Source organism: Streptomyces sp. NPDC048560 (assembly GCF_040650955.1).
Lineage (GTDB): Bacteria > Actinomycetota > Actinomycetes > Streptomycetales > Streptomycetaceae > Streptomyces.
The window spans coordinates 111,824-168,372 of record NZ_JBEZIJ010000009.1; the positions used below are offsets into that span (position 1 = coordinate 111,824).

At 69.4% G+C, this 56,549-nt stretch carries 50 protein-coding genes and 2 pseudogenes (2 of these 52 running past the window's edge); 25 read left to right on the plus strand and 27 right to left on the minus strand.

The annotated features are described in order from the left end of the window. Window positions 1-379 carry the 5' portion of a roadblock/LC7 domain-containing protein gene (locus tag AB0C82_RS23815; RefSeq protein WP_362845434.1) on the minus strand. 35 nt of this gene lie to the left of the window's left edge, so the window shows 379 of its 414 coding nt (coding positions 1-379); it begins with the start codon at window positions 377-379; its stop codon lies off the left edge, out of view. 133 nt (window positions 380-512) lie between these two features. Between AB0C82_RS23815 and AB0C82_RS23820 the strand changes: the two genes are divergently transcribed. Then, entirely contained in the window at window positions 513-941 is a 429-nt protein-coding gene (locus tag AB0C82_RS23820) for a PPOX class F420-dependent oxidoreductase (protein WP_362845436.1), read from the plus strand. 69 nt (window positions 942-1,010) lie between these two features. Here AB0C82_RS23820 and AB0C82_RS23825 read toward each other — a convergent pair whose 3' ends face one another. From AB0C82_RS23825 to AB0C82_RS23845, 5 genes are all read right to left on the minus strand, one after another. Beyond that, a complete protein-coding gene (locus AB0C82_RS23825; protein WP_362845438.1) occupies window positions 1,011-1,637 on the minus strand; it encodes an ATP/GTP-binding protein in 627 nt (208 codons plus the stop codon). Window positions 1,638-1,911: 274 nt separating this feature from the next. Continuing rightward, complete coding sequence (locus tag AB0C82_RS23830) at window positions 1,912-2,352, minus strand: DUF742 domain-containing protein (protein WP_362845947.1); 441 nt, start codon at window positions 2,350-2,352, stop codon at window positions 1,912-1,914. Between the two features lie 54 nt (window positions 2,353-2,406). Beyond that, complete coding sequence (locus AB0C82_RS23835; protein ID WP_362845440.1) at window positions 2,407-2,841, minus strand: roadblock/LC7 domain-containing protein; 435 nt, start codon at window positions 2,839-2,841, stop codon at window positions 2,407-2,409. Next, window positions 2,838-5,498, minus strand: coding sequence for a nitrate- and nitrite sensing domain-containing protein (locus AB0C82_RS23840; RefSeq protein ID WP_362845442.1), 2,661 nt, complete (start codon window positions 5,496-5,498; stop codon window positions 2,838-2,840). Before AB0C82_RS23840 ends, AB0C82_RS23835 begins: the two co-directional genes overlap by 4 nt. Window positions 5,499-5,599: 101 nt before the next feature. Next, window positions 5,600-6,415: an MHYT domain-containing protein gene (locus AB0C82_RS23845; protein ID WP_362845444.1), complete on the minus strand. Its 816-nt coding sequence runs from the start codon at window positions 6,413-6,415 to the stop codon at window positions 5,600-5,602. A gap of 161 nt (window positions 6,416-6,576) precedes the next feature. Between AB0C82_RS23845 and AB0C82_RS23850 the strand changes: the two genes are divergently transcribed. Continuing rightward, entirely contained in the window at window positions 6,577-7,176 is a 600-nt protein-coding gene (locus AB0C82_RS23850) for a class I SAM-dependent methyltransferase (protein WP_362845446.1), read from the plus strand. Between the two features lie 12 nt (window positions 7,177-7,188). Here the strand turns inward: AB0C82_RS23850 and AB0C82_RS23855 are convergent, their stop codons facing one another. Next, window positions 7,189-7,962, minus strand: a complete 774-nt coding sequence (locus AB0C82_RS23855; protein WP_362845448.1) for an alpha/beta fold hydrolase — start codon at window positions 7,960-7,962, stop codon at window positions 7,189-7,191. A gap of 142 nt (window positions 7,963-8,104) precedes the next feature. Here AB0C82_RS23855 and AB0C82_RS23860 point away from each other — a divergent pair, with 142 nt between their 5' ends. Continuing rightward, window positions 8,105-8,635, plus strand: a complete 531-nt coding sequence (locus AB0C82_RS23860; RefSeq protein WP_362845450.1) for a PadR family transcriptional regulator — start codon at window positions 8,105-8,107, stop codon at window positions 8,633-8,635. On the opposite strand, the gene AB0C82_RS23865 is transcribed toward AB0C82_RS23860, so the two are convergent. After that, on the minus strand, window positions 8,615-9,520 hold the full coding sequence (locus AB0C82_RS23865) for an oxygenase MpaB family protein (protein WP_362845452.1): 906 nt from the start codon (window positions 9,518-9,520) through the stop codon (window positions 8,615-8,617). The two genes, AB0C82_RS23860 and AB0C82_RS23865, sit on opposite strands and share 21 nt — an antisense overlap. 233 nt (window positions 9,521-9,753) lie before the next feature. Between AB0C82_RS23865 and AB0C82_RS23870 the strand changes: the two genes are divergently transcribed. Beyond that, window positions 9,754-10,707 (plus strand): hypothetical protein, encoded by a 954-nt coding sequence (locus AB0C82_RS23870; RefSeq protein WP_362845454.1) that lies wholly within the window; start codon window positions 9,754-9,756, stop codon window positions 10,705-10,707. Between the two features lie 172 nt (window positions 10,708-10,879). On the opposite strand, the gene AB0C82_RS23875 is transcribed toward AB0C82_RS23870, so the two are convergent. Then, complete coding sequence (locus AB0C82_RS23875) at window positions 10,880-11,062, minus strand: hypothetical protein (protein WP_362845456.1); 183 nt, start codon at window positions 11,060-11,062, stop codon at window positions 10,880-10,882. A 92-nt stretch (window positions 11,063-11,154) separates the two neighbouring features. Continuing rightward, on the minus strand, window positions 11,155-12,243 hold the full coding sequence (locus AB0C82_RS23880; RefSeq protein WP_362845458.1) for an acyl-CoA desaturase: 1,089 nt from the start codon (window positions 12,241-12,243) through the stop codon (window positions 11,155-11,157). 258 nt (window positions 12,244-12,501) lie between these two features. Here AB0C82_RS23880 and AB0C82_RS23885 point away from each other — a divergent pair, with 258 nt between their 5' ends. Then, window positions 12,502-15,414 (plus strand): DEAD/DEAH box helicase, encoded by a 2,913-nt coding sequence (locus AB0C82_RS23885; protein WP_362845460.1) that lies wholly within the window; start codon window positions 12,502-12,504, stop codon window positions 15,412-15,414. Next, entirely contained in the window at window positions 15,411-16,766 is a 1,356-nt protein-coding gene (locus AB0C82_RS23890; RefSeq protein WP_362845462.1) for an SWF or SNF family helicase, read from the plus strand. Before AB0C82_RS23885 ends, AB0C82_RS23890 begins: the two co-directional genes overlap by 4 nt. 306 nt (window positions 16,767-17,072) lie before the next feature. On the opposite strand, the gene nadE is transcribed toward AB0C82_RS23890, so the two are convergent. Then, window positions 17,073-17,903 carry an ammonia-dependent NAD(+) synthetase gene (gene nadE, locus AB0C82_RS23895; RefSeq protein ID WP_362845464.1) on the minus strand — a complete coding sequence of 277 codons (831 nt, stop codon included), beginning with the start codon at window positions 17,901-17,903 and terminating at the stop codon, window positions 17,073-17,075. Between the two features lie 349 nt (window positions 17,904-18,252). On the opposite strand from nadE, the gene AB0C82_RS23900 reads away from it, so the two are divergent. The 6 genes from AB0C82_RS23900 to AB0C82_RS23925 all read left to right on the plus strand — a co-directional run bounded on the left by AB0C82_RS23900 (window position 18,253) and on the right by AB0C82_RS23925 (window position 26,521). Beyond that, a complete protein-coding gene (locus AB0C82_RS23900) occupies window positions 18,253-19,608 on the plus strand; it encodes an esterase-like activity of phytase family protein (protein WP_362845466.1) in 1,356 nt (451 codons plus the stop codon). Window positions 19,609-20,113: 505 nt separating this feature from the next. Then, the gene (locus AB0C82_RS23905) at window positions 20,114-20,695 is read left to right on the plus strand and encodes an N-acetylmuramoyl-L-alanine amidase (protein WP_362845468.1); all 582 of its coding nucleotides are present in this window, start codon (window positions 20,114-20,116) and stop codon (window positions 20,693-20,695) included. Window positions 20,696-20,815: 120 nt separating this feature from the next. Beyond that, a complete protein-coding gene (locus tag AB0C82_RS23910) occupies window positions 20,816-22,069 on the plus strand; it encodes a GAF domain-containing protein (RefSeq protein ID WP_362845470.1) in 1,254 nt (417 codons plus the stop codon). Window positions 22,070-22,186: 117 nt separating this feature from the next. Continuing rightward, on the plus strand, window positions 22,187-23,710 hold the full coding sequence (locus AB0C82_RS23915; RefSeq protein ID WP_362845472.1) for an aldehyde dehydrogenase family protein: 1,524 nt from the start codon (window positions 22,187-22,189) through the stop codon (window positions 23,708-23,710). Window positions 23,711-23,854: 144 nt separating this feature from the next. After that, on the plus strand, window positions 23,855-24,061 hold the full coding sequence (locus AB0C82_RS23920; protein ID WP_362845474.1) for a hypothetical protein: 207 nt from the start codon (window positions 23,855-23,857) through the stop codon (window positions 24,059-24,061). A gap of 213 nt (window positions 24,062-24,274) precedes the next feature. Next, window positions 24,275-26,521 carry a serine/threonine-protein kinase gene (locus AB0C82_RS23925; RefSeq protein WP_362845476.1) on the plus strand — a complete coding sequence of 749 codons (2,247 nt, stop codon included), beginning with the start codon at window positions 24,275-24,277 and terminating at the stop codon, window positions 26,519-26,521. 81 nt (window positions 26,522-26,602) lie between these two features. Here the strand turns inward: AB0C82_RS23925 and AB0C82_RS23930 are convergent, their stop codons facing one another. After that, window positions 26,603-26,728, minus strand: coding sequence for a hypothetical protein (locus AB0C82_RS23930; RefSeq protein WP_362845478.1), 126 nt, complete (start codon window positions 26,726-26,728; stop codon window positions 26,603-26,605). Window positions 26,729-26,785: 57 nt separating this feature from the next. Further along, window positions 26,786-26,986, minus strand: coding sequence for a hypothetical protein (locus AB0C82_RS23935; protein ID WP_362845480.1), 201 nt, complete (start codon window positions 26,984-26,986; stop codon window positions 26,786-26,788). A gap of 189 nt (window positions 26,987-27,175) precedes the next feature. Here AB0C82_RS23935 and AB0C82_RS23940 point away from each other — a divergent pair, with 189 nt between their 5' ends. Next, window positions 27,176-27,529 carry a hypothetical protein gene (locus tag AB0C82_RS23940; RefSeq protein ID WP_362845973.1) on the plus strand — a complete coding sequence of 118 codons (354 nt, stop codon included), beginning with the start codon at window positions 27,176-27,178 and terminating at the stop codon, window positions 27,527-27,529. A 68-nt stretch (window positions 27,530-27,597) separates the two neighbouring features. Here AB0C82_RS23940 and AB0C82_RS23945 read toward each other — a convergent pair whose 3' ends face one another. Continuing rightward, window positions 27,598-31,794 carry a glycosyl hydrolase family 18 protein gene (locus AB0C82_RS23945; protein WP_362845482.1) on the minus strand — a complete coding sequence of 1,399 codons (4,197 nt, stop codon included), beginning with the start codon at window positions 31,792-31,794 and terminating at the stop codon, window positions 27,598-27,600. Between the two features lie 458 nt (window positions 31,795-32,252). Continuing rightward, window positions 32,253-33,092, minus strand: a complete 840-nt coding sequence (locus tag AB0C82_RS23950) for an NAD(P)H-binding protein (RefSeq protein WP_362845484.1) — start codon at window positions 33,090-33,092, stop codon at window positions 32,253-32,255. A gap of 92 nt (window positions 33,093-33,184) precedes the next feature. On the opposite strand from AB0C82_RS23950, the gene AB0C82_RS23955 reads away from it, so the two are divergent. After that, window positions 33,185-33,643: a helix-turn-helix domain-containing protein gene (locus tag AB0C82_RS23955; protein WP_362845486.1), complete on the plus strand. Its 459-nt coding sequence runs from the start codon at window positions 33,185-33,187 to the stop codon at window positions 33,641-33,643. 757 nt (window positions 33,644-34,400) lie between these two features. After that, window positions 34,401-34,787, plus strand: coding sequence for an ASCH domain-containing protein (locus AB0C82_RS23960; protein WP_362845488.1), 387 nt, complete (start codon window positions 34,401-34,403; stop codon window positions 34,785-34,787). A gap of 283 nt (window positions 34,788-35,070) precedes the next feature. On the opposite strand, the gene AB0C82_RS23965 is transcribed toward AB0C82_RS23960, so the two are convergent. The 3 genes from AB0C82_RS23965 to AB0C82_RS23975 all read right to left on the minus strand — a co-directional run bounded on the left by AB0C82_RS23965 (window position 35,071) and on the right by AB0C82_RS23975 (window position 37,111). Next, window positions 35,071-35,502 carry an RNHCP domain-containing protein gene (locus AB0C82_RS23965; RefSeq protein ID WP_362845490.1) on the minus strand — a complete coding sequence of 144 codons (432 nt, stop codon included), beginning with the start codon at window positions 35,500-35,502 and terminating at the stop codon, window positions 35,071-35,073. A gap of 19 nt (window positions 35,503-35,521) precedes the next feature. Beyond that, window positions 35,522-35,902: an RNHCP domain-containing protein gene (locus tag AB0C82_RS23970; protein WP_362845492.1), complete on the minus strand. Its 381-nt coding sequence runs from the start codon at window positions 35,900-35,902 to the stop codon at window positions 35,522-35,524. 894 nt (window positions 35,903-36,796) lie between these two features. Continuing rightward, complete coding sequence (locus AB0C82_RS23975; protein ID WP_362845494.1) at window positions 36,797-37,111, minus strand: hypothetical protein; 315 nt, start codon at window positions 37,109-37,111, stop codon at window positions 36,797-36,799. Window positions 37,112-37,144: 33 nt separating this feature from the next. On the opposite strand from AB0C82_RS23975, the gene rsgA reads away from it, so the two are divergent. Together rsgA and AB0C82_RS23985 are read left to right on the plus strand one after the other, a co-directional pair. Continuing rightward, window positions 37,145-37,801, plus strand: a complete 657-nt coding sequence (rsgA, locus tag AB0C82_RS23980; protein WP_362845496.1) for a GTPase RsgA — start codon at window positions 37,145-37,147, stop codon at window positions 37,799-37,801. Between the two features lie 17 nt (window positions 37,802-37,818). Further along, window positions 37,819-38,561, plus strand: a pseudogene (locus tag AB0C82_RS23985) (class I SAM-dependent methyltransferase). Between the two features lie 311 nt (window positions 38,562-38,872). Here AB0C82_RS23985 and AB0C82_RS23990 read toward each other — a convergent pair. Next, window positions 38,873-39,466: a TIGR04222 domain-containing membrane protein gene (locus tag AB0C82_RS23990; RefSeq protein WP_362845498.1), complete on the minus strand. Its 594-nt coding sequence runs from the start codon at window positions 39,464-39,466 to the stop codon at window positions 38,873-38,875. Window positions 39,467-39,899: 433 nt separating this feature from the next. Here AB0C82_RS23990 and AB0C82_RS23995 point away from each other — a divergent pair, with 433 nt between their 5' ends. Both AB0C82_RS23995 and AB0C82_RS24000 read left to right on the plus strand, forming a co-directional pair. Further along, complete coding sequence (locus AB0C82_RS23995; protein WP_362845500.1) at window positions 39,900-40,481, plus strand: AAA family ATPase; 582 nt, start codon at window positions 39,900-39,902, stop codon at window positions 40,479-40,481. Window positions 40,482-40,488: 7 nt separating this feature from the next. Then, window positions 40,489-41,366 (plus strand): IS5 family transposase gene (locus AB0C82_RS24000; RefSeq protein WP_362845502.1). Its coding sequence is split into 2 segments (ribosomal slippage): window positions 40,489-40,881 and window positions 40,884-41,366, totalling 876 coding nucleotides; the frame shifts between segments, so codons are not numbered across the junction. A 213-nt stretch (window positions 41,367-41,579) separates the two neighbouring features. Here the strand turns inward: AB0C82_RS24000 and AB0C82_RS24005 are convergent. The 3 genes and pseudogenes from AB0C82_RS24005 to AB0C82_RS24015 all read right to left on the minus strand — a co-directional run bounded on the left by AB0C82_RS24005 (window position 41,580) and on the right by AB0C82_RS24015 (window position 45,663). Beyond that, window positions 41,580-41,780 carry a DUF2191 domain-containing protein gene (locus AB0C82_RS24005; RefSeq protein ID WP_362845504.1) on the minus strand — a complete coding sequence of 67 codons (201 nt, stop codon included), beginning with the start codon at window positions 41,778-41,780 and terminating at the stop codon, window positions 41,580-41,582. Between the two features lie 739 nt (window positions 41,781-42,519). Further along, window positions 42,520-43,074, minus strand: a pseudogene (locus AB0C82_RS24010) (transposase); the annotation flags it as partial. Between the two features lie 1,284 nt (window positions 43,075-44,358). Next, window positions 44,359-45,663 carry a YncE family protein gene (locus AB0C82_RS24015; RefSeq protein ID WP_362845506.1) on the minus strand — a complete coding sequence of 435 codons (1,305 nt, stop codon included), beginning with the start codon at window positions 45,661-45,663 and terminating at the stop codon, window positions 44,359-44,361. A 407-nt stretch (window positions 45,664-46,070) separates the two neighbouring features. On the opposite strand from AB0C82_RS24015, the gene AB0C82_RS24020 reads away from it, so the two are divergent. Next, window positions 46,071-46,523, plus strand: a complete 453-nt coding sequence (locus AB0C82_RS24020; protein ID WP_362845508.1) for an ASCH domain-containing protein — start codon at window positions 46,071-46,073, stop codon at window positions 46,521-46,523. Window positions 46,524-47,001: 478 nt separating this feature from the next. Here the strand turns inward: AB0C82_RS24020 and AB0C82_RS24025 are convergent, their stop codons facing one another. From AB0C82_RS24025 to AB0C82_RS24035, 3 genes are read right to left on the minus strand one after another with little or no spacing between them, the layout of a single operon-like run. After that, window positions 47,002-47,736, minus strand: coding sequence for an HAD-IC family P-type ATPase (locus AB0C82_RS24025; protein ID WP_362845949.1), 735 nt, complete (start codon window positions 47,734-47,736; stop codon window positions 47,002-47,004). A gap of 5 nt (window positions 47,737-47,741) precedes the next feature. Then, a complete protein-coding gene (locus AB0C82_RS24030; protein WP_362845510.1) occupies window positions 47,742-48,149 on the minus strand; it encodes a hypothetical protein in 408 nt (135 codons plus the stop codon). 4 nt (window positions 48,150-48,153) lie between these two features. Continuing rightward, window positions 48,154-48,978, minus strand: a complete 825-nt coding sequence (locus AB0C82_RS24035) for a hypothetical protein (protein ID WP_362845512.1) — start codon at window positions 48,976-48,978, stop codon at window positions 48,154-48,156. 156 nt (window positions 48,979-49,134) lie between these two features. Here AB0C82_RS24035 and AB0C82_RS24040 point away from each other — a divergent pair, with 156 nt between their 5' ends. The 4 genes from AB0C82_RS24040 to AB0C82_RS24055 are packed head-to-tail and all read left to right on the plus strand — an operon-like array spanning window position 49,135 to window position 53,917. Next, window positions 49,135-49,638 (plus strand): hypothetical protein, encoded by a 504-nt coding sequence (locus AB0C82_RS24040; protein WP_362845514.1) that lies wholly within the window; start codon window positions 49,135-49,137, stop codon window positions 49,636-49,638. Beyond that, a complete protein-coding gene (locus AB0C82_RS24045; protein WP_362845516.1) occupies window positions 49,638-50,207 on the plus strand; it encodes a nucleotide disphospho-sugar-binding domain-containing protein in 570 nt (189 codons plus the stop codon). The genes AB0C82_RS24040 and AB0C82_RS24045 overlap by 1 nt, the downstream gene beginning before the upstream one ends. 33 nt (window positions 50,208-50,240) lie before the next feature. After that, window positions 50,241-50,978 (plus strand): ABC transporter ATP-binding protein, encoded by a 738-nt coding sequence (locus AB0C82_RS24050; protein ID WP_362845518.1) that lies wholly within the window; start codon window positions 50,241-50,243, stop codon window positions 50,976-50,978. A gap of 2 nt (window positions 50,979-50,980) precedes the next feature. Continuing rightward, a complete protein-coding gene (locus tag AB0C82_RS24055; protein ID WP_362845520.1) occupies window positions 50,981-53,917 on the plus strand; it encodes an FtsX-like permease family protein in 2,937 nt (978 codons plus the stop codon). A 102-nt stretch (window positions 53,918-54,019) separates the two neighbouring features. Here AB0C82_RS24055 and AB0C82_RS24060 read toward each other — a convergent pair whose 3' ends face one another. Then, window positions 54,020-54,754 carry a response regulator transcription factor gene (locus AB0C82_RS24060; RefSeq protein ID WP_362845522.1) on the minus strand — a complete coding sequence of 245 codons (735 nt, stop codon included), beginning with the start codon at window positions 54,752-54,754 and terminating at the stop codon, window positions 54,020-54,022. Between the two features lie 130 nt (window positions 54,755-54,884). Next, window positions 54,885-55,727 carry a universal stress protein gene (locus AB0C82_RS24065; protein ID WP_362845524.1) on the minus strand — a complete coding sequence of 281 codons (843 nt, stop codon included), beginning with the start codon at window positions 55,725-55,727 and terminating at the stop codon, window positions 54,885-54,887. Window positions 55,728-56,055: 328 nt separating this feature from the next. Between AB0C82_RS24065 and AB0C82_RS24070 the strand changes: the two genes are divergently transcribed. Next, window positions 56,056-56,549: the 5' portion of a flavodoxin domain-containing protein gene (locus AB0C82_RS24070; protein WP_362845526.1), read on the plus strand. It continues 19 nt past the right edge of the window; 494 of the gene's 513 nt are visible here — the first part of the coding sequence; its start codon is at window positions 56,056-56,058; its stop codon lies beyond the right edge, outside the window.

The following is a 56,549-nucleotide window of genomic DNA, read 5'->3' on the forward strand; positions in this document are numbered from 1 at the left end:
GGGTCGCCACCCCGAGATGCTCGCCCACCCGGTTCACGAGCAGAGTCATCTCGTAGGCGACCTGGCCGACATCCGCCTCCGCGGCGCTCAGTACGCACAGGCAGCTTCCTTCGCCCGCGGCCGTCACGAACAGCAACGCCTCGTCGAACTCCACCATGGTCTGCCGCGCGCGTCCGGCCCTGAAGTGCCGTCCCGATCCACGGGCCAGGCTGTGCAGACCCGACGACACCGCTGCGAGGTGTTCCGCGTCCTCGCGTGCCAGTCCCGTGCTCGCTCCGGTCACGAGCCCGTCGTTGGACAGCACCAGTGCGTGCCGTACGTGCTCCACCCGGCCGGTCAGGTCGTCAAGGAGCCAGTCAAGTCCCCGGTCCAACGCCATGCGTTCGTCCTCCCCGCTCATACGTTCCCCACATCGCGCGTAAGCCTTGCCTACCGCTCCCCTACGGGCAAGCGTCTCCCGTTCACCGGGGCGCCTCTTCGCGCCACACCTTTCCCGGTCCCAAGATGACTCCATGGCACACCACATGACCCAGGACGCGTGGCATTCCTTCGTTTCACAGGGCACACGCACAGGCAAGGTGTCGACGGTTCGGGCCGACGGAAGCCCTCACATCGCTCCCGTCTGGTTTCTGCTCGACGGTGACGACCTCGTCTTCAACACCGGTAAGAAAAGCGTGAAAGGACGCAATCTGGCCCGTGACGGGCGGGTGGCGGTGTGCGTCGACGACGACCGTCCGCCTTTCGCGTTCGTCGTGCTCCAGGGGCATGTCGAGCTGAGCGAGGACCCCGCCGAGCTGCGGCACTGGGCGACCCGGATCGCGGCTCGCTACATGGGCCGGGAAGCGGCGGAGGAGTTCGGCGAGCGCAACGGCGTGCCCGGCGAACTCGTCGTGCGCGTCCGCGTGGACAAGGTGCTGGCGATGGCCGCCGTCGCCGACTGACGGCAGCCCTTCGCCGCGCTCGGAACCGAAGGTACGCGTCCGGATCGGGCACGATCCGGACGGGTGAACCTAACCCACGGAGTCGAGAAGGCGGGCCGTGTGCATCCGCCCGGCGTACTCGACCATGCGGATCAGGACTTCCTTTCCGGAGTCGCGGTCGCGCGCGTCGCACAGCACGACCGGCGTTCCCTGATCGAGGTCCAGAGCCCGCGACACATCCTGCGCCCCATAGGTGCGGGCGCCCGGGAAACAGTTCACGGCGACGACGAACGGGATGTGGCGGTGCTCGAAGTAGTCGACGGCCGGAAAGCAGTCCTCCAGGCGCCTGGTGTCGGCGAGGACCACCGCACCCAGCGCGCCCTGCGACAGCTCGTCCCACAGGAACCAGAAGCGGTCCTGCCCCGGTGTGCCGAACAGGTAGAGCGACAGACCGGATCTGATGGTGATGCGGCCGAAGTCCATGGCGACGGTCGTGGTGGTCTTCTGGTCGACACCACCGGTGTCGTCGACCGTCTGTCCGGCTTCACTGAGCAGCTCCTCGGTCCTCAGTGGCCGAATCTCGCTGACGGCGCCGACCAGGGTGGTCTTGCCGACCCCGAATCCGCCGGCGACCAGAATCTTCAGGGCGAGGGCGGTGGACTCGCCGCCTTCCTCGCCACCCGCACTGTCAGCGTTTCCCACGTGCTCGGGGGGCATCGATCACTTCTCTCACGCATGAGCCTCAAGATGCGGAAGTGCTGGTCAACGCCATCTTGTGGAGCTCGGTCGAGTGTCTTCGGGTATCAGTACGACAGCAGCAGCGGAAGGAGCGGGCCTCGGTACGCGCACAGCATGGCAAGCAAGTGACCCGCCCCGAAGGGGGTGATCGGTTTTGATCGACCGAAGGTCGCGCGTTGCTCATATGTGGTCGTAATTCGAATCTGGATGTCCGAAACCAGAGGGTCGACTTCTCGCCAGTCGGACGCGGTGCTCACAGTGCCCGGAGGCCGTCGATCACCTCGCGCAGAATCCGCTCGTTGGGCAGCTGTGCGGGCGGTACGGGGCGACTGACCCGCACGTGACCCGCTTCGAGCAGGTCGCCGAGCAGCACCCGCACCACGCCGACCGGCAGGTCGGCGTCGGCGGCGAGTTCGGCGACCGACTGCGTCTCGCTGCGGCACAGCGTGAGCATCGCCCGGTGCTCGGGGCCGAGAAGGGACTCGTCGGCCCGGCCGGGAGTGGTGTCGGCGATGTCCACGAGTGCGATCAGGTCGAAACGCACCCCGCTGGGCCCGGGATCGGTACGGCCTCCGGTCATCGCGTACGGACGGACGAGCGGGCCCGCTTCGGCGTCGTACCACTGGCTGCCCGGCACGGCCTCCTCGTCGGCCTTCTCGCGCGACGGGTAGCGGGCGTGGGCCCCGAGGGGCATACGGGGTGCCTTCGAGCGGTCGGGTTCCTCGGTCATGCTCATGTCTCCGTCCCGTCAGCCCGCCGTGCGGGGCCCGACGAGCCGCGGCGGGGTCCGCAGGTGCTCGCCGACCCGTTTGACGAGACGTGCCATCTCGTACGCCACCAGTCCGATGTCGGCGGCGGCGGTGCTCAGCACCGCGAGGCACGAGCCGTCCCCGGCCGCGGCCACGAAGAGGAAACCGTCGTCCATCTCGACCATCGTCTGGCGCACTCCCCCGGCCCCGAAGTGCCGGCCGGCCCCCTTGGCGAGGCTGTGGAAGCCGGAGGCCACCGCCGCGAGGTGCTCGGCGTCCTCACGGCTCAGCGCGCTGGAGGCACCGACGGCGAGGCCGTCGCTGGAGAGCACGACGACGTGCCGTACCTCCCCGACCCTCGTCACCATGTCGTCCAGCAGCCAGTCGAGCTCGCCGGAGCGCCGCGACCCCGCCGTCCATTCGTTCACGGTCATGCCTGGTCTCCTTCGACGGGGTGGTGGGGTCCGGTGTGCGGCCGGGGTCGAGCGGGGGCGGTGTGCGAGGCCTTGTGTCCGGGGGCGGGGCCACCACCGCGGACCCATCCGTCGCGGTAGGCGGTCATGCGGTCGCGGGCCTGCTCCGGGGTGCGCTCGGCGGGAGAGGACGCTCCGTCGGTACCCTCCCGGGGCGGCTCGGGGCGTGGCTCCTCGCGCAGTTGGGGTACGAGGCTGGCCTGCCGTACACGACGGGGCAGGTCACTCTCGTCGTCCCCGTCCGTCACCTCCGGAGTGTGGGTGAGCGGAGCGCGAGGGGCTCGGTCCGGCCGGTCGGTGAAGCGCGGGCGTGCCGGCTTGGCCTCCTCCGCCGTTCTCGGGCGCTGACGCCGGCGCAGGCTGGTGACGGGCGCCGACCGTGGGTCCGGTGCGGACTCGATGGCGGGGACGGCGACCGGGGCGGGGAACGCGGTGGCGCGCGGGCGCCTCGGGCGTGGGTCCGGCAACTCCGCGTCGTTCCGGCCCGCCGTCGCCGCCACCGGTCCGGTGTCCGCCGCGGCGGGCTTCTCGCCCGCGGGCAGTTCGCTCGGCAGCAGGGCGGTCGGCACCAGGACCACAGCGGTCGTCCCTCCGTACGGCGAGGTGCGCAGCTTGACCTTGATGTGGTGGCGGGCCGAGAGACGGCTCACGACGAAGAGGCCCAGCCGGTCGCTGTCGAAGAGGTCGAGGGTCTCGGACTGTTCGATCCTCCGGTTGGCCTGGGCGAGCAGTTCGCCGCCCATGCCGAGCCCCCGGTCCTCGATCTCCAGCGCGTAGCCGTTGCCCACGGGTTCGCCACTGATCCGGACCTTGGTGTGCGGTGGCGAGAACTGTGCGGCGTTCTCGATGAGTTCGGCGAGCAGATGGGTCAGGTCGGCGACGGCGTCGCCCTTCACCGCCGCGTCGGGCAGCTGACGTACCTCGACGCGCGCGTAGTCCTCGATCTCGGAGACGGCAGCGCGTACGACGTTGGTCAGCGGGACCGGCATCCGCCAGGCGCGTCCGGGGGCCGATCCCGAGAGGATGATCAGGCTCTCGGCATGCCGGCGCATACGGGTGGTCAGGTGGTCGAGCCGGAAGAGGTCGCCGAGTTCGTTGGGGTCCTCGGCACGGCGCTCCATGCCGTCCAGCAGGTTGAGCTGGCGGTGGACGAGGACCTGGCTGCGGCGGGCGAGGTTGACGAAGACGCCGGAGATGCCGCTCGCGAGTTCGGCGCGTTCGACGGCGGCGCTGAGCGCGGCGCGGTGGACGGTGTCGAGCGCCTCGCCGACCTGGCCGATCTCGTCGTTCGTGGACCGTCCCGGCGGTGCCTCGGCCTCGATGTCGAGTTCTTCGCCCTCCCGCAGGCGCTGCATGGCATGCGGAAGTTTGCGCCGGGCGATCTCCAGGGCGCTGTTGCGCAGGCTCACGAGTTCGACGACGAGCGCCCGGCCGATGCGTACGGAGATGACGAGCGAGGCGGCCACGGCGACGAACCCGAAGAGGACGGCCGCACCGGCGGGGCTCAGGAGTCCGCCCGCCAGCGGATCTGCGCGGTGGGCCGCGAGGCGCGCGGCGCCCGTCTCGATCGCGCGGAGTTCGCCCCGTACGGTTTCGGCGTCCCTTCCCCAGTCGGCGGGTACCGCCTGTGCGGCCTTGCGGCCGGACCGGGCGGCCAGCACCTTCTCCTCGGCCGCCTGGATGCCGCGGTACGCGTCCTGGCCGGTGAGGGACCGCCATGTCCGGCCCGCGGCGGCGGGAAGGTCGGCGCCGGCCGAGTCGGCGAGGCTCCGGCGGCTCTCGACGGCTCCTGTGAAACGGCGGAGCGCCAGGCCGTCGAGGGCGCCGGTGAGGGCCGATGTGGCGAGCAGCGCGTCTTCGCGGGCCAGCATCTCGCCGGCCCGGCTCAGTTCGAGGAGGACCCGGGCGTCGGAGCCGAGGTCGGAGTCCTGGACGCCGGTCAGCGCACCCGATACACCGAACGCCGCGGTGATGGTCTCGGTGTACTGCGTGTACGCGGCTTCCTGTTCGGCTTCCTTGTCGCGGGTTCCGTCCCTGGGCGGGCTCAGCAGGCGGGCGCGCAGCGCGGCGAGCGGCCTGGATCGGTCCAGGAAGGTGGTGAGCCGGTCCGCGACCCCGGCGGGGAGTCCGCCCGCGTCGGCGATCGTGTGGTTCTCGCCGAGCCGGAGTTCGGCGAGTGCGGTGTCGGTGCGCCGGGACTGCTGCCGGAGTTCGGCGGCGTGCCCCTGGTCGGGGGCGACGAGCTGGCGCAGTGCCGCCTTGCGTTCCGCCTGCAGCGCCTCGACCGCTCCCGACACGGGCCCCCGCACGGTGGAGTCCACGCGCTGCGACTGACGCAGGCGGGCCACGTCCTGGGCCGTGGTGACCGTGGCGAAGCCCCACAGGGCGAGCAGGGAGACGACGGGCACCATGAGCAGCGAGATGATCTTGGCCCGTACGGTCCGGGGGCGCAGGGACAGCCGACGTGACTCGGTCTGTTCCTCGGACGCGTGCGCCCATGCCTCCCGCTCATGGCGTTCGTCTGCCGGCGGCCCTGCGTGCGCGCGCCGTCCTCGCGTCGGTGGCGCGGACCGGTCGGCGGGCGGGCCGTTCTCCGGGGTCGTGCGGGGTTGGCGCATGGCCTCCTCGTTCCGGTGTGAGCTCTGTGTGACGCGTGGTGCGGGTGCCGCGTCCGCCTTCGGGGGAAGCGGATACGGGCGGTCGGGAGCGGGCGGGTATGTCAGGGGGACGGGGCGGCCTGCGCCTCCGTCGGATTGCGCAGGGAGTCGGATGGACGCGCGCCGGACCGTTCGGCGGAGACGTAGGCGGCGCGCTCCCGCACCGTCGGCGAGAGGGCGACGAAGGCGGAGGTGAGGAAGAGGTAGGAGCCGAGGCCGACGGCGAGCGGGAAGATGAACTGCATGACCGTGGCGCCGGGCAGCCGGCCTCCCGACGGGACGACACCGACGTCGACGGCGAACATCCCGGTGTAGTGCATGCTGCTCACCGCTGCCCCCATGACGAGCGAGGCGAGGGCGACGGCGCCCGGTGTCTTGATGTTGACGGCGGCCCACAGGGCGGCGGTGGCCGCGACGACGGCGATCACGACGGAGAGCGTCACCATGAGCGGGTCGTAGCGGATCGTGCCGTGCAGTCGTAGGGCTGCCATGCCGATGTAGTGCATGGAGGCGACGCCGAGGCCGGTGGTGAGCCCTCCGATCAGCAGCGCCTGGGGCCGGCCTCGGCCGTAGCCGACGGCGAAGACGCCCGCCCCGACCATGACCATGGCGATCAGCAGGCTGAGCAGGGTGAGGGGCACGTTGTAGCGGATCTCCGTGCCCGTGACGCCGAATCCGAGCATCGCGACGAAGTGCATCGTCCAGATGCCCGTGCCGATGGCGGAGGCGGCCGTGAGCAGCCAGTTGCGCCGCGACGGTCCGTTCGTGTTCAGCGCACGCACGGTGCAGCGCAGCCCGAGCGCGGCTCCGATGGATGCCATCGCGTACGACAGCGCGGGTGTCAGCCAGCCGAAGGTGGCGTGATCCAGATGTCCCATAAATCGGGGACGTTAGTCCGATAGGGGGCGCCCGACGGGGGCTCAGTTCGAAAGCTGATGGAATATGACAGAGAGATGTTCCCGAACGATCAGGCAACGCGCGAACATGCACGCCGTTGCTTGTCGTCTCGTTCAGATTCGGACTGCGCAATCACGTCCGTATGGCCGATGACCGCACACACGTACAGGAATTCTTCACCGTCCGGGCCGCCGACTGGGACAGCCGTTTTCCGGACGACGGACCTGCGTACGCGGCCGCCGTCGAGGCCCTCGGACTGCGGCACGGCGACGCGGTACTCGACGCGGGCTGCGGTACGGGGCGCGCCCTGGCCGCCCTGCGCGAGGCAGTGGGCCCTGGGGGCACCGTTCTGGGCGTGGATCTCACACCCGCCATGCTGGAGACCGCTGTTCGCGCCGGACGTGACCGCAGTGGCGCCCTGCTCCTCGCCGACGCCGAACGACTGCCGCTGCGGGAGGGAGTGCTCGACGCGGTGTTCGCGGCGGGCCTCGTCTCCCACCTCACGCACCCCGGACCGGCCCTGCTGGAGCTGGCGCGCGTGGTGCGGCCCGGTGGTCAGCTGGCCCTCTTCCATCCGGTCGGCCGCGCCGCGCTCGCGGCACGGCACGGCCGGGCGCTCACCGACGACGACCTGCGGGCCGAGCCCGTCCTGCGCCCCCTGCTCGCCGGCTCGGGATGGCGCCTGAGCACCTACGTCGACGAGGACGAGCGATTCCTCGTGCGTGCCGTACGCGTGGACTGACCCGGCCACACCTCACTCACGGCGCGCGGCCATGGCTGCCACCAGCGCGGCGGGCCGGTCGAACATGACGCAGTGCGCCGCGCCCGGAACGGTGAGCACTCTGACTCCGGAGTCCATCAGTTCGTCGGCGCCCGGTAGTTCACCGCTCAGAGCTCCCTGCAGATAGGTCCGCTCCGCCGTCGACTCCATGAGCATCCGGCGCATGGTGGGCTCCGTGCCACGGATCAGCCCGACCGCGCTGCGGTGCAGTGCGAGCGGGTCCGTGAGCCGCATGGTCGCGGCCCACAAGGGACTCACCCGCTCCAGAACCCGGGCGAAGCCTCCGCCGTACACGAAGGCTTCCTCCGTCCACGAACCGATGCCGCTGCTCCCGCTCGTCGCCGGCGGAGCGGGATCGAGGTTGGCCTCGGTCAGCACCAGACGTGCGACCAGGTCGGGCCGGCGGTGGGCCAGCACGACGGCCACCGCTCCGCCCATGCTGTGGCCGACGAGCTCCGCGCCCCGCACGCCCGCTTCGTCCAGGACGACTGCCAGCGCGCCGGCATGGTCCTCCAGGGTGTACCCGAAGTCCGCCGGACGGTCACTGGTTCCGTGCCCCGGCAGGTCGACGAAGAGTGACCTACGCCCCGCGAGCGCCGGGTCGGCGGCGATATGGGCGTGGTACGCGGCGGACATCGCGCCGAGTCCGTGCACGTAGACCGTCGCCGTTCCGTCGCGGTCCGGGCTCTTCCCCGACTCCGTCCACCGGATCCTGCTGCCGTGCTCGTCGAACTTCGCCTCGTTCATCAGCCCGCTCCTCCGCCCTCGCTCCACCGGGTCCGCCGCTCGCACCGTCCGCGGCAGGACCCGACCATACATCGGTGCCGATGTATTCCGCCATCGATGTATCACGCAATCGCTGTACGTCGGCGTGCGGCAGAATGCGGCCATGCTGGAGCTCGCCATCCTCGGATTTCTGTACGCCGCCCCTCTGCACGGCTACGAGCTGCGCAAACGCATCACGGCCCTCACCGGGCACGTGCGGCCGGTCGCGGAGAGCACGCTCTATCCGGCGATCAAACGGCTGGAGAAGTCGGGTCTGCTGGTCCGCGAGACCCGACCGGGCGCGACAGCGGCCCCCCGCCATGAGCTCACCCTGACGGACGAGGGCAGGGCGGAGCTGCTCCGGCGGCTCGCGCAGCCCGCGCGCGGCGACATCACCGACGAGAACCGCTGGTTCGGCATCCTGGCGTTCCTCCGCCATCTGCAGGACCCCGCGGCGCAGGCGGCTGTCCTGCGGCAGCGGCTGGAGTTCCTGGAGGAGCCCGCGAGCTTCTTCTACGAGGGTGACCGGCCGCTGCGCGCGGAGGAGGTGGACGATCCGTTCCGGCGGGGCATCCTCACCATCGCCCGGGCGACCAGCGAGGCGGAACTGCGGTGGCTGCGCGCCACCCTGGAGTCACTCGGCCGGAGCGTCTGACCCGCGTACGTGCGCGGCCGGGCAGCCGCGGACGCCCGGGACGGGGAACGTGCCGAGTGCGGCCACCTCGTAGCCGTCCGGATATCCCTTGATCTCCGGGTTCTGGCGTGCGTAGTGCGCCGTGGAGCGGGGCGGCAGGAGGCGTACGACCCGGGCCCGCAGGCGGAGTGCGCCGCGGGTCAGCCTCCGGGCGACGCGCCCCGGCCGCTCGTACCGGAAGGCACGCAGCAGCGGGTCGTCCAGGAGGGCGAGGACGGCACCGCGCACGACGCGGGCGAGAGGGCTGGGGTACCAGGTGGCGATCAGCGCGAGGGTGGCGTCGGACACCTGGCGCCCGCCCTCGTCCCAGCCGAAGTGCGCGTCCTCGTAGGCGTCGAGCGTGCGCTCGAAGTCCTCGTACGTCCGGGGCACGTCCTTGATGCCCATATGGGCACCGAGCGTCCGGTAGTAGACGGCGATGGCGGTGAGCTCGTGGCGTGACAGTTTGCGCCATCCATAGGTGTCCAGCCAGCGCTTCGGCATGACGACGAACGTGCACAGGACATAACGCATGTCGTCGTTGCCGATGTCGTAACTTCGGTGCATCTGGTTGATCCGCCGGACGGCCGTGCGCCCGGCCTCGCCGGTGAATCCGTGCTCGACCACGGTGTCCAGGAGCAGCGCGGTGTCGTCGTATCTCTTCTGCGAACGCTCCGTCAGTTCCGCTGTCGCGGCCAGGAGTCGGCCGATGCTGGGGATCGCGTAGGTGCGGTAGAGGGCGAGTTCGAGGGCGCGCGTGACGTCCCAGGGGAACTCGTACGCCACGGTCAGCCGGTAGATCTCCAGGAAGTCCCGCTCCGGGTCGAGCTGCTGGATCTCCTTGAGCCGGTCGTACCGCTTCGCCATGCTGTCCCCCGTCGTCGGCCGGACGCCCACCATACGAGGAGACGGGCGGAGCGGTCGCCACGCGCGCGGTGCGCTCCTGAGCGTCTCTACCCGGCCCCGGGCCACGCATTCCGCCGGCCCGCCGCCGGCTGTCCCCGGTGGCGGGCCGGTCGTCAGGGCCTCGACGATGGGGTTACCGACTGGTTAAGGTGCGGGCCGACAGATCAAGCCATGACCAGGACGAGGAGGGCACTGTGGCCGGGACGCAAGACACGGTCGCCGATGACGACGCACTGTATGTGCTGACCGCGGTGCTGTTGACGCCTGCGCAGTTCCCCAGCGTGCTCGGTGACGACTACGTGGCCGCGTGCGACGCGCTGGCCCTCGAACCGTTCGCCGAGGGGTACGGCCTCGTGCTGGGCCAGGACGGCGGCGGGGCCCGCTGGACCGTGGTCGTCGACGACGTCTCCCTGGTCGCGGTCGCGATCGCCTCCTGGGACTGCGGCATGGAGTACGACCTCTCGCCGGACGACCGCTCGGTGGTCTGCGCGCTGCCGGGCTGGCCGCTCGCGGTCGCGGTCGCCGCGCCGGATGTCCCCGCCCCGCACGACCCGCTGCCCGACCCCGAGGCCGAGGGCGAGGAGCCGCTTCCGCTGGCGCCCCCGGACACGCAGACCTGGGGGCCCGCCCAGCGCCGCCAGGGCGCGGACGAGGTCGCCGCGCAGTGGGCGGCGTGGCGCGAGCAGGTGGACGACGAGACGGCGTTCGGGCGGTCTGTGAAGGACGTCGCCGAGGAGGCGGAGACCGAACAGGGACGGAAGGACGCGCCCGCTCAGGAGGGCTCGGAGGATGTGCGGCCCGACCAGGAGGCGTCCGAGGACGGACAGAAGGGCTCCGACGGGCCCGAGGGTGCGGGCGACGGTCCCGCGCCGTCCGGCCGTCACCCCGGCGTACGGAGGGTTCTGGACGAGGCCCGGGCCTATATCGCCGATCCCCCACCGCCCGGCCGCATTCGGTCGGGGTTCGCACCGGGCGGGGCCCGCACCTTGCGCGTCGACGGTCCCGGATGGTCGCTGGTCGCGAGGACCGACGACATCGCCTTCGCCCTGTTGGACGAGGAACCGGGTGAGGTGCTGCCCATCGGACGCGGTCCCGAACTGCCTGGTCTGCTGACGGCTCTCGATGGCATGGCCCTCCGGCCGGCCTGAGCAACGCCTCTCGTCGGAGCCGGGCAGCGGCCCCAAGGCAGCACCGAAACCGCTTCGTCCTCCCGGACCGCTCAGGCTGAGCCAGGAGAGGCAGGGCGGACCGCTCCGGAGTATGCGATTCGGCGCCACCCGTAGGACGGGCGGCGCCGAATCGTGAACTGCCGTCTGCGGGTCAGCGGCCGATCTGCTTGCGGCCGGCCCTGCGGAGCCTGCGTCGCTGGGACGGATCGAGCATCAGATACCCCACGGCGGGCACCCCGATCAGCACGAGCAGGGCCCACCAGAATCCGATGAGCGGCCACAGGACGGCTGCCGCGAGAACTCCACCGAGAGCGATCTTTGCACCGTTGGACATGGTCCTGCCTCCTTCGCGGCCCGAGCCGCTCCTGCTGTGAGAACGCTCGTTGGGCGCCCATCGGTTCCAGCATCAGTTCCGGGGAACCGCTCCTACCGCAGCGGCTCGCCGACCTCGTGCATGTGGCTCAGCGCCTGCCGGTAGGACTCGATGAGTCCGGTCTCGGCGTACGGCATACCGATCGCCTCGCAGTGGGCCTTGACCAGCGGCTGGGCGAGGCGCAGGTGGGGGCGGGGCATGCTCGGGAAGAGGTGGTGCTCTATCTGGTAGTTCAGCCCGCCCAGGAACCAGTCGGTGAGGACCGATCCCCGGACGTTGCGCGAGGTCACGACCTGGCGCTTGAGGTGACCCCAGCGCTCACCGTCCGGGTCGGGCATCTCCATGCCCTTGTGGTTCGGCGCGAAGGCCATACCCAGGTGGAGACCGAACAGCGCGTGGTGCACCAGGGCGAAGACGACGGCCTTGCCGAGCGACATGGTGGTCAGCAGCAGCGTCGCGTACAGAGCGAGGTGGCTGACCATCAGCGCGCCCGAGACGAGGCGTTCGCGCATGGGCTGGCTGCGCAGGAACTGGAAGCCGGAGATCTTGAGTGCGATGCCTTCGAGGAGCAGCATCGGGAAGAAGAGCCGCGCCTGGTTACGCGTGAGCCAGCGCGCGAATCCTTCTCGCTGCGCCGCCTGGTTCTGCGTCCAGACCAGCGCGCCGACCCCGACGTCGGGGTCCTTGTCGATGTGGTTGGGGTTGGCGTGGTGACGATTGTGCTTGTCGTTCCACCACGCCTCGTTCATACCGAGGAGGAGGTTGGAGTGCACCAGTCCGATGTTCCGGCTCGTCCTGCGGTTCCCGGATATCTGAGAGTGCCCGGCGTCGTGTCCGACGAAGGCCATCCGGGCCCAGACCAGGGCCAGCGGCAGCGCGAGGAGCAGGGACCACCAGGTGTTGCCGAGGAGGGCGAGGCCGGTGATCACGGCTCCGAGCGCGACGAAGTTGACGGCGATACCCGCCGCGTACCAGCCGGTGCGACGCTCCAGGAGCCCCTGGCCTCTGACCGCGCGCAGGAGGGGCGCGAAGTCGCTCCCGGTGGTCCCGGAGGCGGTGGAGTCGCCGAGATTCTCGGAGTCGCCGGGCACCTCCGATCCGTCGCGAGCGTGTTCAGCAACGGTGGCTACCGCCTGGGGCATGACGTCTCCGGTCTCTGGGCATCTGCGCTGACCTCATGAAACGTACGGATGGGAGGCCCGCGGCAGCCATGACGCCACCACCCGGCCTTGTCGGGGGTATGCCCCCCGACCCGGTGGTGGTGCCGACTGCACCACGAGTCCCTGAAGGCAGAAATGAGTGACCTGGATCACAGCGCATTTCTCCCGGAAGGTGCCTCGGGTGGAGTACCCTCGGCGACCCCGGCCCCACTAGTCAAATTTGAGGAATCTGACATCGCTGTGCACAGGCTTCCTGCGGAAACGCTTTCCGAGATCTCTGAACTGTCCCGCTGCTCCGCAGTCTTCCTCCCCGCGGATCCGGCCCGTACCGGCCTGATCGCGTTCTGGAACCCGGACGGTAGCACCCCTCCCCGGACGCCCGGGATTCCGCGGGAACTGACCGTCGTCGGGGCGGACGGAGAACCGTACGAGGTACCGGCCGTGCTCCTGTCCGTACGGGACGCCCTCCCCGTACTCACGCGGGCGCGGGCGGGCGCGCACGCCTCCCCCGCTGCGGCGTTCTGGGGCGCGGCGAGCCTGTTGGCCCTCCAACTCACCGCACGCGGACTGCTGCTGCCGGGACTGAGCCCCACCGATCACGACGCCTGGCGGGCCGGCCCGTTGACGGCGGACGACTTCGACGCGATCAGGACCCTCGCGGCGGCCATGCCGCCGACCGCGCACGCGGTCCCGCTCGACGAAGCGGCCGAGCCCGTTCTGCTGGCCGAACCGGAAGCTCTGCTGCGCGCCTTTCTCGACGCCGTGGCCGACTCCCTTCCGCGTACACCCGCCGCCCCTCTGGCCACCGGAAACCCTGCGTTCGCGGCTCAGGAACCGCAGAAGTGCGCTGATCAGCGCGGGTGGGCCGCCGATGTGGCGGCCGGTCACGACGCGGGCGTCCGACTGTCCCTGCGCATCGAGGTCTCGGGGATCGGTGAGCCCGAAGACAACACAAGCGGAATGGCGGGCGAAGCATCCGTCGGACCTTCGTTCCGGGCCGTTCTGCAGATCCACAGCGTCAGCGATCCGACACTCGTCGCCGATGCGGCCGACGTCTGGGCGGGCGCCGCGCCGACGGCCGCGGCCTTCGGCCCGCGGGCCCGGATGGACGCCCTGCTCGCCCTGCGCCGCGCCGCGCGTGCGTGGCCGCCCCTCACACCGCTGCTCTCGGCCGCGGTGCCGGACTCCGTGGAACCCGCGGACGAGGAGATCGGCGAACTGCTGGGGCCCGCCGCGCGGGCTCTCGCAGCGACCGGCGTCCAGGTCCACTGGCCCAAGGAGCTGGCTCGCAAGCTCACCGCCCGTGCGGTGATCGGACCCGTCGGCCCGCACGAGGGCGACGACGGCCAGGACGGTGCAAAGGGTCCCGTTCGCACGGCCTCGGACACACCCTCCTTCCTCTCCGCCGACGCGCTCCTCGCGTTCAACTGGTGGTTCGCGCTCGGCGACCAGAAGCTCACCAGGGAAGAGCTCGACCGCCTCGCGGAAGCGGGCAGGCCGGTGGTCCGCCTCCGCGACCAGTGGGTGCTCATCGATCCGGAGGAAGCCAGGCGCGCCCGCGAGACGCAGGACCGCAAGGTCACGACCATCGACGCGCTCGGCGCGGCCCTCACCGGCACCACCGAGATCGACGGCCGCCGCGTCGAGGTGGCCGCGACAGGTTGGCTCCAGCAGCTGCGCGACCGGCTCGCCGATCCGGAATCGGGCGGGAACCAGACGATCGGCCAGCCCGGCGCCCTCACCGCGACCTTGCGCGACTACCAGCTCCGCGGTCTGAACTGGCTCAACACCATGACGTCCCTCGGACTCGGCGGCTGCCTCGCCGACGACATGGGGCTGGGCAAGACGATCACGCTGATCGCCCTGCATCTGCACCGCCAGGGCGACGAAACCGCCGCCGGCCCGACGCTGGTGGTGTGCCCGACGTCCCTGATGGGCAACTGGCAGCGCGAGATCGAGAAGTTCGCGCCCGGCACACCCGTACGCCGCTTCCACGGCGCTTCGCGCTCGTTGGACGGGCTGGCCGCCGGGGAGTTCGTCCTCACCACGTACGGCACGATGCGGCTGGACGCTCCGCGGCTCGCCGGGGCCGAGTGGGGCATGGTCGTCGCCGACGAGGCGCAGCACGTCAAGAACCCGTACTCCGCGACCGCCAAACAGCTCCGGACCATCGGGGCGCGCGCCCGTGTCGCGCTCACCGGGACCCCGGTGGAGAACAACCTCTCCGAGCTGTGGGCCATCCTCGACTGGACGACGCCCGGTCTGCTCGGCCGGCTGGGCACCTTCCGCACGCGGTACGCGAGCGCCGTCGAAGGCGGGAACGACCCGGGAGCCGCCGAGCGGCTGGCCACGCTCGTGCGCCCGTTCCTGCTGCGCCGCCGGAAGTCGGACCCGGGCATCGCCCCGGAACTGCCGCCCAAGACCGAGACGGACCGTGCGGTGTCGCTGACCGCCGAACAGACCGGTCTGTACGAGGCGGTGGTACGGGAGACACTGGCCGAGATCTCCGGCGCCGACGGCTTCGCGCGCCGAGGGCTCGTCGTGAAGCTGCTGACCGCGCTCAAGCAGATCTGCAACCACCCCGCGCAGTACCTCAAGGAGGAACGGCCGCGCATCGCGGACCGGTCGGGGAAGGTCGAACTGCTCGACGAGCTCCTCGACACGATCCTGGCCGAGGACGCGAGTGTGCTGGTGTTCACCCAGTACGTGCAGATGGCCCGGCTGCTGGAACAGCATCTGGCGGTGCGCGGAGTTCGTACCCAGTTCCTGCACGGTGGTACGCCGGTCGCCGAGCGCGAGGCCATGGTGAACCGGTTCCAGGCGGGTGAGGCGCCGGTCTTCCTGCTGTCGCTGAAGGCAGCAGGTACCGGACTCAACCTGACCCGGGCCGGCCACGTCGTGCACTTCGACCGCTGGTGGAATCCTGCGGTCGAGGCCCAGGCCACGGACCGCGCGTACCGGATCGGTCAGACCCAGCCGGTGCAGGTGCACCGGCTGATCGCCGAGGGCACCATCGAGGACCGGATCGCCGAGATGCTGGTCCGCAAGCAGGGCCTGGCGGACTCGGTACTCGGTTCCGGCGAGACGGCGCTCACCGAGCTGACCGATGCGGAACTGGCCGATCTGGTGGAACTGCGAGGGGGCGCCCGATGAGCGACCGATACGAGACGGACGACGAGTACGACGAGCAGGGCATCCCCACCGGAGAGGAGCGGGGCATCCCCGCGAGACAGGAACCGGAGCGCACCTTCGCCGCTCTGCCGCCCGCCAACGGCCGTGGGTTCGCGACGTCCTGGTGGGGACAGGCGTGGCTGAAGGCCCTGGAGGACACGGCGCTCGACGGCGAGCAGCTCAAGAGGGGCCGCAGGCTGGCCCGCGAGGGCAGGGTCGGCGCGGTGTCGGTACGGCCCGGTCGGATCACGGCGGTCGTCCAGGACCGGGACTCGACGGCGTACCGCAGTGATGTGCTGCTCCAGCAGCTGAGCGACGAGGAGTGGGACCGCTTCCTGGACATGGCGGTCGACCGGGCGGGGCATATCGCCGCGCTGCTCGACCGGGAGATGGCACCGCATCTCGTGGAGGACGCCGCGGCTGCCGGGGTGGACCTGCTGCCGGGGATCGGGGACCTGGAGCCGGAGTGCACGTGTGAGGCATGGGACCACTGCCCGCACACCGGGGCACTTTGCTACCAGGTGGCGCGGCTGCTGGACCAGGACCCGTTCGTCCTGCTCCTGATGCGCGGCCGCGACGAGCGCCGGCTTCTGGACGAGCTCCAGGCCCGCAGCGCGGCCAGGGCCGTCCAAGGCGTGCCCGCGTCGTCGTCCCCGTCGGCGCGGGAAAGGTCGGGGGCGGGGGTCGGGGCACTGGAGGCGTTCGCCGCCCGGGACATCCTGCCTCCGCTGCCCGCCGAACCCGCGCCGCCTTCCGAGCCCGGGCAGGCGCCTTCGCTGGACACGGAGGCCGGCCCCGCACCGGGCCTCGACCCGGCGGCGCTGGAACTCCTGGTGAGCGACACCGCTGTACGGGCGTACCGGATGCTCGTGGACGCGCTGGCCGATGGGCACGAACTGCAGCCGCTGGCGGTGCAGTTGACGGTCGCGCAGGATGCCGTGCGGCTGGCGGCCGATGCCCGGCCGGAGCCGCGGATCGCGGCCCGCATCGCCGAGGGTGCGGGGCGGCAGCGTGCCGACCTCGACGCGGCGGTGCGCGCCTGGAAGTACGGCGGGCCCGCGGCGCTGGCCGTCCTCGACGAGGAGTGGGAGCCGGACCCCGAGTCCCTGGCACGGGCGCGCACGCGGCTCGCCGAGGCGTGGGAGGAGGGCGAACGGCCGCGGTTGAGAGCCGGACGAAGCCGTTGGACGGTCGCGGGCGCCGATGTCCAGCTCAGGTACGGGCCGGACGGCCGCTGGTGGCCGTACCGCAAGGAGCGGGGACGCTGGATGCCCGTGGGCCCGGCGGACAACGACCCGTCGGGCGCACTGGCGGGCGCACTGCCGGAGGGATAGGCAGCCGTGCGGGGGTATTGACGGCGAGCTGCGAGGCGTTCAGGCCGGTGCGGGAGGGGCCTCAGCGGGAAGCTGCGAGGCTGCGCTCCCGGCCGGTGCGGGAGCGGCCGGCGGGACGCTGCGGCGTGGTGTTCCGGTCCGGTTCGGGGGTGTCGTCACCGGGCCGGAGAACACCACCTTGCGCCACGACGCCGTCCTGCGGACCGGTACCGGATGGCGCCGCCGCGCCGCCACAGCGTTGCCCTCCGGCCCGGAACGGAATGTCGTCACCGGGCCGGAGAACGTCCGTGAGCGGGTGCGTCGTCCTTACGGCGCGACCGGCAGCTGACGCTTGTGCTCGGTGAGGCGGTAACGGTTGACGATCGTTTCGAAGACCCGCTCGTCGACCGGCTTGCACTCCAGGAAGTCGTCGATGTCGTCGTACGTGACCCCGAGGGCGTCCTCGTCGGTCTTCCCGGGGTCGAGGCTCTCCAGGTCGGCCGTCGGCGCCTTCCAGACCAGCCCGGCGGGGGCGCCCAGTGCGTCCGCGACGGCACGCACACGGCGCTTGGTCAGACCGGTCAGCGGCACCAGGTCCGCGGCGCCGTCACCGAACTTGGTGAAGAAGCCCGAAACCGCCTCGGCCGCGTGGTCGGTGCCGACGACCAGGCCGTTGTGCGCGCCCGCCACCACGTACTGGGCGATCATGCGCTGCCGCGCCTTGATGTTGCCGTGCACGAAGTCCTGGTGATGGGCGTCGCGGAAGTTCACACCGGCGGACACCGCCGCGTCGAGCGCGGCATCGCTCGCGGGCTTGATGTCCACGGTCAGCACGTCGTCGGCCCGGATGAAGGAGAGCGCGAGCTGTGCGTCGTGCTCGTCGGCCTGGACGCCGTAGGGCAGCCGCATCGCGTAGAAGCGGGCCTCGTGGCCGGCGGCCCTGGCCCGTTCGACGGCGAGCTGGCACAGCCGGCCGGTGGTGGTGGAGTCGACGCCGCCGCTGATGCCGAGCACCAGGGCGCGCAGGCCGGTGGACGTCAGCCGCTCGGCGAGGAAGGCCACCCGGCGCTCGATCTCCCGCTCGGCCTCGAAGGTCTCGGCGACCTGGAGTTCCCGGGAGATCTCCTGCTGCAGGGCGATGGACGCCGGCTCGCTCACGTCTGCTCCTTGTTCCGTTTCATGGGTGTTGTCTCAGCCACCCTATCCAGGACGTGGCCGACGGCCTGGGGGTGGCCCGGACGGGAGTCGGGGACGCGGGGCGAAAGACGGAGGCACGGGGCGGGAGACGCGGGCGCGGGGCATCGCCCGGCCCGGTGCGCGTTCGTCACGTGCGAGGCCTTCGTCACGTGCGCGCGCTCGCCACGTACGCGCGCTCGTCACGTAAGCGCATTCACCACGTACGGGCGTTCGCCACGTGCTGTCCTCTCGTTCAGCTCGACGTCATGGCGCGTTGACGCGAAGGGCAGAGCCTGGCCCTCGTCCGAGCGTATGTGCACCAGGAGGCCCCATGTCCGCCCGTATCACCCGCCGCTCTCTCGCCGCCGGGCTGCCGCTCGCCCTGCTGTCGACGCTGTGCGTCGCCGCCACCGCCGGCGCAGAGGAGGGGCACGGGCACCACGGCGGCTCCGGGGCGACCGCCCGGATCACCGGCAGTGCCGTGCTCGGTGACGTGCCGCTGGCCGGATTCAGCAACGGTCTCCTGCCGGGATCGGTCTCCGACGACCGTGGTGTGAAGCTCGGCGGTATCGGCAGTGACATCTACCCGGCGGGCCGCGAGGGTGAGTTCTGGACGGTGACGGACCGGGGCCCCAACGGGCAGATCAAGATTGACGGGAAGAAGCGGCGTACGTTCCCCGTGCCCGGCTTCGACCCCGCGATCGTGAAGATCCGCGTCACCGGCAAGCGGATCGACGTACTCCAGGCCCTGCCCCTGACGACGGCGTCCGGCGCACCGGTCACCGGCCTGCCGAACCAGGCGAGCCGGGACGAGGCCCCGTACGGCCACGACGCACTGACCCCTCTGGCGTACAACCCCGACGGCCTCGACACAGAGGGCATCGTCCGGACGGCGGACGGTTCGTTCTGGCTGGTCGACGAGTACGGCCCCTCGCTGGTCCACGTCTCCTCGCGCGGCCGGGTCATGGCCCGGTACGTCCCCGAAGGGCTCCGGCTGGAGGGTGCCGGCTACCCGGTGGTCGAGGCGCTTCCGGGCATTCTGCTGAACCGCAAGATCAACCGCGGATTCGAAGGTCTCGCCCTGCTGCCGAACGGCGATCTGGTGCTGGCCGTACAGAGCCCGCTCTCGCTTCCCGACGAGGATGCGGGCGAGAGCTCGCGCAATGTCCGGCTGCTGCGTTTCTCCACGAGGAAGCAGGCGGTCACCGCCGAGTACGCGTACCGGTTCGACCCGGTCGAGGTCGTCGACCCCGGTGAGGACGACACGTCGGAGCTGAAGATCTCCTCCCTCGTCGCGCTCGGCCCTCACACGCTGCTGGTGGAGGAGCGCACCGACAAGGCGGCGCGACTGCACCGCGTGACGCTGCCTCACGGCTCCGGCATCCTCGGTTCGGCTTGGGACGACCCGGCGGCTTCACCTTCGTACGAGGAGCTCACCGACCCCTCGGCGGCGGGCGTTCCGGTTCTCCGTAAGAGCCTCGTCGTCGATCTCGGGAAGGTCCAGGGCGTTCCCGGCAAGATCGAGGGCGTGGCGGTCACGGGCCGCGACACCCTCGCGCTGATCAACGACAACGACTTCGGGATGACGGACGGCGCGGGCGCCTTCGATGCGGACGGCCGGCTGATCGACAGCGGAATCGAGACCTCGGTGACGCTCCTTAAGCTGCCCCGCCCACTCCGCGGCTGACAGCGCTCCCGCTGCCGCTGCCCCGCCGTCTTCGGCCGCCCGCCAGGCGTCCGAGCGGCGGGGCGCCCGGGCAGCGGAGTGTCACAGCAGGGGTGTACGCCACCAGCAGCGCGTCCGGGAGGGGGTGGGCGCGCTGCCGTCCGATCTCGACGAGCAAACGAGTGGGAGCGCCTGCGTGGCCGGCGCCTACGGTAGGACGCCACGATCAGCCGGGTGGGACGCGGCAAGGGTGAACACGAGGCTGTCGGCTGCACCGCCCTCGCGGCGGAAGTCAACCACCGCCCCGGGCCACTCATCCGCGGGTAGGCGCCTCCACGCTTCTCACGACGACAGGTTCGCCTCTGTGGTCATCGCCTACGGCCGCTGTGCCGCCGGCTCTCCTTCGAGGAACGGTGCCGCCACGGAACCGAACCACAGACACCATCGTCATCAGCGGGAGAGAGAGCCGTGCCCTTCCCACTCTTCTGACCTGCTGACCTGCTGACCTGCCCGATGGAGTACGCCGATGGACCGAAGAAGAATCCTCCAGGGCACAGCGGTCACCGCCGCCGCCGCTCTCCTGCCGGCCTCGGTCCGCGCGGTGGCGGCTGCCACGGGCGAGACGGACTTCCCGCAGGCGGCATGGACACCGGCTTCGGCCGCCAACTACACGGCTGCCGCACGTCCTTCGTCCCACCCGGTGGACCTCGTCGTCCTCCACGTCACCCAGGCCACGTTCGGCAACACGCTCGGCATCTTCGCGAACCCGGCCAAACAGGTCTCGGCGCATTACGTGGTGCGGTCGGCGGATGGATTCATCGCCCAGTGTCTGCGGGAGAAGGACATCGGCTGGCACGCCGGCAGCTGGGAGCACAACACCCGCAGCATCGGGATCGAGCACGAGGGCTGGGTGGATCAGCCCGCATACTTCACGCACACGATGTACGAGCGTTCGGCGAGGCTCACGGCGAGTGTGTGCGACCGCCACGGCATCCCCAAGGACCGCGCCCACATCATCGGGCATCACGAGGTCCCGGGCAGCGACCACACCGACCCGGGGAGCAACTGGGACTGGGGGCGCTACATCCGTCTCGTCAACGTCGTCTGAGCCCTCGCGCCCCGAGCGTCGACTCGCCGGTACGGGCGAATACTCTCCGCACCGAGGTTGTCGCGGTGGCCGACTGCGACGACGATGGGGAGGGACGAAGCTCCTGGACGGGAGGGTGAGTTGACGGACCCCTGGGTGGCCCTCGCCGCAGATGCCGATCCCGGTGAACGGCTGCACGAGCTGCGCCACGCCCACGAGGCGTTCACCTCCGCGGGACGGCTGGAGCTGCCGGTTCGAACGGTGGTCGGTGAATCATGGCGCCGCTCGGCGCGGGCACGGGTCAGCCCGGACGGCTCGGCCCTGATGGATCTGAGCGCCGACGATCTGGAGCCGTACCGTGCCGCCCATCCACTGGCGCGTGCGATGCCGTTGATCCGGGAACTGATGGGCGCGTACGCGACGGACGGGGAGCACCTGCTCGCGGTGTGCGACGCGCACGGCAGACTGCTGTGGGTCGAGGGGGACACGGCGGCCCGGCGGCGCGCGGGACGGATGAACTTCGTGGAGGGCGCACGCTGGGCGGAGTCCGTGGCGGGCACGAACGCGCCTGGTACCGCGATCGCCGTGGACCGCCCTGTCCAGGTGTTCGCCGCGGAGCACTTCCTGCGGCCGGTCCAGCAATGGACGTGCGCGGCGGCCCCGTTGCACGATCCGCACACCGGAAGGGTGCTGGGCGCGGTCGACATCACGGGCGGCAACCGGCTCGCGCATCCGCACAGCCTCGCCTTCGTACAAGCGGTGGCCAGGGCCGCCGAGAGTCAACTCGCCCTGCTGGCACCGGAACCGGCAGGAGACTGCGTACAGCTGAACGCTCTCGGCCGCGACGAGGCGCTTCTGGTCGTGCGGGGTCGCAAGGTCCGGCTCAGCAGACGGCACAGCGAAATCCTGGTGGTACTGGCCCGCCACCCGGAGGGCCTCGGCGGCGAGGAACTGCTCGTCGAGCTGTACGAGGACGAGTCGGTGAACCCGGTGACGCTTCGCGCCGAACTCTCTCGTCTGCGCCGCCTGTTGGGGCCTGGGCTGCTGCGCTCGCGACCGTACCGGCTGGCCGCTCCGGTGGACGCGGACTTCGACACGGTGGGGCGCCGGCTGGCCTCCGGAGCGGTGGCGGCGGCTCTCGGCGCGTACGCCGGACCGCTGCTGCCCGGTTCGCGGGCGCCCGCCGTCGTGCGGCTGCGGCAGCGCACCACCGACCAGTTGCGTGCGGCGCTGATCGCCCGGGGCGACCCGGGGCTGCTCGCCGACTGGGCCTACAGCCCCTGGGGCGAGGACGATCTCCCCGTCTGGCAGGCCCTGGCGGAGGCAGCTCCAGCGGGCCGGCGGGCCGCCCTCATGGCGAGGGCGCGCGGGCTCGACGCGGAGCAGCGCGGATAGCGGAGGGGCACGCGGATAGCGGAGGGGGACGCAACCAGGTTGCAACCTTCCGTTCCCTAGCCTCGCGCCGAGGGCCGTCCAACGGCGGGCGGCACCGGATTCCGGGAGGCCACAGAGATGACCCGTTACGCTGCGCCGGGTACCGAGGGCGCCATCGTCTCGTACGAGTCACGCTACGACCACTGGATCGGCGGCGCCTACGTGCCACCGGCGCGCGGCCAGTACTTCGAGAACCCGAGCCCCGTCAACGGCCGCCCCTTCACCGAGATCGCGCGGGGCACGGCCGAGGACGTGGAGCGCGCCCTGGACGCCGCGCACGCGGCGGCCCCGGCCTGGGGAGCGACCGCGGCGGGCGACCGGGCCAATGTGCTCAACAGGATCGCCGACCGCATGGAAGCGCACCTGGAGGAACTGGCGGTCGCCGAGACCTGGGAGAACGGCAAGCCGGTACGGGAGACGCTCGCCGCGGACATTCCGCTGGCCATCGACCACTTCCGGTACTTCGCGGGGGCGCTGCGGGCGCAGGAGGGGTCGCTGAGCGAGATCGACGACGACACCGTCGCGTACCACTTCCACGAGCCGCTGGGAGTGGTCGCTCAGATCATCCCCTGGAACTTCCCGATCCTGATGGCCACCTGGAAGCTCGCTCCGGCACTCGCGGCGGGCAACGCGGTGGTGCTCAAGCCGGCAGAGCAGACTCCTGCGTCCATCCACTTCTGGCTGAAGCTGGTGGCTGACCTGCTGCCGCCGGGCGTCGTCAACATCGTGAACGGCTTCGGCGTGGAGGCGGGCAAGCCGCTGGCGTCCAGCCCCCGCGTCGCGAAGATAGCGTTCACCGGCGAGACGACCACAGGCCGGCTGATCATGCAGTACGCCTCCGAGAACATCAAACCGGTGACGCTGGAACTGGGCGGCAAGTCCCCCAACATCTTCTTCGACGACGTGTGGTCATCGGACGACGACTTCCGGGACAAGGCCCTCGAAGGGTTCACGATGTTCGCACTGAACCAGGGCGAGGTGTGCACCTGCCCCTCACGTGCACTGATCCAGCGAGGCCACTACGGCGAGTTCCTGGAAGCGGCCGTCGCCCGCACCGAGCAGATCGTGCCGGGCCACCCTCTGGACACCGACACGATGATCGGCGCCCAGGCATCCAACGACCAGTTGCAGAAGATCCTGTCCTACCTGGACATCGGCCAGCAGGAGGGCGCCAAGATACTGACGGGCGGTCAGCGGATCGAGCACGGCGGTGACTTGGCGGGCGGCTACTACGTCCAGCCGACGATCTTCGAGGGTGACAACAGGATGCGGGTCTTCCAGGAGGAGATCTTCGGCCCGGTCGTGGCGGTGACCTCGTTCTCGGACTTCGACGACGCCATCAGCACCGCCAACGACACGCTGTACGGCCTCGGAGCCGGTGTCTGGACCCGTGACGTCAACACCGCCTACCGCGCGGGCCGGGCCATCAAGGCGGGCAGGGTCTGGACGAACTGCTACCACGCCTACCCCGCACACGCCGCCTTCGGCGGATACAAGCAGTCGGGGATCGGCAGGGAGAACCACAAGATGATGCTGGAGCACTACCAGCAGACTAAGAACCTCCTCGTCTCGTACTCGCCGAAGAAGCTGGGCTTCTTCTAGGAGGACGGACCATCAAGACGGCGACGCCGGTAGCACGCGGCCACCTGGCGCACGAGCACGATGTGTACGAGCTCCTTCACCCGCCAGGGCCGCCGCACCGGCCCCCGTGGGGGCCGGTGCGGAGCGCCGGTGGATGGCCGTCCCGTGGGTGGAAGGGCGCCCTGGTTCTCCGAGAGCAGCGCCCCGCATGGTTCCAAGCGTTTCCAGGGCGGCTGGTTCGCCGGCGTCCGCGATGTCGCCAGCTACCTGCTGCGCATCACCGACACCACCGCCACCGCCCAGCGCGGGCGCGCCGCCTCCAGCACCCCTGCTTCTCGCCCATCTCCAGCAGCCGGACTCCCCCGCTCCTGAGGAGGGGGGAGCGCTCCTCCTTCTGGCGGGAGGGGCGGCGAAGTGCTCCAGGACCGCGGCGGAGTCTGGCCGTGTGCGCCACAGAAGCGGGTCTCGGTCTCCTGATCGGCACCCGCTTCGCTCCGCCGTACTGCCCTGCGGCTAGTTTGGGTGCAGGACAGGTGAGCGGGGCCGTGGTGGCAGAGGTGCGCGGGGGACGGGAGGTCGGGGCGAGTGTCGCTGCGCGGAGGTGACCCAGCCGAGATCGGCGGCTATCCGCTTGAGGCACGGCTCGGCTCGGGTGGCATGGGCACGGTCTTCCTGAGCCGTACGAGTTCGGGGCGCCCCGTCGCGGTCAAGCTGATCCACCAGCAGCTCGCGGGGGACGACGAGTTCCGCATCCGGTTCCGGCAGGAGGTGGCTGCCGCGCGGCGGGTGAGCGGCGCGTTCACCGCCGCGGTGGTCGACGCCGATCCCGAGGCGGAGCAGCCGTGGATGGCGACGACCTATATCGAGGGGCAGACTCTCGCCCAGCACATCGCCACGAAGAGCCCGCTCGACGGACCGGAGTTGCGGAGGCTCGCCATCGGGCTGGCGGAGGCACTGCGCGACATCCACCGGGTCGGGGTCGTCCACCGAGACCTCAAGCCCTCGAACGTCGTGCTCTCGCCCGAGGGCCCGCGCGTCATCGACTTCGGCATCTCGCGTGCCGTGGACCAGCAGACTCTGACGATGACAGGGCGGGTCATCGGTACGCCGCCCTTCATGTCACCGGAGCAGTTGCAGTCGCCGCGCGACGTGGGGCCGCGGTCCGATGTCTTCTCGCTGGCGACGCTGCTGGTGTACGCGTCGACCGGTCACGGACCCTTCGACGCGGACAGCCCCTACATCACGGCGTATCAGGTAGTGCACGAGGAGCCGTCGCTCGGTGCCGTACCGGCGGCTCTGCGTGCGGTCGTCGAGCCCTGCCTGGACAAGGAGCCCGGCGGGCGCCCCTCGGCGGACGAACTCCTCGTGCTGCTGCGGGACCTGCCGTCCGACCTCGGTGGGACCGCCCCGAACGGAGCCGTCACGGGCCGGACCCGCGAGGTGATCACCCAGCATCACCTCGCGACGCCGGCCACCCCGGCGCCGGCCGCCGTCCCGCCTACCAGCCCGGACGGTCACGAGACAGCAAGCACCGTGGGCCCACTCGGCCGCCGTCTGCGTCGCACATGGCGTCCCGTCCTCGCTGCCGCGGTCGCTGTGGCAGCGATCGGCGGGGGAGCCGCGGTGTTGCGGGCGGGGGACTCAGGAGGGACCGGCGGCGGCGAAAGGAGCACCGGCGCCGCGGCGCCGGGAGCCGCACTGCCGGACGGCTTCGAGCCCTGGAGTGCGACCGTGCGGGGCGGCCGCGACGACATCCCCGACGAGCTCCGCTGCGTCGCGCGCGGCGACGCGCTGTTCTGCGGGGGCGGGGGCGTCGTCGCGACCCGCGTCAGGCCCCAGGACGGTGCGCGGGTGTGGACGGTGAAGAGCCCGGGCGTCCCGGTCCAGGGCATGCACCTGGTCGGCGCCACCGACGACACGGTGCTCGGTTACCGCTTCGCCGCCGAGGACGCCCCGCAGGACCCGCCGGGCGAGGTGGCGGCCGTCGACGCGACCGACGGCCGGGAGCTGTGGTCCGTGCCGTCGGGCGCCCAGTCGACGGCCGTCACGGGCCGGACTCAGGACGCCGTCGTGGTCGGCTCCACCGTCGTGACGGTCGACGCCGCCAACTCCCGCTTCGAGGCACGGATCGCGCACAGTGGTGAGGTCGCCTGGACGACGTCGTTCCCCGCCGGCACACGGTGCGCTCCCGTACCGGTGGGCGCGCGGCTCCTCGCGATGTGCGCGACGGACGCGGAGCTGGATGCCTCGGAGGTGCGCCACCCCACCCTGTACACGGTGGACCGCGCATCCGGGACGCTGGGCAAGCCGATCGCGGTCGACGGCCCGGTCGTGCCGACGGGGGCCGCCGACGGCAGGCTCGTCCTTCTCCAGCAGCACATGGAGGGCCCGGCGCTGACCGGCTACGACGGGGTGGCGCGGGTCGACCCGGCCACGGGGAAGGTCACGTACTCCCGGCTGGCCTCGACGTACGCGGGGACGCCCGGCATGGTGGGCGGCACGGTCTACGTGAGCGGACAGACCGGTCTCGTCACGGCGATCGACCCCGCGACGGGCCGGAAGAAGTGGTCGCGGCAGACGGGCGTGGAGGGCGCCTCGGGTCCTGCCGGGGAAGCCGACGCGCTGTACTTCAGCTCCGCCACCGGCCGGGTGGTCGCGCTGTCCCCGTCCGATGGCAGCCACCTGTGGACGACGGACCCGCGGGCCGACGGTCTGACGGGTGAGCAGGGCGCCAGCCCACGCGTGACCGTCGCGGGCCGTGCGCTGATCGTGGCCGCCGCCGGGAACACCCTCTTCGCCCTCGACACGCAGAACCCGCCGAAGCCGGGCTGAGGAGAGCGACCTCGGCGTCTCTCCCCACCACCGAGGTGTCCGGCAGGGGCCCGAGACCGTCCCTCACCGCGTGGGTGCGGTTCAGGCGCTCAGCCCGAGGGCGGCGACCTCGCGCCGCAGCCGTTCCTCCTTGGTTCGGGGAAGGTTGCGCAGTGCTTCGTACGTCTCGTAGTCGGCGGCCCTCTCTCCTGGGGCAGGCCCTCCCACCAGGGGGCCTCCGGTCTGAACGGCCCGAGGAAGTCGTCCTTGTTCCGGAGGCGCCGCTCATCGGCCGAGGCCGGCATCCGGGAGATCCATGTCGCGGCGGGCGTCCTCCTGGGCGATCTGCCGCGCCAGGTACCGCTCCCGCTCGACGCGCAGGAGGGACACCTCCGCGTTCACCAGGTCCCACAGCGCGGACGGCGGCAGCCACCGCATGTCCACGGTGCCGTCGCTGCCGTGCTGCGGCATCAGGTTCGGGGGCACGAAGGGGCGGATTCCGTCCTCGCCGAGGCGAAGCAGGACGCCCTGTTCGATCCGGATGGCGTCGTACCTGCTGCGGCACCGGAGCCCTGCGTGGAGTCGCCAGCCGTTCGCACGGTGCTCACCGACACCGCTGTCCCGCTTGTCCAGGGGGATGCCTGTACGAGCGTGGCGGAGTGACCCGGGTGGTGCATGACCACCACGCGCCCCGGCAGGCTCAAGCTGCGTTCGTCCACCGCGCAGTACCGGCACATCCCCTCGCTCCAGCCCGCCGTGGACCGGTCCTCCCCGGTCCAGCGTGGCTCGTCCGCACACCTGCCGCACGGCAACCAGGAGCGGCATGCGGCTCCGTCCCTGGCCTTCGCCCAGTTCTGCACGGACCCCGTCGCTTCCCTCGTCCGCGCCCAACGCCTGGCCGTGGAACTCGCCGCCCGCCGCGGCATGAACCCGGAACGCCCGCGCCATCTGTCGCGCTGGGTGACTCTGGCGGACGCCGGCCGGACGGGCGTGATCAGCTTCGTCCCGGGTCGGTCCTCGCGCAGCTGAACTCAACAGCCGCCCACGCGAAACGCTCGGCTGGGCAACCCCAGCCGAGCGTCACCGGTCAGGAGACGTCAGGGCGTCGGGCCCAAGCGGGTCCAGGGACTGTTGGGGTCGGTCGCGTTCGGGATGTCGGCCTTCGTCCAGTACTTGGCCTTCCAGTAGTAGCCGTCGCGGGAGACAACCGAACGGGTCGTACCGTCGGGTGCGCCCGCCACCAGGGCGGTGCCCGACAGGACCCCGCTGTTCTTCGGCTCGGCCACGAAGCCGGATGCCGAGGCGAGGGAGTACGGGATGCCGTCGGCGGGGATTCCGCTCAGCGGGTTGCCGTTCTGGTCCAGGAAGCGCCACTCCTGGGCCTTGCTGCCGGTGACGCAGTCCGTCACGCTCAGGTTCGCCAGTCGCGTACCGGCGCCCAGGCACTGCGTGTGCCCCGAGGTGGTGCTCTTGATACGGAGCCAGCTCCCGGAAAGTCCGCCGTCCGCCGTGATGGTCCACAGCTGGTTGGCGCCGCCGTTGCCGGCCCACAGGTGGGCGCGCGTCCAGGTACCGGGATGGTCGAGAAGATTCCCGCCGGAGACGTCCTGGATCTTCCACTGGGTACCGGTCTTCCAGACCGAGAAGGGTGCCCAGAGCGGGTTGTAGGTGCGGGCGGTGTCCCACGCCTCGGCCTGGCAGCCGGTGGCGGCCGGTGTCGGGGGCGCCACCAGGGTGGTTCCCTTGCGCATGTCCTGGAAGAGGCCGTACTCCGTGCCACCTGTCTTGATCTTGAAGTTGGCGGGGCCGGTGATCGGCAGGTAGTACTTGATGCCGATGTCCCTGGCCTTGCCGGTCGGCAGGTCCTCGCAGTATCCGAGGGTGATCGTCACCCGGTGGAAGTCCGCCTTGAGGCCGCCCACGTTCGCCCCGGTGCGGCCTGGTGAGAGCTCTCCCTTCATCTCCTTCCATGCCTGGTCCTTGAGCAGCGGAGAGGTGGAGGTGGGGATGTCGAAGGACACCTCGGTGCCCGCCGGCAGCGTCTTGCCGGTGTTGTTGGTGATCCGCAGCTTGGGCTGCAGCGGCCACATGTCCTTGATGTCGGTCGGGTAGTCGACCAGCTCGGCCTTGAGGTTCAGGACCTGGGCGGGCAGGACCGTGCTGCCGGCTCGTGTCGCCTTGTACGGTCCGGCGGCACGCAGGGCTGTATCGAGCCGGGTCGTGAGGTCGTGGCCCATGCCGTACTCACCGTTGACGCGTTTGTGGTAGTCACCGGCCATCTCCCAGATCATCACGCCGCCGATGCCGTTGTCCTTGACGTATGCGGCCTTGGCATCGATGGAGCGTTCGTCCTCGGTGGAGAGGAACACCTTCTTCTGCGCGTTCCACAACCAGGACGCCTTGAGCGTGTCGTTGTACTTGGCCGCGTACGTGCCTGCCAGCTGGTTCGCGGGCTGGGCGGTGTCCAGGCCGTACGTGGAGAGGTAGCCGGGCGTGGTGCCTGCCTGGAGGTTCTTGGTGTGCCAGAGCGGGTTGGTTCCCGCCTCGATCTTCCTGCCGTTCTCGATGTCGTGCCAGATGTTGTCGATCCCGGTCGCGCCCTGGCCGCAGGCCGTCTTGTTACCCTCGCCGCCCACGCCGGTCCCGGTGCCCGCAGGACAGGCGTTCTGGTCCGGCAGTGCGGCGGTGCCCCAGAGGCCGTCGGTGCCGCCCTCGACCCCGCGCCATCCGCGCGTGTAGTAGGGGAGGCCGAGGTTGATCCTGCCGGGCGGCAGCGCGCCGCGGTAGTAGTGGTAGGCCCAGTCGACGTTGAAGTACCCGGTCTTCTGATACGGGTTGGGGTCCCCGTTCTCGTCGAGGTCCTTGTAGACACCGGCTTCGGCCAGTTCGGCGTCCTTGCCGTCGTCGTACAACGGTGCCTGCGGGCCGACGTACTTGTTCCAGGAACCGTGCAGGTCGTACGTCATGACATTGACGAAGTCCTGGTACTGGAGCGCCTGTCCGGCGTCAAGACCCCGTGCGAGGTAGCCGGAGCCGGATCCCGCGGAGGTGAGGAGGTAGTAGCGGTTCAGGCCGGCGCCCGCTGAGTCGAGCTTCGCGCGTACCGTCTTCATCAGCGCGTTGTATCCGGCCCCGAGCCCCTTACGGCGGGGGTCGGCGGTCGGCCAGTCCTTGGGGTTGCCGGTCTGCGGGAGGGCGGAGGGGTACTCGTAGTCGAGGTCCACACCGTCGAAACCGTAGCGTGCCAGGAAGCCCGTCACGGAGTCCGCGAAGGTGTTGATCGCCGCCTGGTTGACCGAACCGTCGGCGTTGGTCGTCATGGTGTAGAAGCCCGCCGACTCTGCCCAGCCGCCCACGGAGATCAGCGTCTTCACCCGTGGGTGCTGCTTCTTGTAGCGGGTCAGCAGATTGAAGTGCCCCTGGTAGGGCAGCGACGGATCCATCTCCGCGCCGACCACTCCGGGCCAGGTCATCCCGGTGGAGGCATTCTTGGCGTCGGTCGTGTCACCGACGGAGATCTGGTTGCCGACGATGCCCGCGAAGGCGTAGTTGACGTGCGTGACCTTGTTCCAGGGGATGTTCTTGACGAGGTAGCGGGGATCGCCCTTCGCCCCCGTACGCCAGCTGCTGAAGTACCCGATGACGCGGCGGTCGCGGTCCTCGCCGAGCCACTCCCTCCCGTCGCTCTGGTACGCGTCGCAGAAGCGCGCCGTCGTCGAGGCGGCCATCCCGTCGGGGCGGCACTGCGCCTGGTCGGACGGGCGCGCGGGGCGGGTTCCGCCGTCGTCCGGCGAGCCGTCCCCGTAGTCGTACGGGTCACCTGCCGGCGTGCCCACGCCGGCACCAACGCCGGGCTCGGCGAACGTACCGCCGAAACCGGGGGTGTCACCGTGGTACGTGTACGTGTTGAGTTCCTTGACGGCCGTCAGGCTGACTTCATCGTACGTGTTGACCGAGATGAAGCTCGGCTTCTTGCGGGCGGCGGGCGTACAGAAGCGCTGCGCCCGGTTGACTATCTTCGCGTTGTCGACCGCCGGGGTCACGATGATCGGTGACTCACGGAAATGGTTCATGACAAACAGCCGCCGGAAGCCTTTCTCCTCGCGACTGAGCGGAATCTCGTTCCAGCGGCTGTAGCAGGACCAGTTGGCTTCGCCGCTCGCCCCGCCCATTTCCCAGTAGTTCTCGGCGGTCCACTCGTTGCCGTACATGAAGCCCAGCTCCGCCTTCGCGGCCCCGGAATTGGCCCGGGTGGAGTCCGTGAAGAGGAGCAGGCGCTTGTTCTTGGCGATGAGCTCGGAGACCTTCGGCCAGCCCTTCGTCCGCACCTGCCAGGGATCGGCGTCCGGCCGGAACAGCAGACCGTCCAGTACTCCGCCGGCACCGAGGTCGTCGCCCACCTCCTCCCGCAGCGCATCCGTCGAGGCATAATCCTCGACGAAGACCGTCACGATTTCCCGGGGGTTCGCCTTGAGGAAGTTGGCGATTTCCCCGAAGACATCCGACATGGGCTGCGCGGTGGGTATGCAAACCTCGTGGCACATGCGCACTCTGCCGTTGAACATGTGTGCGTCGAGCATCAGGCCCCGCACACCGTCCGTCAGCTGGGTGGCGATGCTGTGCGGCTGCGCGGGGAGCGGGGCCGCACCGTCGGCGTCATCCTCGTTGTAGAACGCGTTGTGCGTCGTCAGGAACGTCTGCTGGTCGAACGTCGGGTCGGCCGGCATCGGCTGACGCGGCGGGTCGATCGGTGTGACGTACCACTTCTCGCTCTCATCCGTCTGCCCGGCGAACACCGCCTCGCCCGCGCGGGGACCGCCGATCAGCCGTTCCGCGGATCCGGGTGCGAAAATCGTGTACTGCTCGCCGGCGTGCCGCTTGATCAGCCAGTCGGTCCCGGGGCCCGTGCAGTCCCTGAGCACGACCCGGCCCTCGCCCTGCTCATTGACACCCTTGGCCAGGCAGAGACCTTCCTTCGTCGGGTTCTTGACCTTGTAGTTCGCGGTGCCCGCGACCAGGTCGAACTCCCACTGCTGGTTGTCCTCGTCGCCCTTGGGGTCCTCGGTCTTCAGAATGGCCGAAGAGCCGCTGAGGTTGTGACCGTTCAGCTCGTTCTCGATGTAGAAAAGGCCCTCTACGGGCGGCCCTGCGGAGGCTGTGGCTGTGACGGCCGCCGCGGCCGTCACAGTAGCCGTCCGTGGCTCGGCCCCCGCCGACGGCACAGAGGCCAGTCCCGCGAGCAGGACTACGGCCAGCGCCGCGATTCCCGCTCGGCCCATTGATCTGCGTAACATTGCGATCCCTCTCCGGTCGGGCTAAGGCATGGATACGCCCACCACAGCATCACCCTTGAAGATCAACGGAAGATCAATAGGTGAGAATGGCCACGTGTGGCTTTGTCGGCGAGTTACGAGAACCCATGCAGCCCGGATACGCCGTCCTCCTGGCCCGCGAGTTCGTCGCAGTCTCATGGCGATGGCACATGGCTCAGCAGTCTCACCAGCTGTGGCACATTCTCAGCACGCCTGAACGGGCGGCCGGCGGTACAAACCGCTGAGCGGCTGGGACTCAATTCGATTCCGAGTCCGTGAAGTTGTGCCGCTGGATTTGAGACCCCACACAAGTTGTAGGTCTTCGCGGTTCGAATCCTGTTCGGAGGCTGTGATCCACGGTGGTGGGCGGTGACGCTATGGGGCAGCCCCGTGCGGCCGTAGCGCACGGGGCTGCCCGGGCACTTCAGCTGAGTTGTGCCTCAGCGAAAAGCGGCGATGTTGCGGGCGACCCAGTCGTCGAAACGGTGCGGGGCGCGACCGAGGACTCGTTCCACGTCCGGGCTGATCCGCAGTTCGGCGGGGCGCGGGGCGGAGATGATGTCCAGGGTGTCGTCGGCGAGCTCCAGCGGCACGAATCGGGTCATCGCGGCTTTGGCCTCATCACGGGTGAGTTCGTGGAACCGCACCGGCGAGCCCAGCGCGGCGGCGATGGCCTCCACCTGCTGACGGGGCGTGATCACCTCGGGCCCGGTCAGCTCGAAGATCCCGCCGGTGTGCCGGTCGTCCAGCAGGCAGGCCGCCGCGACCTCGGCGATGTCCGCCGGGTCGACGACCGGAACCCCGACATCGCCGAAGGGTGCGGCGGCCGTCCCTTGCGTGCGGACGGACTCCGCCCACGCGAAGGCGTTGGAGGCGAAGCCGCCCGGTCGTACGACGGCCCACTCCAGGCCGGACTCTCTCAACGCGTTCTCCACCGCGCGCATCGCGATCCGCGACGGCCCGAGCGGCCTGGTCGCCACGCCCTGCGAAGACAGCAGGACGACTCGGCGGACCCCGCCGGCAACGGCCAGGTCGATGATGTCGGCCGGTCTGGCTTCGGGGGCGTGCAGGTCGCCGGACAGCAGGAGGAACAGCGCCTTCGCCCCGTCCAGGGCGGGGGTGAGGCTCTGCGGCTCGGCCAGGTCGGCCTGCACGTGCCGGACCCCGTCCGGCATTGCCGCCGGGTGCCGTGACACCGCCGTCACCTGCTCGCCCGCGTTGGCCAGGGCCTGCGTCAAAGGCCTGCCCACATTCCCGGTAGCTCCGGTCACCACGATCATGTTCAACTCCTGGTTCGTTGTGCACTGCGGAAGTTGACGCTAGGAGGCAGGCTTACTTTTGGTAAGAACATACCCAGAGGTAAGCTCCGGACATGAGTGAAGGTGCGCAGCTGACGCAGGGTGAGGCGGGCCATCGGTATGAGGTGTTTCACACCGACTGCCCTGCGCGAGCCGTGGTCGACCATGTGACCAGCAGGTGGGGTATCTGGGTCCTGATCTCCTTGCGCAGCACCGACCTTCGGTTCTACGAGCTGCGCGACGGCATCCAGGGCATCAGCGAGAAGATGCTCGCTCAGACGCTGCGCGCAATGGTCCAGGACGACCTGGTCTGGCGGAAGGTCGAGCCGACGACGCCACCCCAAGTCACCTACGGACTGACCGAGTTCGGCCAGGACCTCGGCGCACCACTGACGGACTTGTTCGACCGGATCACACAACGGCTCGCAGCCGGCGGGACGTCCACCACGGAGCGACCGAGCGCAACAGGTCAAGCGGTGCAGCCGACCACCCCAGTCGCTCAACAGCTTCGTCATCTCGACGACGGACACTGACCGCGTTCGACAACGTGCTGGCACCACCCCGGTCACCGCGCTGTCGCCCCGTCGCCCCGTCGCCCCGTCGCCCTGCATCGGTATCACCCGCGTCGCATGCACAACGAACGGCAAGTCCGCCTACGCCTACTGACAACAACCGGCTCCCCGAGTTCCAGGCCCCACCAGCCCGGCCCCACCACCAGAGACCCACAAGGCCCCCGGCTCTCCCGCACAGCTGAGGTCGACCTCTCCCCAGCAGGTCGCGCCGGTGCCCGGCTGACCGAAGTCTTCTGCGGTCCAGCCCTGACCTCGGCTGCTCGTCGTAGGTCCTGGGGCGGATCACAGGACACGGACTCGCCGCCGATACAAGGGGGCGCCCCGAGCAGCACTTCCGCGCCGGCCCTTTCGCCTCGCCTACGGCGCACGACCGTGGTGCGATGAAACAGAGGGCCGGGAAGGAGATCACGATCCCCCGGTCCTCGTAGCTCAGCGGTAACGCTCCGCCTATCTCCGGGGAGGGCGCCGCGAGCGTGGTCGCCTATCGGGTGCACCACGAGGACCCGCCATCGATCGCGGCCACGTCGGAGCTGTTCGCGACCAGCGCCTTCAAACGCGCACCACCAGGCGGAGCCCCTCACGCCGGGGACGTCACGTCGACGGGGCGTGGACCGCCTGCGGCTGTGAGCAGGCCGCTTTCGTAGAGCCGCACGGCCCTGCGGCCGAGCACGTCGTAGAGGTGAGTAGGCTCGACGGCATGTGGCCTCGGGTGAACGGGATGAGAACGCTTGAACTGGGCAGTCCAGGCAGCCTTCGAGACGAACTCAACGCCCTTGTGATGACGGGAGCCAAAACCGCCACCGCCACCCTGCTGGCCGAGTATGCGGAGGAGGGTGAGGAACGAGAGTTTCCAGGAGAGCGCCTTGCTCTCCTCGGCAACGACGGCACCGTCCTCGCGGAACTGCAGGTCACCCACGTGATGACCGTGCCCTTCCGCGAGGTGCCCTGGGCTTTCGGCGAGGCCGAAGGCGAGGGCCATACCGACCTCACCCATTGGCGCCGTGCCCATATCGACTACTGGCAGAACGTCGAGGGCCGCACTATCGACGATGCCTCTCCCGTGGTGTGCATGTACTTCACCCGAGCGATCTCGCCAACCGCCTGAATCGACAACGACTCGCTCCCGCGGGGCATCCTCCACCGACGCCTGACAGGCCCCTTGCAAGCCAGCGATCAAGCTGAGTGAGTCCGGGGCGAGGTCGACCATTCCGTGGCAGCGAGCCATGCCACCCCCCTACAGACGGAGCACGTCCGGGCTCATACGCTTCGCCCCCCTCGTGCGGCCCTTGATGGCATCACCAGTGAGCACGAGCTTCCCGAACGCGGCACGAGTCGGGCCGGGCTCGTCGCGGCGCCGTGAGACACGACGCCGCGACGTACGGCTCAGGTCACAGCTGAAGCAGCAGGCGCTGGGCGATGCTGGTGTCCCTCAGCGGTTTCAGCACGAGACGCACCAGGGCCAGCGCGTTGTCGTCGCCGGCGATCCGGTTGGCGCTGAGCTCACCGCAGGACAAGCACTGGTGGATGATCATCCACTCGCCGTCCGGCCGTGCCGACATGCTCAGCGCTTCCATCCGCCCACGGCAGGCCGCGGCCCGGTCACCGGGGATCCGGCCGTCGACGTGCAGACTTGCCAGGCAGTTCGGGCAGTGGTTGCGGTGTGTGGTGCCGGGCGCGTCCAAGGACACATCCAACCGGCAGCCCACGCACCTGAAATCGCGACGCCGGTGTCCTCCCTGGCGGTGGAGGACGTCCTTGTGCCTCTGTGGCCGCCGTGTTCTCCGCATACGTCTGCTGGGGTTGTTCGCTTGTCTCGGCATGAGGTCTCCTCCTTCCGGTTTACAGGTCGCCGAATGCTTCGAGCGGGAACGGTGGTTGTGCCAGCGGCCGCACGGCCATGCGCATCAGGACGAGCTGGTTGTCGTCGGTGCAGACGGGGTTTGAGGTCAGCTCGTCGCAGCGAACGCAACGGTGGATGACCATCCAGTCGCCAGTACGCAGCACGGCGACGGCGATCGGCGACATCAGGCCCTGGCATTCACTGGTGCCGCCCTCGACATGGTTCAGAACGTGCTGGGAGTGCAGGCACGACGGGCAGTGGTTTCGCCGAGCGTCGTCGCCGACGCAGGCGGCCACCGTCAGGCCGCACCACGCACAGGTGAAAGTGCCGTTCAGGACGGTGTTCGGAGTGTTGGAGAAAGTCTTGTTGGTACTGGACACCCGGTGGGCTCCTTGCTGAGAAGTCGGCAATGACAGCAAGAGCAGGCCGAGCGGCCTCGACGAAGACGCCCCCGTAGGCCGCAGCGGGTGTGCTGGGGATTACGAGTGGGTGGGCAGGTCAGAGCACCGGAGAGTCGCGTCCGTGACCGTGCGGGACGGCGTCAGGAACACGAGAAGGCTGGTGCGGTGCAGCGAGGCGCGCGCGGCAAGGGCCGGGGCACAAAACTCACTCCTTATCAGGGGCACAGCGGCCCCAAGCAGTCGAAGGAACGCCCGAAGAGTAACAACGGCTCGCAGGCTGGCGTCAACGGATTATCGGGCACCGCCCCACCGCCGTGAGCGGGATGGTCTCGTGGGGACCCCAGGCCGACGACGCCGGTCCCGGTTGCCGCTTCCGCGTCATTCCCTGCTCGACATCACCGCGGTCATGGAGTGCCGGCACTCGTGTGCACGCAAATCGGCGCAGGACGGTTTGACCTGGAGGAGGCCTGCGCCTCCTTGGCATGCGCAGGTGAAGAAGTTCAAGCGCTCTTCATGAAAGAACCCGTACCTCCCAACCGGCACCGACGTGATGTTACGGTGGCGAAAGAGGTGGCGACTGTGCCACCCATGGAGTTCGGAGGAGATGCGAGATGACGGTCGTGGTGAACACCGCTGCGTGCGGTGCCCGACTCATTCGCATCTCTCGGGTCTCGTCCTGACCTTTCGCCTGCCTGACTCCCCTTCGAGGGAGTGGCTTCGGCGCGTCTGCCGTCCGGCGAGGGCCCCCTCTCAAGGGTCTCCATTTTGTTTCATCAACACACTGCACACCCATCTACTCTCGCCTTTCCTTCGCGCACCCTGACTCCGGCTGGCTACGGATGGGCCACGGAGCATGGGCGCTCCTTCGCTCTGTCAAGGGACGAGGGACTGCTGCCGGGCCGCGTGGTGCGGGCCGAGCGCGGCCAGTGCCACGTCGCCGCGGGTACCCGGCCCGCCCGCGCTGTGGTCGTGCCCCCAGCGGGCACAGGTGACCGGCTCACGCCATGCACCGGTGACTGGGCGGCCGTTCGGCCTGCCACCGCGGCCGTATCCGCCACCATCGCGGAGGTGATGGAGCCGCCGGACCGCCGACGTCCGCTCCGCCTCCTCGCACCCCTCCCACGCCCAGGTACCGGCCACGAACGTCGACCCCGTGGCGGTGACCGCCTCCCTCGCCGACCCGCTCAAGCACGGGCGGATCGAGCGGACATCTGCCCTGGCTTGGACAGCGGCGCCACCCCGGTGGTGGTGCTCACCGAGGCCGACCGGTGCGCCGCCCCCGTGTCGGCGGTCTCCGAAGTGGCCGTGGTCGCCGCGGGGGTGGCGGTGCTGATCACCAGGACCACCACCGGCCAAGGCATGGACGTCCTCACCCCTGGCCTGTCTGGCACGGTCCTACTGCTCGGGCCCTCGGGCGCCGACAAGTCGACACTCGGCAACCGCCTGCTCGGAGACTTCCCGGCCACCGGCCCGGTACGCGACCGGGACGGCAAGGGAGGCCCCACCACCACATGGCGGGAACTGCTGCCGCTAACCCACGGCGGGGTCCTACCGGACACTCCGGGGCTGCGGGGCGTCGACCTGCACGACGCCGACAAAGGCCCGGACCACCCCTTTGCCGAGATCACCCGACAGGCGCGGGACCGCCGCTTCGCGGACGGTGCACACACCAGCGAGCCGGGCTGCGCCGCGCTGTCCGCCGCCGAGAACGGCCACCTCACCCGGCGCCACCTCGACGGCTACCACCGGCTACGGCGCGAAATCACCTATGCCGCCTCCCGCACCGACGCGCGGCTGCGCGCCGAGCTGGCGCCGCCGAAGAAGCACGGCGCGCTCCTGCGCCGCGCCATCAAGCAGTCCCCCAACTCCACGGCATGACGGAAAGGAATATGGTCATGGACCTTCCCCGCATCTTCACCATCCGCGAGAGCAGCCACCGGATCCACAACCCGCTGACCGCGGGCAAGCTCGCGGCCTTGGGCGAATCACTCCGCCTCGCCCCCGGGACGCGGGTACTCGACCTGGCCAGCGGCTCGGGCGAGATGCTGTGCACCTGGGCACGTGATCTGGGCTTCACGGGCACCGGAGTGGACATCAGCACAGTCTTCACCGAGCAGGCCCAGGCCCGCGCCGCCGAACTCGGTGTCACCGACCGTGTCGAGTTCGTCCATGGCGACGCCGTCGGTCACGTCGCGGACCAGCCCGTCGATCTCGCCGCCTGCGTCGGCGCGACGTGGATCGGGAACGGCGTCGCCGGAACGAGCTGCTCGGGCGCAGCCTCCGCCCCGGAGGACTGATGCTGATCGGAGAACCGTTCTGGCGGCACATCCCTCCGGACGAGGAGACCGCCAAGACATGCCACGCCACCGGCATCACCGACTTCCTGCTACTCCCGGAACTGATCGAGCAGTTTCAGGAACTTGGGTACGACGTCGTAGAAATGATGCTGGCCGACCAGGACAGCTGGGACCGTTACGCTGCTGCCCAGTGGCTCAACATGCGCCGCTGGCTCGACCAGAACCCGAACGACGAACTGGCGCCCGAGGTACGGGAAGAACTCACCACCGAGCCGGCCCGCTACGCGGGCTTCAGGCGTGAGTATCTAGGCTGGGGAACCTTCGCCCTCATGAAGCGCTGAGGCCTCCGTCCTGTGCGGGGTCCGGACGTCACGCCGTCCAGGTCCCGCACGGGACGCGTCGTCACCGTTGTTCGACGCTGTCATCGCAGGCACTGGCGCCTTATGGCAGAGATATGCGCGAAGCCGACCAGCCAACCCTCAATGTGACCTACATCGTTCGCACGGAGACGGTTGAGATGCCAGCCTGATGGAGCCCTCCCCCGGGACGGCCCTCAACCCCAGCAGACGCATCACCGCACCCTGCCACTGTCATGACGAGGTATCACCGGCCAGATCGCCCGTCTCCTGGCTGGCCCCGGATACAGCGACTTCTAGTCCCCACCGCCACCGCTCCCGCTGCCGCAGCTGTGGGCACTGCCCGCGTCAGTGGTCGCGTCGGAGTCGGAGTTGTCGAGGGCCCTACCCAAGCGGAGCAGCCGGCGTCCGAGTCCCTCGGGAATGGGCTGGGCACTGAGCAGCCCATATTGGACAGGCCCACGTGCGAGCTCGGTCGGCCCCTCAAGGACATACGCGGGAATGCCTGACCGAGACGACGTGGCTGCTGCCAGAAGCCGTCGCCCCGCCCGCGTCGGACGACGCCGCCGCCTGTGGAGGAGACCGTCAAGCACGAGCCGATGAGCGAGTTCGTCCATTTCCGGGCAGTCCATCAGCACTTCAACGACGTCCTTGACACTCCTGCTGCGAGAGCAAACCGCGACGAGTGCAAGTTCGATCGGATGCGCAGGCTGCTCAGCGCGCACGGTACGCACCCGAGCAGCACGCATTGACAGCGTGCCGCGCTCGATCAACGCCACGAGCGCGCACTCCACCACCCGCCGCCCACCCCCTGCGAGAAAGGCGTACTCGTACAGCCCCGGGTCACCCTGTCCGTGATCCGCCTCATGCGCCTGGCTTTCCCGGCTCATACAGTCCCCCTCGGATTCGCGCACTCCTCTCCCATGGTCGCTCAACTAGCCCTGGCTCAGGCCTCCTTTACCTCTGCTCAGAGCTGCAGCTGTCATCTCCCCCTGAGCCGCCTGACTTGATCTGCGACCTGGGCGGCGTGGACGTGGGGTCGCTGACTTCTTCGTTTGTCGCTTTGTGGGCCCGGATCAAGAACTCCCCGCCTGAGCCTGAGTTCACCCTCAAGCAGTCCCACGGCCTCGTCCGTCGACGGCCCCCGCATGATGCCCGCTTCCTTGTCCGCCGCAGCGAGGCTCAGCGTATGAACCCGGCGAACCTTCCCGGTCACAGCTCCAGGGCGTGTGTCGAAAGTGGATCAAGCGGTCGTTGACTGCGCGGGTGATGGGCAGCGCGTACTCTTCCAAGGTCTTGATCGTTTGTGTTTGGAGAACTCGTATGAGCCTGGATCTGGTGCCCGTTGACCGCGAACCGGCCGCCGGGGCAGTCCTGCTGACCGGCATCCCCGGGAGTGGGAAGTCGACGGTGGCCGCTGCGCTGGCGGGCCGGTTCCGGATGGCGGCCCACATCGAGGTGGACGCACTCCAGGAGATGATCGTCAGCGGTGGGCGATGGCCCTCACCGGCAGCGAACGCGGAAGCCGACCGGCAGATTTTCCTGCGGGCCCGCAACGCGTGCCTTCTGGCGGACAGTTTCGTGCGGGCCGGTTTCGTCCCGGTGCTCGATGATGTCGTGGTCCGTCGTTCCCACCTTGACTTCTACCGCACGACGCTGGCGGCCGTGCCGCTCCACATCGTCATCCTGGCTCCCGGCCCGGCAGAGGCATGGCGGCGCAACCAGGCTCGGGAGAAGGCACTGTCGGTGGACTGGTCGCCACTGGATGAGGCGATGCGCTCCGAGCTCGCGCAGCAGGGAATCTGGATCGACAACGCTGCGCAGTCGGTTGAAGAGACGGTCGAGGCGATCCTGTCTGCGACCGGTCTGGAGCCCAGCTCTGAAGTCGATCAGCCTCTGCGATGATCGCCCGGTGGCGCCTGGAGATCTGACGGATACCCAGTGGGATCGGCCGGCACCGTTGTTGCCCGGGGGCAAGAGGCCGGGACGCCCGCCGATATGGACGAGACGGCAGCTGATCGACGGCATACGGTTTCGGACCCGCACCGGCGTCCCGTGGCGTGACGTTCCGGAGCGGTACGGCCCCTGGGGACGGGTGTACGACTTGTTCCGCCGCTGGCAGCGGAACAGCACCTGGCAGAACGTCCTTGCCGAACTTCAAGTCCAGGTGGATGCCAAGGAACTCATCACCTGGGACATCACCGTCGACTCCACCGTATGCCGGGCCCACCAGCACGCCGCCGGTGCGCGGAAAAGGGGGATCTACAAAAGGAGCCACCCGGCGGGGTCGGCACGGCGGAGCCGGACGACCACGGCCCTGGACGCTCGCGCGGCGGTCTGACGACCAAGCTGCATCTGGCCGTCGAGCAGGGCCAGAAGCCGATGTCGATCGTGATCACTGCCGGACAGCGAGGGGACTCATCCCAGTTCGAAGCCGTCCTGGAGAAGATCCGCGTCTCTCGTCCCGGTCCGGGCGGGCCACGTACCCGCCCGAACCGGGTCCACGCCTACAAGGCGTACGCCTCCCGAAAGAACCGCGCCTACCTGCGCAGGCGCGGCATCCGCTGCACGATTCCAGACAAGGCGGACCAGGCCCGGAACCGCAAGAAGCTCGGCTCGCGCGGTGGCCGGCCGCCGAAGTTCGACAAGACCGACTACCGCGAACGCCACGCGGTTGAGTGCGCCATCAACCGCCTCAAGCGACACCGGGCCGTGGCCACGAGGTACGACAAGCTCGCGGTCCGATACGAAGCGACCGTCCTCATCGCCGCCATCCATCAGTGGCTGTGATCAGCACATTCGATACACGCCTTGGTGCCGCATGAGTCAAAGTTCGCCCTATCGACGACGGCGTTTAGGCGCCGGTCGTCGGCATGACGGTTTCGCCACGGCGAGCCGGGCGAGGACAGCGCCCGGGGCTGCGCTCAAGCTCCGCAACTGCCCAGTCTTCGAGCCTTGGACGCGTGACAACGGAGCTGGAGCGACGTCACGCGATCAAAGTGGTCAGCCTTGAGGCTCCTGTGGTTTGACCTCGACCTCCCGCAGGCTCTGCTCTCTGAGCTCGGTGCGTGCCTCGGTGCGGTGTCCCCGAGCGATGTAGTCACGCACGACCGCTTCGACGGCGTCCTGGGGCGAGCCGATACCGACCAGGACCATGACTTCCACCACCAGCTCGGCATCGAGACTGATTTGGACCTTGGCCACGAGCGGCCCCCCTTCGTCGGTCCGGGACTCTAACAGCCGCACGGCAGCGACTCGTTCCGCTGCGGTGCAATGGCACAGGACAACAACAGGGCGAACGTTGCTTGATACGGCACTAGGGCCTGTTCTGAGTCCGGATCACGGGGCGGTCGGCAGTCGCTGGCACGCCCAACAACTTGTCAGACACCACGTTGACGCGAGGATCTTGCTTCGACGTCTGGAGGGGGCGTATGTACGACGAACGGCTCGCCGAGTTCTCCTGCGACCGACTGGACGGCCGTCCAATACCCGACGATCTGCGCGTGCTGCTGGTGGCGCAGTAGGAAGGCCGCACCGACTTCACCCATCTTCTCGACCTCGACTTCTTCGAGGCGGGAGAGGTCCACCCGCTCCTGGACACCAGCTATCTGAGCGAAAAGGAACTCACGGACCCGGAGATGCAGGCCGTCAACGCCGCAGCTGCGGAGATGGCCAAGTACGTCAACTCGTGGCGAAGGGCGGAAAGGGTTGGATCGGCTACTGGCTGCACCCCGACGAACCCGCGGACCGTGCCTCGCACCTCATAGAGCTGGACACCGAGTTCACCTTCTGGGGCGGGCCTGGTCGGCCTCACCCTGACCCAGGGATCCGCAGCCGAGCAGGCAAGCTACCAGGACGAGCCCGATGAGCGAATCGCGTTCACACAACTGGCCGCCGAACTCGCCGAGCTTGGCCTACCGCTAAGAGGGCATCTGATCAACGTTCACACCGTTGTGGCGGGCATGTCCGATTCGATTCGCCATGTAGGTGTGGATTCTCCCGTCAGTTCGCGAGCCATTTTGTTAGCCATCGCCCAATGGATCATTGCCCGGGATCTCTGCGGCAGGGCTTCGTAGTCCCCTGCCAGACGGCGGTGCTGCATCAGCCAGCCGAAGGTCCGCTCGATCACCCACCGCTTCGGCGGCGGCTCGAACCCCTTGATCCGCGATCGCTGCACTACCTCCACATCGATACCCAGGCCGGCACCATGGTTGAGGAAGCTGCTCTGGTAACCGCCGTCTGCCCAGACCTTGGACACACTGGGATGGTCGGCCAGGTCATCCAGCACGAGCTTGCCGCCAGCGGTGTCCTGCACGGAAGCGGCGGTGACAAGAACGGTCAGCACCAGACCAAGAGTGTCCGTAATCAGGTGCCGCTCGCGTCCCTTGATCTTCCTGCCGGTGTCGATGCCCTGGCTGTTCTCGGCCACGTTTGCCGAGGTCTTCACGCTCTGCGCGTCGACTACGGCTGCAGTCGGTTCGGGGCTGCGTCCGTGGGCCCGGGACCGCCCGATGAAGTTCCACCACATGACCATCCCCTTATGGCTCGTCACCTAAGCCGCCACGGGTCGGACGTGTCCGGAACAGGCGCCGCGGACGTTGTCGCAAGTGCTCTGCGAGGAACCCGACCTCGATGGCACGTCGGGACTGTTCGGCAATGCGGCAACTCAGACTCCCCCGAGACCACAACGGCCTTCGCCGAACCTCAACTACCCCAAGATCCGGGCCATTCCCGGACCACCCCTATCTCGAAGACCACCGAGGAACGCGTTTCTGCCGATCACCAGCGGTCCGGATCGTGTACCACCAGCAGACGAAGAACCTCCTCGTCTCGTACTCGCCGAAGAAGCTGGGCTTCTTCCAGGGGCGCAAAGGAAGGCGCCTGAGCTGGGCATTCTCCCGTCAGGCGCCTTGCCTTCAGTACGGTCGACATCGAGTCCGATTTGCGATCCATCTCCCGATACCACCCACAGCTATCCCAGCCCCGACCCTCCGGACCAGCCACGGAAGGCAAAACGTACGAATCCCACAGAAATCGCGCCTCTCTGCGCCGCTGCGGGATCCGCCGCAACATGCGCACAAGAACGACCAGGCGCGCAACCGCCAGAAGCTCGGCTCCCGCGGCGGCCGACCCATGTATTCGACCCGGCCGATTGCCGCGAGCGCCACGCGGTCGAGTGCGGGATCAACCGCAGCCAGCACCTCCGACCGATGTCCGACCTTTCATCCACGCCGGCAGCCGAGCGAACATCGACATCGTCGGCCGCACGCCGCCACGCTCCCGCAATCGCGCTCCGACGGAGGCAGACAGCTCGTCGACGTGCTCCTCGTTGCAGGCCCACAAGATGTGTCCGGCGCAACGCGTCTGCAGTCACAGAGGCCGCTGGAGGAACGGATCTTGACGACCCCCCAGCGGCACGCCGACCGGCCAGCCCTCTGCATCTCAGGTTTCCGGTCGGCGACGGCACGGCACCCTCCACCAGCCAGACGACGTGGCTGGAACAGGAGCTCGCTGAGGTATCTGAAATCAGCAACGCCACGCCGGGGATCACGAGAGCCCGGCCTTCGCATCGCGGACAGACCACAACCATCCGACCCCCGAACCGAGCCGACCAACTTCCCTGGTCATGGTGACGAGCGGGATCAGTACGCGGTTCGGAATCCATGACAGCCACCCGCCGCAGGTCCGCGATCCGAGCAGCTACGGGATTCGTCGATACGTCCCACAGGTCTCCGTCGGCCACTTTCAAGACACGGCCTTGGCCAGCAGCTCCGGGCTGGTCTCAGCCCGGGGTGGGGCCGGTCCAGTCCGTGGGGACGTGGCCGAGGCGGACCCGCTGCGGGTGGTCGCCGACGGGGATCGAGGTGACCTTCTTGCCGGTGGCGAAGTCGATCGCAGTCACCTGGTCGGTGCCGCTCTCGGACACAACGCAGTGCTTGCCGTCTCCACTGACGGTAGCCCAGTACGGCTTGGAGGCGGCGACGAGCGGGCCCTCCTGGAGCGTCTCGCGGTGCACGACAGTGACGTAGTCGTCCATGGTCCCGGCGATGCAGAGCTTGTCGCCCTGGGGGCTCATGGACATGCCGTGGTGACGGGAGTCGTTGACGTAGGTGGTGCGTTCGTCGCTGGTATCCGGGTTCTTCGGAAGCGTCTTCACTCGGGTGATCTCGTCATTGTGCACGTCGTACTCGACGAAGCCGTTGAAGAAGGAGAGCTGGAAGTACATCTTCGACTCGTCGGGCGAGAAGGCGACGGGGCGCAGCGCGTCGGACAGGTCCTTGCGGCCGAAGGCGTCGAGCCGCTCGCGCATGTCGATGATCTTCTCCACCTCAAAGGTCCTCGCGTCGGCGATGGTGATGCGGCGGTCGCCCTTCGTGAAGTCCTGCCAGGGCGCGTCCATGTCGGTGTTGACGTCGCCGATGGCCATGTTCCAGAGGTACTTGCCGCCGTCGGTGTAGACGTTCTCGTGCGGCTTGTCGCCCGTCTTGAAGTTGCCCGCTTCCTTGCCCGTCGCCATGTCCAGGACGTGCACGGTGTTGGAGATGGAGGAGGAGACGGCGACCTGCGTGCCGTCCGGCGAGACCGCCATGTGGTCGGAGCGGAAACCGGACACGGGGAAACGCCAGTTGATCTTTCCGCTCCCCACGTCGATGGAGACGACGTCGGCGAAACTCGGCCGGGAAGCGACGACGGACTTACCGTCCTTCGTGGTGTACATGTCGTCGACGTACTGGTCGTGACCCTCGCCCGGGCCGAGCCGGATACCGAGGAAGAAGGCGAGCTTAACGGGATTGAGGTAGATCTCCCGCAGTCGCTCCTTCTTGTCGGGGACTATGTTGATCCGGCCGATTCTGGCGTAGTCGCCACGGGAGTTGATGACGTCGGCGGTGCCCTCCCAGTTGTTGCCCACGAAGAACACCTCCTTGAGCTCCGACGCGCCGACTTCCCGCGCCTGCTTCGGGGGCTCGCTCGCGCCGGCCGAGCCGGGGATGATGGGCAGCGCGCCTGCGGTCAGTCCCGCGGCCACAAGGGCGGCCGCACCAAAGGGGCGCCGACGGCGAGGACGACGGGTGATGGAACGCGTCATGGTGAACTCCAGAGGCAGGAGTGGGTGGCGCGCCGTCGGACAGGCCCGCATCTGTTACTGGAGGTAACGTAGCCAGAGGCGGGGAACTTGAACAGAGCCCAATCGAGATTTCTCGCCCGGGGGGACTGCTACGCCTACGAGAGCCTGGGTGCGCGCCTCGAGGGGCCCAGCGCCCAGCCCTCCAGTTGTACTTCGTCACCCGGCGCACGTCGCTGCTGCATGAAGGCCGGCGCGTCGAGTCGGAGCGGGCGCTAACCGCCTGGGCAAGCCGGAACCTCGCCCCGTCGAGGAAGCGCGCGTTGCATGCAATGGGCGGCCTCGCAGGAACGCCGTAAGAGGTCACCGGCCGCCGGACCGGGCGGGCCCTCCTACCCTGCGGCCGAGCGCATCGAAGTAGGGTCGACGACATGTGGACTCGGGTGAACGGAATCAGAACGCTTGAACTGGGCAGTCCAGGCAGCCTTCGAGACGAACTCAACGCCCTTGTGATGACGGGAGCCAAAACCGCCACCGCCACCCTGCTGGCCGAGTATGTGGACGAGGGTGAGGAACGAGAGTTTCCAGGAGAGCGCCTTGCTCTCCTCGGCAACGACGGCACCGTCCTCGCGGAACTGCAGGTCACCCACGTGATGACCGTGCCCTTCCGCGAGGTGCCCTGGGCTTTCGGCCAGGCCGAAGGCGAAGGCTATACCGACCTCACCCACTGGCGCCGTGCCCATATCGACTACTGGCAGAACGTCGAGGGCCGCACTATCGACGATGCCTCTCCCGTGGTGTGCATGCACTTCACCCGAGCGATCTCGCCAACCGCCCGAATCGACAGCGACACCCCTCCCGGGGCATCTTCCATCGACTCCTGACAGGCCCGCTGCAATCCTGCGATCAAGCTGGTCCGTGACCGACAGCAGCCGGTGGAAGCGGTCATGCCGGAAGCGGGTGACCGCGCCGCGTGCGTCGATCTCGGCGACGGCCTGCGAACGGTCCCCTTGACCACGTACCGCTTGGTGTGGCCGAGGCCATCCGTCGCGGACGTCATGCGCAGACCGGTCGCGGGGGCTGTGCCTTCCCAGGTGAAGTGGGCTTCGAGGTGACCGTTGGTGCCGGTCTGCTACACACAGCGGACGTACTCGTAGCTGCTGCCGTCGGTGTCCGTCCAGGCTGGGCACGGAAGCCGTCTGCCTCGTGTCCGGTGCGGCGATGCCGGGGGAAGCGCGCAGGGCGGGGGATGCGAATACATGGCCCGCGTGGGCTGCAGAGCGTCCCATGCGCGATACGAGTCCGGACCTGCCAGGGCTGCCACCACCTCGTGGGGTGCGTGCTCGGACGTAGCTACCGGCGTTACGTCGATGGAGCCCAGGCGTGCATGCTTGACAGCCCGAGGATGAGCCGTGGACAAACGGCGGCATGAACTGCGGTGTCGGCTGTGACCGTGGCCTCGGGCCGGGCTCGCAGGCAGTCACATGTCCCGCCCGAGGGCCGACCCGTCCCCGGCGCCGCGCCGCGCCGGGGACGGCCACCGTCGGTGCCTCCCTCCGGCTGCTCGGACGCGGGAGGAACAGGCAAGTGGAGTCGCTTGAGAGCAAGGGCGTTGACGGCAACGATGATGCTGGATCCGGACATGGTCAGGGCGGCGAGCTCGGGGCGAAGAACCAAGCCGAGAGCGGGTTCGAGAACACCGGCGGCGATGGGCAGCGCGATCGCGTTGTAACCGATGGCCAAGCCGAGGTTCTGGCGCATCTTACGCAGGGTGCCCCGTCCGATTCGCAGAGCCGTGGGGACGTCGAACGGGTCGGAGCGCATCAGGACGAGGTCAGCGGTCTCGATGGCCACGTCGGTGCCCGCGCCGATGGCGATACCGAGGTCCGCCCGGGCAAGGGCGGGCGCGTCGTTGACACCGTCGCCGACCATGGCCACCTTTCGACCACCCCGCTGAAGCTCGGCTATCCTGGCGGCCTTGTCGCCGGGGAGCACCTCGGCGATGACGGTGTCGATGCCCAGTCGCTGCGCGATCCGTGCGGCGGTGGCCTGGTTGTCGCCGGTGAGCATGACGACCTCGACGCCGAGAGCATGCAGCTCGGCTACAGCGGAGTCGGAAGTGTCCCGGGGGGATCCCCGGTAGGTGTATCGATCAGGCCGGAGGCGGAACGGTAGGGCGTGATGCCCTCAGGCGGGGCCGGCAGTGGTCGTCCACGGTGTCCCTGGGCCAACTGCGGAAAGTGGGTGACGAGTTCGTCGACGCTTCCCCCGCGGCCCGGAATCGCCACCACACCGTCGGCGCGGGCGACCATGCGATCGGCGAGGAAGACACGGTGCAGGTCGTGCCGCAGCGCCGCCGATATCTGCGTGCGGCGGCCGGGGCCGGCGACATGGCGCCGCGTGAGGGTGCGGTGGGGGTCGGCGGTCACGGTGAACACCAGCTGCGCGCCGAGCCGGTGCGCCGCCTCGGCCATGGCGAGAGAGCCGTCGTCCGCATACCGCGCATGCACGACGTCAGGCCGGGCGCCGGCGCCCGCCAGCAACTCCGTTGCCCACCAGGCGAGCGCCGCCCGGGTGCTCCCCCATCTCCTCCTGGGCAAGGGACGAGACGGTGTCCACGGGCAGGGCGATCACCCAGTGATCGTCACCCCGGCACCGGATCAGCGGACCGCCGGCAGCGAGGTCCTCATGGCCGGCGGTCACCAGTGTGACCACTCGCGCGACCGGCTCGGTGCCCGTCAGAGCGTCGCCGAGCAGCACGCTGAGTCCCCCACTGAGCCCGGCGCCGGGTGCGTCGAGCCGCCCGAGGAGCATCGACTGGGCCACGAGGATCCCCTGTCCCGTGGCGGACGGCAGTGGCCGGACGACCTCGCGCAGCGGTGCGGCGTACTCGTGCTCACGCCCCATCTGCCGCGCCCAGACCGCGGCGAGCATCAGCCGCTCGTAGGCATCGTCATCCTGTCCGCCCGCACCTCGGTTCGTACCCGCCCCACCCGTCGCGCCCGGCTTGCAGGCGCTCGGGGCGGGCAGCGCGGTCGCGCCGCCCTCGATGTGCGCGAGGTAGCGCCAGGCCGCGTGGCGGACGCCACGGTCGGTGTCACGGGCCGGCCCAACCGCTTCCGCCGGTTCCAGCGGGCGAAGGCCGCACGCCTGAGCGACCTCCAGCAGGTGCCGGACCTCCAGGGGAGAGGAGCCCGCGAGCAGCCGGCGCCGTAGCGCCTGGGTGGCACGACCGTGCCACAGCACGGCCTGCTCCCATCCCTCGGATGCCGTGGTTCGCAGTGCGGCACTACCGTTCGCGAAGGAGGCAAGGTCCTCCGGGTCGAGAGGCAGCCCCATGCGGACGGCGCCGGCGGACTCCCGCCAGCAGCAGATCGTCCGGAGCGCATCCGGCCTCCGACCGGGCGGCACGGGAGTCCGCGGGAGTTCCTGGACGCCACGAGGCAGGGAGCCGTTCCGGCCCTGCTCGCGCAGGCACGCCACCGCCGCGCCGACATGCTGGCGAAGCCGGAACGGGTACTGGAGGAGTTGTCGGCGCTGAACGAGCGGCTGCGCCCTGACTGGTACGTGGTGGATCAGCTCAGTTACGCCGCGACGCTGGCCCTGCACTGCCTCGGGCTGCCATACGCCACGTACTGCCCCGGTCACCCAAGCTACGTGCCCGCCGGCCCTGGTGACTACTTCGGTGTTCCCTACGCCTGGCCGTCGGCCGTCCGCCCGGACGGGACCGAGCTCGCGGTTCTGCTGAAGGCGGCGGAAGCCAACGACGCGGTGTTCAACCGCCTGTTCTCGGACTTCGCCGAAGCCCGCGCGCCCCACCGGCCTCCGCCCGGACGAGCCTTCGCACTGGCATCACCGCACGCCGTGGTGCTCAACTATCCCTCGTTCGAGTGGCTTCCGGCGGCGCCGGCAAACCCGGTGCGGCTGTCCCCCTTGAGCCACTCGCGGAACCCTGGGCCGGCGAACTGGCGCGACTCGGTGCTGGTGGTCGCCCCGTAGTGCTGGTCGCGCTGGGTACCTTACTGTCCGCTCGGGACGACATCCTGGCCACTGTCGCCGAAGGCATACTCGATCACACCGGTGCGAGTGTCGTCGTGGCCGCCGGGGACCGCGGCGCGGAGGTGAAAAGGCGGACGGAGCATGTCACCGGCCGACGGGAGCGGCTGCTCGTGGTCGACACCGTGCCGCAGACCGACCTGCTGCCGCGGATGGCCGCGATGGTCCACCACGGAGGCAACAACTCCTTCACGGAGTGCCTGCAGGCAGGCGTACCCGCACTGCTTCTCCCGTTCTCCAGCGACCAGTTCGCCGTCGCCCACGATGCCGAGAGAGCTGGAGCAGGCGTCTGTCTGAACCCGGTCACCCTCTCGTCCCGGAGCGTCGGCACGGCCGTCGCCCGCCTTCTCTCCGATCCCCTTCCGGGCCTGGCCCGGCTCAGCACGGAGGTACGGGCCCGAGGACCGCACTGGGCAGCCCGGCGCCTGATCGAGGTGATGACGGACAGGGATTCACCGATGCTCGCGGACGGTCGGGCCGTTCGGCCCTGTTCCGGGTCTGGGCGGCCCTAGCATCCGGTTCCTTGCGGATGTGGCATGGAAGCCATGACCACCGACCGGGCGCTCCTTTCGGCCACCGGGGTACGCAAGATCTACCGGACGGGCTCCGTGACGGTGACCGCCCTGCTCGATCTGGATCTCCTGGTGCGCCACGGGGAGATGGTGGGGGTAATGGGCCCGTCCGGGTCCGGGAAGACCACGCTTTTGAACTGCCTGTCCGGGCTTGACGACATCGACGGCGGCCGTGTCGTGGTCGACGGCCACGACCTCTTCGCGATGTCGGACGCCGCACGGACGGAGCACCGGGCCCGGACGATGGGCTTCGTCTTCCAGGCGTTCAACCTCATCCCGGTCTTCTCCGCGGTGGAGAACGTCGAGCTCCCCCTGCTGCTGGTCGGCAAGCCGTCGCGTGAGGCACGCCGAAGGGCGCTGGAGATGCTCGACCGGGTGGGCCTGTCGCACCGGGTCGAGCACCGGCCGAACGAGATGTCGGGAGGTGAACAACAGCGGGTGACCATCGCCCGCGCCCTCGCCGGACGTCCTGCGATCGTATGGGCGGACGAACCCACCGGTAACCTCGACAGCGCGATGGCGGGCCAGGTGATGGACCTGCTGTGTGAACTCAACCAGGACGAGGGTCAGGCGATAGTCCTCGTCACGCACGACCCCGCCATCGGCTCGCGAGTCCCCCGGCTGATCCGGATGCGCGACGGTCAGCTGGTCGAGGACCTCCACCAGCGGAGTCTCTCCCCTGACGCCGACGCCGACGTCCATTTGGGTTGACCATGTATCCGAACCTGCTGGCCCCGCTGCTCATCCTGCTTGCGGCCGCTCTGGCGCTCCTCGTGCTGGTGGCCGTCCGGCAGCCTGTGGCACGGAGACTGGCCTTCCGGCAGCTCGCCCGCAGGCGCACCGAGGCCGCCCTGGTGATCGGTGGATCCGTGCTCGGCACGGCCGTCATCATCGGGGCACTGGTCGTCGGCGACACTCTGAACTTCTCCGTACGCCAGGAGGCGTACCGGACCCTGGGGCCGGTGGACGAGCGCGTCGTCTCGCCCGACGGTCCGACCGGGCGTGCCGTCGCCGAGCGGCTGGCCGGGCTGTCTGACGATCACGATGTCGATGGCGTACTGAACGCCCAGGTCACCCAGGCATCGGGCGTCAGCAAGCCCGGCGCCCGCACGCTCGCGGAACCGCGTGTCCTGGCCTGGCAGATGGACTTCAGGGAGGCGTCCGGCTTCGGAACGCGAGGCGGCGATCCCGGGCTCGGCGGGCCGAATCCGAAGCCAGGAGAGGTCGTGATCAACGAGCCGCTGGCACGGTCCCTGCGCCTGGGAGCCGGCCAGCCGATCACGCTCTATCTGTTCGGGACACCCCAGGCCTTCCAGGTGGACCGCGTGGTTCCGGAGCGGGGCCTGGCGGGCGTGGGCCTCGGCGGCAGGCTGAACCATGACGCCTTCCTGGCTCCTGGGACGCTCGAATCCGCTGCCCGGGCCGCCGGAGGGGAGCCGCGCTCCGTCACCTTCGTCTCCAACCGCGGCGGTGTCGAGAGCGGAGACGCCCTGACCGCGCGGGTGACCGCGGACATCCGTCAAGCGCTGAGTCCCGACGCCGGCCAGACAACGATCGAGACCCCGAAGCACACCGTCCTGCGCGAAGCCGAACAGGCCGGGGACTCCATAGGCGCACTGTTCATCATGATCGGCAGCTTCAGCATCATCGCAGGCGCTCTCCTACTGGTGAACATCTTCGTCATGCTGGGTGAGGAGCGGAAGTCCCAGATGGGAATGGTGCGCGCGGTCGGGATGAAACGCTCGCGCCTGGTCAGTTCCTTCACCCTTGAGGGGGCCGCGTACGCGCTGTTGTCCGCGCTGCCGGGCGTGGCCATCGGCGTCGGTGTCGGCTGGGGCGTCGCCGTGGTGGCTGCGGAGATCTTCCGTGGATGGTCGGTCGGCGGCAGCAGCATCCGGATCGCCTTCGCCGTCACCCCCACCAGCATCCTCAACGGCATCGCCATCGGCCTGCTGATCGCCCTCGCCGCGATCCTCGCGACCAGCCTGCGCATCAGCAGGTTCAACATCATCGCCGCCATTCGGGACCTTCCGGCGTCGCCCGGACGTCGGCCTCGACGCCGGCTGCTCATCGTGTCCGGCACCCTGGCGGTCCTGTGCGCGCTCGTGACCGTCCCCGCCGTGGCGCGCAGCCAGCCCGATGCGACGTACCTCATGCCGGCGCTGGCCCTCGCCTTCGCCACTCCGGCGCTGCTGCGTGTCCTCCCCCGGCACGCCACCACGAACCTGGTCGCCGGTACGGTTCTCGCCTGGACACTGCTGGCGCCCGTCGTCCGCCCCCGTATCTTCGACGCGCCCTCGATGTCGGTGTACGTCGTCCAGGGCGCCCTGGCCGCCTTCTCCGCCGTGGTCCTCGTCAGCGAGAACCAGAAGGTGTTGCTCCGACCCGCGCGCAGACTGCTGGAGCGACCGTCGGAGTCCGGCCTCGCGGCACGGCTCGCCGTCGCATATCCGCTGGCCAAACGGTTCCGGACCGGCGCGACGCTGGTGATGTACACACTGATCGTATTCGTGCTCATCCTCCTGACGGAGATCTCGGGCATTCTCCGTGCCGGAGTCGACGGAGTCGTCGCCGATGCCACAGCCGGATACTCCCTGCGACTTGACTACACCCCGCAGGCGTCCCGCGACCGGTTCGTATCCGAACTCCGTGGTGGCCGGTCGGCCGCCGAGATCGCCGCCGTCACACCGCTGCTCAACGCCACTGGGCGGGCCACCGATCCGGGGCAGCGAAGTGCTCAGCCACTGGACGCCGCCGTCGTCGGCGTGCCCGACGGGACAGTCACCGGCATCACGTTCCGGGAGCGTCTGCCGGGCCTGGCAGACGACGCCGCGGTGTGGCGGACTCTCGCCTCCGATCCCCGGTACGTCGTGATCGACGGATTCTTCGGCAGCACCGGCGGCCCTGCGGGCGACTACTACGACCCGGGCGACGCCCTCACCCTGACGGATCCCCGGACCGGTCGCAGCGACCGGAAGGTCATCGCGGGGGTGCTCACCAACGGAATGGTCTTCTACCCGGGCGCCGGTTCCCGTTCGACGACCTACCCCGTCGTGACCAGCGAACAGGCTGCGCGCGAGCTCTTCGGAGATCAGGCCCAGAACGCCTCCGCCCTCGTCAGGAACCGCCCCGGAACGTCCCCTGACGCCCTGGCCGCCCGCCTGCAGGGCGAGCAGTTGTCGTCCAGCCTGGTGGCCACACCCATCGAGTCGGACGTCCGCCGCCAGTTCGACTCCAGCACCGCCTTCTTCCGCCTCATGCAGGGCTTTCTCGCACTCGGCCTCGGCGTGGGCATCACCGGCCTCGGAGTCGTCATGGTCCGCTCCGTACGAGAACGCCGACGCACCATCGGCATCCTGCGGGCCCTCGGCTTCCGTTCCCGGACCATCCAGCGGTCCTTCCTGTGGGAGAGCGCCTTCATCGCCACGGAGGGAATCGTGCTCGGATCTCTGCTCGGCGTACTCACCACCTGGCTGATGTACAGCAACAGCGCCGCGTTCGAGGGCCTCGAAGGAGGCTTCCCGGTCGAATGGGGCAGTATCTGCGGCCTGGCCGCAGCTACGTTCGCGGCATCGCTCCTGGCCACGATCGGACCGGCTCGGCGCGCGGCCGCCATCCGTCCGGCGCTCGCTGTCCGCGTCTCCGAATGAGACGGGATGACAGCGATCCGGGCTCCCGTGAACCGACCGCCCGAACGGGGATCGCCACGACGTCCCAGGCACGGATGGTGCGGCAGGACATGAAGAAGTCAGTCAGTCCCGCCGACGGCTGTCGTGCCGGGAGGCATGGGGTGTCTTTTCGCGTTCATGCTTCGGCATCGCCTGGGTGACGATGACTGCGGCCTGCACCCGGCGCTCCACACCGAGCTTGGCCAGCAGCCGAGAGATGTTGTTCTTGACGGTCTTCTCCGAGAGGAAAAGCCGCTTCCCGATCTCCCGGTTGGTCAGGCCCTCCCCCACCAGGACAAGGATGTCCCGCTCCCGGTCGGTCAATCCCGGCAGTCCCTTCAGCGGGTCGTCGTGAGGAGCGCTGTCCTGGCGGAGGCGGGCCATCACACGAGCGGTGGCACCGGGGTCCAGCAGGGACTGGCCCGATGCCACCGTGCGCACGGCTTTCACCAGGTCGTTACCGCAGATCTGCTTGAGGACGTAGCCGGACGCACCGGCGATGATCGCGTCCACCAGAGCTTCCTCGTCGTCGAAAGAGGTCAGCATGAGGCAGGCGAGATCGGGCATGCCCGACCGGAGTTCCCGGCACACACTCACGCCGTCGCCGTCCGGAAGCCGCACGTCCAGAACCGCGACATGTGGGCGCAGTGCGGGCACCCTCGCCAGCGCCTGCTCGGCGGTGCCTGCCTCGCCCACCACCGTCAGGTCCGGTTCCGCGTCCAGCAGGTCGTGCACCCCACGCCTCACCACCTCGTGGTCGTCGAGCAGAAAGACTCTGACCTGCGGCTTCTCGTGGGAGCCGTCGCTGCTGCCGATCATCACAGTCTCCGTAGTCCCCGGAGGAACTCAGCAATCCCTGTATGTATCGTGCCCCGGCATACGTTGAACGGCCAGTGGCGGGCGGCCTCGACCGCCCGGGCCGTGAGCGAACGATCGCTCCTCCCGTGGTCTACGAACTGTCCGGGGTCTCCCATTGCGGCACCAGGGCCACCGTGCATTCGGCGTAGTGGAGTACGCCGTGATTGACCTTGCCGAGAAGTGTCCCCACCCGCCCCCGGCGGCGGCGGGCGCCCACGACCAACAGGTCCGTCGTCGCCGAACCCTTGACGAGGATGTCGCGCGCGCTGCCGCCGACAACCGTGCGTCGTACGTCGACCGTGGGGTGCTTGCTCACCAAAGGGCGCAGCGCCTCGTCAAGCAGGGCTTCCGCATGCCGCGCAAGCTGAGTGGCCTCCAGGGGTCCGGCGGCTGACGTGTGTACCGGGCGGCGCCACGCGGTCACCGCGTCCAGTCCTACGCTTCGCGCCTCAGCCATCTGGAAGGCGAACTCGACGGCTGCCGAACTCGCCGCGGCGTTCTCGACGCCGAGGAGTATCCGGCCCGGACGAACTGCCGCCGCCGGAGTCCCGCCGCGTACCACGACCACCGGGCACAACGCGCGGCCGGCAACCGCGAGGCTGACAGATCCGAGCAGGAGCCCTTCCAGAGCACCGTGGCCGCGCGCACCCACAACAAGCGCCGAGGCATTGTGCCCTCCCTGGAGGAGAGCTCGGACCGGACCGGCGTCCACAACCTCCACGGTCGCTTTCACCTCGGGGTTGCGAAGGTGAGCGCGCTTCACCGCTGAGCCCAGGAGCGCGTCGGCCTTCCCGCGAGCCGCTTCCGGAGTCCCCGGAATCACGTCATCATCGCGACCCATCGAGGCGTGGATCAGATGAAGTGGGATCGCCAGGCGAGACGCTTCGTCCACGGCCCAGTCGAGCGCCGACAGGCTGGAGGGGGATCCGTCCACTCCCACAACCAAGGGCAACCACACGTTCACCACCGCCCTGCATCGCCGGACCGTGTGCACTCCCACTCTCACCTTCTCACTCGGACACGCTCGACGAGAGGGTCGGTCGGGTCACGCCGAGGGACGTTCGGCGCCACAGCCGTCGAGTCGCCTGCCGGAGCGCGAGGCCAGGGGAAGTGGGCCAGTTGGCCCAGGCTGGTGGGCTCACAGGCCCTGGAGTCGCCCGCACGCAGGGCGCAGCCTGGTAGGAACGGGCCCGCACCGGTGAGCCGAGGGCGCCGACCGGTGGCGGTAGTCGCAGAAGGTGGTGGAAACGGTGTCCCGAAAAGTGCTGAAAGTATTGATCGCCTACGGGACCAAGAATGGTTCCACCGCAGAAATAGCCCAGGCCATCGGGACAGTCCTGCACGACGCCGACGCAGGTCTGATGACCGACGTCCGGCCCGCTGCGGAGATCGAGGACATCGCCCCCTACGACGCAGTCGTGCTCGGTGGCGCCCTGTACGCGGGGCGCTGGCACCGGGACGCGCGGCGTTTCACCAGAAAGCACCGACGCGGCCTCACCGAACGGCCGGTCTGGCTCTTCAGCAGCGGTCCACTGGACCCGTCGGCGTCCGAGCGCGACCTCCCGCCGGTTCCCGGCGCCCGACGTGCGGAGCGCAGAACCCAGGCGCGCGAGCACGTCACCTTCGGCGGAAAGCTCGAAGCCGGAGCGCAGGGCCGTGTCGCACGGATGATCCTGGAACAGGGCCGAGGCGGTGACTTCCGCGACATGGACAGAATCGCCGAGTGGGCCGAGGGAATCGCCGACGACCTGGCCGG

What these genes read in the sequence shown, in the direction of transcription:
- AB0C82_RS23900 (WP_362845466.1), top strand. Translation starts at nt 18,253, where the DNA reads ATGTCCGCCCGTATCACCCGCCGCTCTCTCGCCGCCGGGCTGCCGCTC.
- AB0C82_RS23850 (WP_362845446.1), top strand. Translation starts at nt 6,577, where the DNA reads ATGGCCGATGACCGCACACACGTACAGGAATTCTTCACCGTCCGGGCC.
- AB0C82_RS23890 (WP_362845462.1), top strand. Translation starts at nt 15,411, where the DNA reads ATGAGCGACCGATACGAGACGGACGACGAGTACGACGAGCAGGGCATC.
- AB0C82_RS23945 (WP_362845482.1), bottom strand. Translation starts at nt 31,794, where the DNA reads ATGTTACGCAGATCAATGGGCCGAGCGGGAATCGCGGCGCTGGCCGTA.
- AB0C82_RS23965 (WP_362845490.1), bottom strand. Translation starts at nt 35,502, where the DNA reads ATGCCGAGACAAGCGAACAACCCCAGCAGACGTATGCGGAGAACACGG.
- AB0C82_RS23860 (WP_362845450.1), top strand. Translation starts at nt 8,105, where the DNA reads ATGCTGGAGCTCGCCATCCTCGGATTTCTGTACGCCGCCCCTCTGCAC.
- AB0C82_RS24060 (WP_362845522.1), bottom strand. Translation starts at nt 54,754, where the DNA reads ATGATCGGCAGCAGCGACGGCTCCCACGAGAAGCCGCAGGTCAGAGTC.
- AB0C82_RS23955 (WP_362845486.1), top strand. Translation starts at nt 33,185, where the DNA reads ATGAGTGAAGGTGCGCAGCTGACGCAGGGTGAGGCGGGCCATCGGTAT.
- AB0C82_RS23880 (WP_362845458.1), bottom strand. Translation starts at nt 12,243, where the DNA reads ATGCCCCAGGCGGTAGCCACCGTTGCTGAACACGCTCGCGACGGATCG.
- AB0C82_RS23950 (WP_362845484.1), bottom strand. Translation starts at nt 33,092, where the DNA reads ATGATCGTGGTGACCGGAGCTACCGGGAATGTGGGCAGGCCTTTGACG.
- AB0C82_RS24035 (WP_362845512.1), bottom strand. Translation starts at nt 48,978, where the DNA reads ATGGGGCTGCCTCTCGACCCGGAGGACCTTGCCTCCTTCGCGAACGGT.
- AB0C82_RS24055 (WP_362845520.1), top strand. Translation starts at nt 50,981, where the DNA reads ATGTATCCGAACCTGCTGGCCCCGCTGCTCATCCTGCTTGCGGCCGCT.
- AB0C82_RS23875 (WP_362845456.1), bottom strand. Translation starts at nt 11,062, where the DNA reads ATGTCCAACGGTGCAAAGATCGCTCTCGGTGGAGTTCTCGCGGCAGCC.
- AB0C82_RS23940 (WP_362845973.1), top strand. Translation starts at nt 27,176, where the DNA reads ATGACCACCACGCGCCCCGGCAGGCTCAAGCTGCGTTCGTCCACCGCG.
- AB0C82_RS23995 (WP_362845500.1), top strand. Translation starts at nt 39,900, where the DNA reads ATGAGCCTGGATCTGGTGCCCGTTGACCGCGAACCGGCCGCCGGGGCA.
- AB0C82_RS24015 (WP_362845506.1), bottom strand. Translation starts at nt 45,663, where the DNA reads ATGACGCGTTCCATCACCCGTCGTCCTCGCCGTCGGCGCCCCTTTGGT.
- AB0C82_RS23840 (WP_362845442.1), bottom strand. Translation starts at nt 5,498, where the DNA reads ATGCGCCAACCCCGCACGACCCCGGAGAACGGCCCGCCCGCCGACCGG.
- AB0C82_RS24050 (WP_362845518.1), top strand. Translation starts at nt 50,241, where the DNA reads ATGACCACCGACCGGGCGCTCCTTTCGGCCACCGGGGTACGCAAGATC.
- AB0C82_RS23855 (WP_362845448.1), bottom strand. Translation starts at nt 7,962, where the DNA reads ATGAACGAGGCGAAGTTCGACGAGCACGGCAGCAGGATCCGGTGGACG.
- AB0C82_RS24040 (WP_362845514.1), top strand. Translation starts at nt 49,135, where the DNA reads ATGCTGGCGAAGCCGGAACGGGTACTGGAGGAGTTGTCGGCGCTGAAC.
- AB0C82_RS23825 (WP_362845438.1), bottom strand. Translation starts at nt 1,637, where the DNA reads ATGCCCCCCGAGCACGTGGGAAACGCTGACAGTGCGGGTGGCGAGGAA.
- AB0C82_RS23830 (WP_362845947.1), bottom strand. Translation starts at nt 2,352, where the DNA reads ATGCCCCTCGGGGCCCACGCCCGCTACCCGTCGCGCGAGAAGGCCGAC.
- AB0C82_RS23845 (WP_362845444.1), bottom strand. Translation starts at nt 6,415, where the DNA reads ATGGGACATCTGGATCACGCCACCTTCGGCTGGCTGACACCCGCGCTG.
- AB0C82_RS23990 (WP_362845498.1), bottom strand. Translation starts at nt 39,466, where the DNA reads ATGAGCCGGGAAAGCCAGGCGCATGAGGCGGATCACGGACAGGGTGAC.
- AB0C82_RS23915 (WP_362845472.1), top strand. Translation starts at nt 22,187, where the DNA reads ATGACCCGTTACGCTGCGCCGGGTACCGAGGGCGCCATCGTCTCGTAC.
- AB0C82_RS24020 (WP_362845508.1), top strand. Translation starts at nt 46,071, where the DNA reads ATGTGGACTCGGGTGAACGGAATCAGAACGCTTGAACTGGGCAGTCCA.
- AB0C82_RS23960 (WP_362845488.1), top strand. Translation starts at nt 34,401, where the DNA reads ATGAGAACGCTTGAACTGGGCAGTCCAGGCAGCCTTCGAGACGAACTC.
- AB0C82_RS23905 (WP_362845468.1), top strand. Translation starts at nt 20,114, where the DNA reads ATGGACCGAAGAAGAATCCTCCAGGGCACAGCGGTCACCGCCGCCGCC.
- AB0C82_RS23865 (WP_362845452.1), bottom strand. Translation starts at nt 9,520, where the DNA reads ATGGCGAAGCGGTACGACCGGCTCAAGGAGATCCAGCAGCTCGACCCG.
- AB0C82_RS23835 (WP_362845440.1), bottom strand. Translation starts at nt 2,841, where the DNA reads ATGACCGTGAACGAATGGACGGCGGGGTCGCGGCGCTCCGGCGAGCTC.
- AB0C82_RS23820 (WP_362845436.1), top strand. Translation starts at nt 513, where the DNA reads ATGGCACACCACATGACCCAGGACGCGTGGCATTCCTTCGTTTCACAG.